At 32.3% G+C, this 57,671-nt stretch carries 56 protein-coding genes, 2 tRNA genes and 1 pseudogene (2 of these 59 cut by a window edge); 22 read left to right on the top strand and 37 right to left on the bottom strand.

Going from position 1 to position 57,671, the window contains the following annotated elements; all coding sequences use genetic code 11:
- From D1815_RS11340 to D1815_RS11330, 3 genes are all read left to right on the top strand, one after another.
- Positions 1 to 529 carry the 3' portion of a CsgG/HfaB family protein gene (locus D1815_RS11340; protein WP_118387037.1) on the top strand. Its footprint begins 947 nt before the window's first position, so the window shows 529 of its 1,476 coding nt (coding positions 948–1,476); its start codon lies off the left edge, out of view; its stop codon occupies positions 527 to 529.
- Between the two features lie 13 nt (positions 530 to 542).
- On the top strand, positions 543 to 2,033 hold the full coding sequence (locus D1815_RS11335) for a carboxypeptidase regulatory-like domain-containing protein (RefSeq protein ID WP_233557608.1): 1,491 nt from the start codon (positions 543 to 545) through the stop codon (positions 2,031 to 2,033).
- Between the two features lie 138 nt (positions 2,034 to 2,171).
- Positions 2,172 to 3,353, top strand: a complete 1,182-nt coding sequence (locus D1815_RS11330) for an AIR synthase related protein (protein WP_118387033.1) — start codon at positions 2,172 to 2,174, stop codon at positions 3,351 to 3,353.
- A gap of 86 nt (positions 3,354 to 3,439) precedes the next feature.
- Here the strand turns inward: D1815_RS11330 and D1815_RS11325 are convergent, their stop codons facing one another.
- Complete coding sequence (locus tag D1815_RS11325) at positions 3,440 to 3,928, bottom strand: peptide-methionine (S)-S-oxide reductase (RefSeq protein ID WP_118387031.1); 489 nt, start codon at positions 3,926 to 3,928, stop codon at positions 3,440 to 3,442.
- A gap of 60 nt (positions 3,929 to 3,988) precedes the next feature.
- On the opposite strand from D1815_RS11325, the gene D1815_RS11320 reads away from it, so the two are divergent.
- Entirely contained in the window at positions 3,989 to 4,483 is a 495-nt protein-coding gene (locus tag D1815_RS11320; protein WP_118387029.1) for a DUF1648 domain-containing protein, read from the top strand.
- A 68-nt stretch (positions 4,484 to 4,551) separates the two neighbouring features.
- On the opposite strand, the gene D1815_RS23640 is transcribed toward D1815_RS11320, so the two are convergent.
- Positions 4,552 to 4,728: a hypothetical protein gene (locus D1815_RS23640; RefSeq protein ID WP_158594415.1), complete on the bottom strand. Its 177-nt coding sequence runs from the start codon at positions 4,726 to 4,728 to the stop codon at positions 4,552 to 4,554.
- A 109-nt stretch (positions 4,729 to 4,837) separates the two neighbouring features.
- Positions 4,838 to 5,209: a hypothetical protein gene (locus D1815_RS11315; RefSeq protein WP_118387027.1), complete on the bottom strand. Its 372-nt coding sequence runs from the start codon at positions 5,207 to 5,209 to the stop codon at positions 4,838 to 4,840.
- 122 nt (positions 5,210 to 5,331) lie between these two features.
- On the opposite strand from D1815_RS11315, the gene prfA reads away from it, so the two are divergent.
- Positions 5,332 to 6,408 carry a peptide chain release factor 1 gene (prfA, locus tag D1815_RS11310; protein ID WP_027392420.1) on the top strand — a complete coding sequence of 359 codons (1,077 nt, stop codon included), beginning with the start codon at positions 5,332 to 5,334 and terminating at the stop codon, positions 6,406 to 6,408.
- 125 nt (positions 6,409 to 6,533) lie between these two features.
- Here the strand turns inward: prfA and D1815_RS11305 are convergent, their stop codons facing one another.
- On the bottom strand, positions 6,534 to 7,388 hold the full coding sequence (locus D1815_RS11305) for a polysaccharide lyase family 7 protein (protein WP_118387025.1): 855 nt from the start codon (positions 7,386 to 7,388) through the stop codon (positions 6,534 to 6,536).
- A gap of 251 nt (positions 7,389 to 7,639) precedes the next feature.
- Between D1815_RS11305 and D1815_RS23920 the strand changes: the two are divergent.
- Positions 7,640 to 7,786 (top strand): annotated as a pseudogene (locus D1815_RS23920) (peptide chain release factor 1); the annotation flags it as partial.
- A 94-nt stretch (positions 7,787 to 7,880) separates the two neighbouring features.
- On the opposite strand, the gene lgt reads toward D1815_RS23920, so the two are convergent.
- The 4 genes from lgt to folE form a co-directional block, all read right to left on the bottom strand.
- Positions 7,881 to 8,831, bottom strand: a complete 951-nt coding sequence (gene lgt, locus D1815_RS11295; RefSeq protein WP_118387023.1) for a prolipoprotein diacylglyceryl transferase — start codon at positions 8,829 to 8,831, stop codon at positions 7,881 to 7,883.
- A 95-nt stretch (positions 8,832 to 8,926) separates the two neighbouring features.
- A complete protein-coding gene (yidD, locus tag D1815_RS11290; RefSeq protein ID WP_027392417.1) occupies positions 8,927 to 9,196 on the bottom strand; it encodes a membrane protein insertion efficiency factor YidD in 270 nt (89 codons plus the stop codon).
- A gap of 14 nt (positions 9,197 to 9,210) precedes the next feature.
- Positions 9,211 to 10,707: a cysteine--tRNA ligase gene (cysS, locus tag D1815_RS11285; RefSeq protein ID WP_118387021.1), complete on the bottom strand. Its 1,497-nt coding sequence runs from the start codon at positions 10,705 to 10,707 to the stop codon at positions 9,211 to 9,213.
- A 44-nt stretch (positions 10,708 to 10,751) separates the two neighbouring features.
- Entirely contained in the window at positions 10,752 to 11,429 is a 678-nt protein-coding gene (gene folE, locus D1815_RS11280) for a GTP cyclohydrolase I FolE (RefSeq protein ID WP_027392415.1), read from the bottom strand.
- Positions 11,430 to 11,804: 375 nt separating this feature from the next.
- Between folE and D1815_RS11275 the strand changes: the two genes are divergently transcribed.
- Together D1815_RS11275 and D1815_RS11270 are read left to right on the top strand one after the other, a co-directional pair.
- Positions 11,805 to 13,337: a T9SS type B sorting domain-containing protein gene (locus D1815_RS11275; RefSeq protein ID WP_233557506.1), complete on the top strand. Its 1,533-nt coding sequence runs from the start codon at positions 11,805 to 11,807 to the stop codon at positions 13,335 to 13,337.
- A 203-nt stretch (positions 13,338 to 13,540) separates the two neighbouring features.
- Positions 13,541 to 17,266 (top strand): T9SS type B sorting domain-containing protein, encoded by a 3,726-nt coding sequence (locus D1815_RS11270; protein ID WP_118387019.1) that lies wholly within the window; start codon positions 13,541 to 13,543, stop codon positions 17,264 to 17,266.
- A 77-nt stretch (positions 17,267 to 17,343) separates the two neighbouring features.
- Here D1815_RS11270 and D1815_RS11265 read toward each other — a convergent pair whose 3' ends face one another.
- Positions 17,344 to 18,852, bottom strand: a complete 1,509-nt coding sequence (locus tag D1815_RS11265; protein ID WP_118387017.1) for an OmpP1/FadL family transporter — start codon at positions 18,850 to 18,852, stop codon at positions 17,344 to 17,346.
- 147 nt (positions 18,853 to 18,999) lie between these two features.
- Positions 19,000 to 20,070 (bottom strand): hypothetical protein, encoded by a 1,071-nt coding sequence (locus D1815_RS11260; protein ID WP_118387015.1) that lies wholly within the window; start codon positions 20,068 to 20,070, stop codon positions 19,000 to 19,002.
- Positions 20,071 to 20,169: 99 nt separating this feature from the next.
- Between D1815_RS11260 and proS the strand changes: the two genes are divergently transcribed.
- The 5 genes from proS (at position 20,170) to D1815_RS11235 (ending at position 22,933) form a co-directional block, all read left to right on the top strand.
- Positions 20,170 to 21,648 carry a proline--tRNA ligase gene (proS, locus tag D1815_RS11255; RefSeq protein WP_027392410.1) on the top strand — a complete coding sequence of 493 codons (1,479 nt, stop codon included), beginning with the start codon at positions 20,170 to 20,172 and terminating at the stop codon, positions 21,646 to 21,648.
- 79 nt (positions 21,649 to 21,727) lie between these two features.
- Positions 21,728 to 21,799: transfer RNA gene (locus tag D1815_RS11250), tRNA-Glu, on the top strand.
- 67 nt (positions 21,800 to 21,866) lie between these two features.
- Positions 21,867 to 21,938, top strand: a tRNA-Glu gene (locus D1815_RS11245).
- 35 nt (positions 21,939 to 21,973) lie between these two features.
- A complete protein-coding gene (gene rpsT / locus D1815_RS11240; protein ID WP_027392409.1) occupies positions 21,974 to 22,222 on the top strand; it encodes a 30S ribosomal protein S20 in 249 nt (82 codons plus the stop codon).
- Positions 22,223 to 22,369: 147 nt separating this feature from the next.
- Positions 22,370 to 22,933, top strand: a complete 564-nt coding sequence (locus tag D1815_RS11235) for a hypothetical protein (RefSeq protein ID WP_118387013.1) — start codon at positions 22,370 to 22,372, stop codon at positions 22,931 to 22,933.
- Here the strand turns inward: D1815_RS11235 and D1815_RS11230 are convergent.
- From D1815_RS11230 to D1815_RS11220, 3 genes are all read right to left on the bottom strand, one after another.
- Positions 22,930 to 24,171, bottom strand: a complete 1,242-nt coding sequence (locus tag D1815_RS11230) for a glycosyltransferase (RefSeq protein WP_118387011.1) — start codon at positions 24,169 to 24,171, stop codon at positions 22,930 to 22,932. The genes D1815_RS11235 and D1815_RS11230 overlap by 4 nt on opposite strands.
- A 75-nt stretch (positions 24,172 to 24,246) precedes the next feature.
- Positions 24,247 to 25,026, bottom strand: a complete 780-nt coding sequence (locus tag D1815_RS11225; protein WP_118387009.1) for a zinc ribbon domain-containing protein — start codon at positions 25,024 to 25,026, stop codon at positions 24,247 to 24,249.
- A 3-nt stretch (positions 25,027 to 25,029) separates the two neighbouring features.
- Entirely contained in the window at positions 25,030 to 26,124 is a 1,095-nt protein-coding gene (locus D1815_RS11220; RefSeq protein WP_027392405.1) for a Nif3-like dinuclear metal center hexameric protein, read from the bottom strand.
- A 110-nt stretch (positions 26,125 to 26,234) separates the two neighbouring features.
- Here D1815_RS11220 and lpxK point away from each other — a divergent pair, with 110 nt between their 5' ends.
- Entirely contained in the window at positions 26,235 to 27,242 is a 1,008-nt protein-coding gene (gene lpxK / locus D1815_RS11215) for a tetraacyldisaccharide 4'-kinase (RefSeq protein ID WP_118387007.1), read from the top strand.
- A 104-nt stretch (positions 27,243 to 27,346) separates the two neighbouring features.
- On the opposite strand, the gene D1815_RS11210 is transcribed toward lpxK, so the two are convergent.
- From D1815_RS11210 to lipA, 3 genes are read right to left on the bottom strand one after another with little or no spacing between them, the layout of a single operon-like run.
- Entirely contained in the window at positions 27,347 to 29,569 is a 2,223-nt protein-coding gene (locus tag D1815_RS11210; RefSeq protein ID WP_118387005.1) for a response regulator, read from the bottom strand.
- Between the two features lie 28 nt (positions 29,570 to 29,597).
- On the bottom strand, positions 29,598 to 30,602 hold the full coding sequence (gene gap / locus D1815_RS11205; protein WP_027392402.1) for a type I glyceraldehyde-3-phosphate dehydrogenase: 1,005 nt from the start codon (positions 30,600 to 30,602) through the stop codon (positions 29,598 to 29,600).
- 22 nt (positions 30,603 to 30,624) lie between these two features.
- Positions 30,625 to 31,497: a lipoyl synthase gene (gene lipA, locus D1815_RS11200; RefSeq protein ID WP_027392401.1), complete on the bottom strand. Its 873-nt coding sequence runs from the start codon at positions 31,495 to 31,497 to the stop codon at positions 30,625 to 30,627.
- Positions 31,498 to 32,072: 575 nt separating this feature from the next.
- Between lipA and D1815_RS11195 the strand changes: the two genes are divergently transcribed.
- Positions 32,073 to 32,306, top strand: a complete 234-nt coding sequence (locus D1815_RS11195) for a hypothetical protein (RefSeq protein WP_027392400.1) — start codon at positions 32,073 to 32,075, stop codon at positions 32,304 to 32,306.
- Positions 32,307 to 32,362: 56 nt separating this feature from the next.
- On the opposite strand, the gene D1815_RS11190 is transcribed toward D1815_RS11195, so the two are convergent.
- The 4 genes from D1815_RS11190 to D1815_RS11175 all read right to left on the bottom strand — a co-directional run bounded on the left by D1815_RS11190 (position 32,363) and on the right by D1815_RS11175 (position 35,595).
- On the bottom strand, positions 32,363 to 32,935 hold the full coding sequence (locus D1815_RS11190) for an RNA polymerase sigma factor (RefSeq protein ID WP_027392399.1): 573 nt from the start codon (positions 32,933 to 32,935) through the stop codon (positions 32,363 to 32,365).
- Positions 32,936 to 32,968: 33 nt separating this feature from the next.
- Positions 32,969 to 33,175 carry a hypothetical protein gene (locus D1815_RS11185; protein WP_027392398.1) on the bottom strand — a complete coding sequence of 69 codons (207 nt, stop codon included), beginning with the start codon at positions 33,173 to 33,175 and terminating at the stop codon, positions 32,969 to 32,971.
- A gap of 105 nt (positions 33,176 to 33,280) precedes the next feature.
- Positions 33,281 to 34,333 (bottom strand): UDP-N-acetylmuramate dehydrogenase, encoded by a 1,053-nt coding sequence (gene murB, locus D1815_RS11180; RefSeq protein ID WP_118387003.1) that lies wholly within the window; start codon positions 34,331 to 34,333, stop codon positions 33,281 to 33,283.
- Between the two features lie 32 nt (positions 34,334 to 34,365).
- Complete coding sequence (locus D1815_RS11175) at positions 34,366 to 35,595, bottom strand: pyridoxal phosphate-dependent aminotransferase (protein ID WP_118387001.1); 1,230 nt, start codon at positions 35,593 to 35,595, stop codon at positions 34,366 to 34,368.
- Between the two features lie 104 nt (positions 35,596 to 35,699).
- Here D1815_RS11175 and D1815_RS11170 point away from each other — a divergent pair, with 104 nt between their 5' ends.
- Positions 35,700 to 37,079 (top strand): aspartyl protease family protein, encoded by a 1,380-nt coding sequence (locus tag D1815_RS11170; protein WP_051336041.1) that lies wholly within the window; start codon positions 35,700 to 35,702, stop codon positions 37,077 to 37,079.
- A gap of 54 nt (positions 37,080 to 37,133) precedes the next feature.
- Here the strand turns inward: D1815_RS11170 and D1815_RS11165 are convergent, their stop codons facing one another.
- Positions 37,134 to 37,538: a DUF1573 domain-containing protein gene (locus tag D1815_RS11165; RefSeq protein WP_027392395.1), complete on the bottom strand. Its 405-nt coding sequence runs from the start codon at positions 37,536 to 37,538 to the stop codon at positions 37,134 to 37,136.
- Between the two features lie 126 nt (positions 37,539 to 37,664).
- Between D1815_RS11165 and D1815_RS11160 the strand changes: the two genes are divergently transcribed.
- Entirely contained in the window at positions 37,665 to 40,298 is a 2,634-nt protein-coding gene (locus D1815_RS11160) for a valine--tRNA ligase (protein ID WP_118386999.1), read from the top strand.
- Positions 40,299 to 40,351: 53 nt separating this feature from the next.
- On the opposite strand, the gene D1815_RS11155 is transcribed toward D1815_RS11160, so the two are convergent.
- The 6 genes from D1815_RS11155 to rsfS form a co-directional block, all read right to left on the bottom strand.
- A complete protein-coding gene (locus tag D1815_RS11155; RefSeq protein ID WP_027392393.1) occupies positions 40,352 to 40,621 on the bottom strand; it encodes an acyl-CoA-binding protein in 270 nt (89 codons plus the stop codon).
- Positions 40,622 to 40,623: 2 nt separating this feature from the next.
- Complete coding sequence (locus D1815_RS11150; RefSeq protein WP_027392392.1) at positions 40,624 to 41,271, bottom strand: phosphatidylserine decarboxylase family protein; 648 nt, start codon at positions 41,269 to 41,271, stop codon at positions 40,624 to 40,626.
- Positions 41,261 to 42,070, bottom strand: coding sequence for a phosphatidate cytidylyltransferase (locus D1815_RS11145; protein WP_118386997.1), 810 nt, complete (start codon positions 42,068 to 42,070; stop codon positions 41,261 to 41,263). Before D1815_RS11145 ends, D1815_RS11150 begins: the two co-directional genes overlap by 11 nt.
- A gap of 1 nt (position 42,071) precedes the next feature.
- Positions 42,072 to 42,683, bottom strand: coding sequence for an LUD domain-containing protein (locus D1815_RS11140; protein ID WP_027392390.1), 612 nt, complete (start codon positions 42,681 to 42,683; stop codon positions 42,072 to 42,074).
- A gap of 119 nt (positions 42,684 to 42,802) precedes the next feature.
- Positions 42,803 to 44,749 (bottom strand): ATP-dependent zinc metalloprotease FtsH, encoded by a 1,947-nt coding sequence (gene ftsH, locus D1815_RS11135; protein ID WP_118386994.1) that lies wholly within the window; start codon positions 44,747 to 44,749, stop codon positions 42,803 to 42,805.
- 11 nt (positions 44,750 to 44,760) lie between these two features.
- Positions 44,761 to 45,132: a ribosome silencing factor gene (gene rsfS / locus D1815_RS11130; RefSeq protein WP_027392388.1), complete on the bottom strand. Its 372-nt coding sequence runs from the start codon at positions 45,130 to 45,132 to the stop codon at positions 44,761 to 44,763.
- Positions 45,133 to 45,222: 90 nt separating this feature from the next.
- Between rsfS and D1815_RS11125 the strand changes: the two genes are divergently transcribed.
- Positions 45,223 to 45,954 (top strand): biotin--[acetyl-CoA-carboxylase] ligase, encoded by a 732-nt coding sequence (locus tag D1815_RS11125; RefSeq protein ID WP_118386992.1) that lies wholly within the window; start codon positions 45,223 to 45,225, stop codon positions 45,952 to 45,954.
- A 9-nt stretch (positions 45,955 to 45,963) separates the two neighbouring features.
- Here the strand turns inward: D1815_RS11125 and D1815_RS11120 are convergent, their stop codons facing one another.
- Together D1815_RS11120 and pyrE are read right to left on the bottom strand one after the other, a co-directional pair.
- On the bottom strand, positions 45,964 to 46,356 hold the full coding sequence (locus D1815_RS11120) for an orotate phosphoribosyltransferase (RefSeq protein WP_027392386.1): 393 nt from the start codon (positions 46,354 to 46,356) through the stop codon (positions 45,964 to 45,966).
- Positions 46,357 to 46,368: 12 nt separating this feature from the next.
- Positions 46,369 to 47,010, bottom strand: coding sequence for an orotate phosphoribosyltransferase (pyrE, locus tag D1815_RS11115; protein WP_027392385.1), 642 nt, complete (start codon positions 47,008 to 47,010; stop codon positions 46,369 to 46,371).
- 8 nt (positions 47,011 to 47,018) lie between these two features.
- On the opposite strand from pyrE, the gene D1815_RS11110 reads away from it, so the two are divergent.
- On the top strand, positions 47,019 to 47,624 hold the full coding sequence (locus tag D1815_RS11110; RefSeq protein WP_027392384.1) for an NUDIX hydrolase: 606 nt from the start codon (positions 47,019 to 47,021) through the stop codon (positions 47,622 to 47,624).
- 81 nt (positions 47,625 to 47,705) lie between these two features.
- On the top strand, positions 47,706 to 48,674 hold the full coding sequence (locus D1815_RS11105; RefSeq protein WP_118386990.1) for a hypothetical protein: 969 nt from the start codon (positions 47,706 to 47,708) through the stop codon (positions 48,672 to 48,674).
- Positions 48,675 to 48,726: 52 nt separating this feature from the next.
- Here D1815_RS11105 and D1815_RS11100 read toward each other — a convergent pair whose 3' ends face one another.
- The 7 genes from D1815_RS11100 to D1815_RS11070 form a co-directional block, all read right to left on the bottom strand.
- On the bottom strand, positions 48,727 to 49,830 hold the full coding sequence (locus D1815_RS11100; RefSeq protein ID WP_118386988.1) for a DUF4056 domain-containing protein: 1,104 nt from the start codon (positions 49,828 to 49,830) through the stop codon (positions 48,727 to 48,729).
- Between the two features lie 18 nt (positions 49,831 to 49,848).
- A complete protein-coding gene (locus D1815_RS11095) occupies positions 49,849 to 50,544 on the bottom strand; it encodes a M48 family metallopeptidase (RefSeq protein ID WP_027392382.1) in 696 nt (231 codons plus the stop codon).
- Positions 50,545 to 50,570: 26 nt separating this feature from the next.
- Complete coding sequence (locus tag D1815_RS11090; protein ID WP_027392381.1) at positions 50,571 to 51,674, bottom strand: glycosyltransferase family 2 protein; 1,104 nt, start codon at positions 51,672 to 51,674, stop codon at positions 50,571 to 50,573.
- Positions 51,671 to 52,246, bottom strand: a complete 576-nt coding sequence (locus D1815_RS11085; RefSeq protein WP_158594454.1) for a 1-acyl-sn-glycerol-3-phosphate acyltransferase — start codon at positions 52,244 to 52,246, stop codon at positions 51,671 to 51,673. The genes D1815_RS11090 and D1815_RS11085 overlap by 4 nt, the downstream gene beginning before the upstream one ends.
- Positions 52,247 to 52,287: 41 nt before the next feature.
- Entirely contained in the window at positions 52,288 to 52,938 is a 651-nt protein-coding gene (locus D1815_RS11080) for a carotenoid biosynthesis protein (protein ID WP_158594455.1), read from the bottom strand.
- A 137-nt stretch (positions 52,939 to 53,075) separates the two neighbouring features.
- Positions 53,076 to 53,774, bottom strand: a complete 699-nt coding sequence (locus D1815_RS11075) for a lycopene cyclase domain-containing protein (RefSeq protein ID WP_118386984.1) — start codon at positions 53,772 to 53,774, stop codon at positions 53,076 to 53,078.
- A gap of 25 nt (positions 53,775 to 53,799) precedes the next feature.
- Positions 53,800 to 54,636 carry a phytoene/squalene synthase family protein gene (locus D1815_RS11070; RefSeq protein WP_027392379.1) on the bottom strand — a complete coding sequence of 279 codons (837 nt, stop codon included), beginning with the start codon at positions 54,634 to 54,636 and terminating at the stop codon, positions 53,800 to 53,802.
- 564 nt (positions 54,637 to 55,200) lie between these two features.
- Between D1815_RS11070 and D1815_RS11065 the strand changes: the two genes are divergently transcribed.
- A complete protein-coding gene (locus D1815_RS11065) occupies positions 55,201 to 56,118 on the top strand; it encodes a hypothetical protein (RefSeq protein ID WP_035084855.1) in 918 nt (305 codons plus the stop codon).
- Complete coding sequence (locus D1815_RS11060) at positions 56,115 to 56,795, top strand: ATP-binding cassette domain-containing protein (protein ID WP_027392377.1); 681 nt, start codon at positions 56,115 to 56,117, stop codon at positions 56,793 to 56,795. Before D1815_RS11065 ends, D1815_RS11060 begins: the two co-directional genes overlap by 4 nt.
- 2 nt (positions 56,796 to 56,797) lie before the next feature.
- Here D1815_RS11060 and D1815_RS11055 read toward each other — a convergent pair whose 3' ends face one another.
- Positions 56,798 to 57,671 carry the 3' portion of a M14 family metallopeptidase gene (locus D1815_RS11055; protein ID WP_118386982.1) on the bottom strand. Its footprint extends 872 nt past the window's final position, so 874 of the gene's 1,746 nt are visible here — the last part of the coding sequence; its start codon lies beyond the right edge, outside the window; its stop codon occupies positions 56,798 to 56,800.

The following is a 57,671-nucleotide window of genomic DNA, read 5'->3' as shown; positions in this document are numbered from 1 at the left end:
TAATAACGCGGATTTATCATATTCCATAGGAGTAGGAGGTAAGTGGTATTTTAATCCATACTTAAATGCTAATGCAAGTATTAGTAAGTTTGAATTGCGAAATGAAGGAGCATTCTCAGAGGGGTTTCATGCAATTGATGTAAATGCAGAGTTGACTCTATTGCCTTTTGAAAAACTTACACCTTATTTCTTTGGAGGAATGGGAACTGTAAATAGTGATGATTTTGATAGAACCTTTTTTAAATTTCAATATGGAGGAGGTATCGAATATTTAGTCTCTGATCATATAGGAGTGTCACTAGGTGCTACCCATAATCTTGTATTAGGTGATAAGTTAGATAATGTTACTCAAGGTAAAAGAGATGATCAATATTTTAATTTTTCTTTAGGTTTAAATTGGTATTTTAAAACTCCTTTGAAAATGGATAAAGAACTTCGTAAACAAAAACGAAGAGAAGATAAAGAGCTTAGAAAACTAAAAAAAAGAAATCGACAAGTAATTGAAAATGGTGAAGTTCCTAAAGGATAAAACCCTGATGAAAATGAAAAAATACATAATAAAAATAATAACAGTATTTATGGTTTTTGCTATCACTTCGTGTAGCGAAGATACAATAGATTTAGAAGGTTTGGGTGCTGTTAGAGGAAGAGTCGTGGCCGTGGGAACCAATGAGCCTCTAGAGAATGTGAAAATATCTACAAACCCTTCTTCAAGCACAGTTTTTACTGATGCTGATGGAGAATATATTATTGAGAATATTCCTTCTGGTGATTATTCTCTTGCCGCTCAGAGAGATGGATTATTAGCGCAATTTGAAGCGATATCAATTATTGCTGATCGAGAGTTGGAGATCGTTTTTGAGATGGATGTAGAGACGGCTGGTAATAGAGCACCTGATGCTGCAATCTTAGATTCGCCAGCAGATAATTCTGTAGATCAACCATTGGAGGTTACATTAGTTTGGACAGGTTCTGATCCTGATGATGATGCTCTTACTTATACGATTACTTTGCGTAATGATGAAAACTCTGAAGTAGAAGTTTTTGAAAATATTACGGATACAACCTATACGCTTACCAATCTTTCCTATAAGGTTAAATATTTTTGGCAAGTAAGTAGTAATGATGGGATAAATGATTCTGTAAACAGTAGTAGTTTTGCTTTTGAAACTATGAGTCCTCCAAATAATCGAATTGTGTATACGAGATCAATCGATGATAACGGAGTAATTTATTCTGCGGATGAACAAGGAAGTACAGAGATCCAACTGACATCAGAAACTAAGAATAGTTTTAGGCCTAGACGTCATGTGGGAACAGGTAAGATTGCTTTTCTACAATCTGTTGGTTCGCAGACGCATTTGTTTACAATGAATGAAGATGGTTCTCAAATGATGCAGGTTACTTCTCAAGTTTCTGTTGCTGGATTTAATTTAGGAGAAATCGATTTTTCTTGGACAGAAAATGGTGCTAAATTGTTGTTCCCTAATCAAGATAAATTATATAGTATTAATGCTGATGGAAGTGGTCTAGTTTTAGTTTATCAAACCTCTAACGGAGATCTTATTTCAGAAGTAGATACGAATGATAATAATAATGTAATTGTACTTAAGACTAATAATTTAGAAGGCTACGAGGTAACGATTTTTACGATCAATACATCAGGAACTGTTCTTGATACAATATTGTCAGGAGTTTCCGGAGCTGCAGGAAGTATAAATCTTTCTGTTGATGGGACTAAACTTTTATATAGTCGTGATATTTCTGGTTTTGAAAGCAGTGAATATAGACAATTAGATTCTCATATATTTATATATAATTTTGATGATAGTTCTAATTTAGATATCTCAATTGAAAAACCGGCTGGGACTAATGATTTGGATGGAAGGTTTTCTCCAAATGAAGCTTCCGTTATTTTTGTAAACACTTCTAATGATGGAATATCACAAAAAAACATACAAACAATGTCAATTTTAGAAATAGCTAATAGAGCTGATTTAATTACGAACGCTTCTATGGCAGATTGGGAATAATATCTTTCTAGAGATACATATTTTGTGTCCCAAATTCAAGAATATTAATACTTGAATTTGGGATTTTTTATATTGAGTTTAGTGATTGAGGTAAATTCAATTATCTTTGCGGTTTACTATCCGTTTAATACTGTAATAATGAGTCAAGAAGTAAGTAAACGCTACGCTCAGCGTGGAGTTTCGGCATCTAAAGAAGATGTTCATAGTGCTATAAAGAACATAGATAAGGGTCTTTTTCCAAAAGCATTTTGTAAAATAGTTCCGGATTACCTTACTGGTGACGAGGATTATTGTTTGATAATGCATGCGGATGGAGCAGGTACCAAATCTTCTCTGGCTTATATGTATTGGAAGGAAACAGGAGATGTTTCTGTATGGAAAGGTATAGCTCAAGATGCTTTAATAATGAATATAGATGATTTATTATGTGTTGGAGCAACTGATAATATTATGTTGTCTTCTACTATTGGAAGAAATAAGAATTTGATTCCTGGAGAAGTAATTTCTGCAATTATTAATGGAACTGAGGAGTTATTAGAGGAATTAAAAGGTTTTGGAGTTACTATCCATTCTACTGGTGGAGAAACCGCTGATGTAGGGGACTTAGTGCGAACAATTATAGTAGACTCTACGGTAACAGCTCGTGTAAAGCGTAAAGATGTTATTGATAACGCTAATATAAAAGAAGGAGATGTGATAGTAGGTTTGGCTTCTTTTGGTCAAGCGACTTACGAAAAAGAATATAATGGCGGTATGGGGAGTAATGGTCTTACTTCTGCTCGTCATGATGTATTTCATAAGATTTTGGCGGAGAAATATCCTGAAAGTTTTGATGCTGCAGTACCTTCTGAATTGGTGTACTCTGGAAAAACAAACCTTACAGATGAGGTAAAAAACGCACCAATTGATGCTGGTAAATTAGTATTGTCTCCAACGAGAACTTATGCACCTATAATAAAAAGTATTTTATCTAAGTTTAATAGTTCGGACGTTCATGGAATGGTTCACTGTAGTGGAGGAGCTCAAACTAAAATTTTGCATTTTGTAGATAATTTACATATTATTAAAGATAATTTATTTGATGTACCTCCTTTATTTCAGTTAATCCAAGAAAATTCTGGTACGGATTGGAAAGAAATGTATCAAGTTTTTAATATGGGGCATCGAATGGAGTTATATGTATCTCCAGAAATTGCAGATGAAATTATTTCAATTTCAAAAAACTTTAATGTAGACGCTAAAATAGTTGGACGTGTTGAGGGATCAGATGAAAAGAAACTAACAATAAATAGCGAATTCGGAACATACACTTATAACTAAATTATATTGTTGGATTGTCCTATCTGTATAAAACAAGTATAAAACTTGTGAATACTAATTTTTCAAAATCTTTAAGGATTACCTGTTTAAAAATTCATTTTATCCCAATACTTGTTTCTAAGAAACTCTAATTTGGGTTGAATATATCGTATGCAAAACGGTTTTTTTGGGTCCTTCTTGTAGTAGTTGGTTAATTCTGTTCTCGAAGGTTTAAAAGAATTAAATTTTAAAACTTTTGTTATTAATCGATTTTGAAAATTTTCATTTAGTTGAATAATAATTGTTTCAATAATTGGCTTTTGTTCATTTTTGAAATAATAAATCGCACTTCGGTATTTTTCTCTAAAACTATGATTAGAGGTGCTTTTGTGTGTAAGTAAATGAATTTCAATTAAGTCCTTTAGACTTATTATTTCGGGTGAGAATACTATGATTACAGCTTCCGAAAAAGAGTTGTTGTTTCCAGTGCTTTTTATATAACCTTGTTCAACGGAGGTTATACCTTTTAAGGATTGAAAAACGGCTTCTGTACACCAGTGACATCCTCCACCTAGTCCTATTTTTAAATTACCCATTACATTCAAAAATCGTAATTTAATTTCTAATTATTATATTGAATTTTATAAAGTTATATTATGGGTAATCCAATTATTAAAGTTGAAAAGGGATTGATAGATGTTTTGTTAGAAATAATAATGCTAATTGGTTTGATTATTTTGATTTTAATTCCGTTGTTTTATTATAAGGACCTTCCAGAAATGATTCCAACTCATTTTAATGCAAAAGGAACTCCAGATGATTATAATTCTAAATCCATGATTTGGTTTCTTCCGATTATTGGTTTGTTTCTGGCGGCAGGTCTTTTTGTTTTAAATAAATCACCTCATGTTTTTAATTACCCTAAAGCATTTACTAAAGATAATGCATCTAAATATTACAGGAATAGTACGAGGCTTATTCGAGTGTTAAACCTAACTATTACCTGGACTTTCGTTTTTATTTTATATAAATCTGTTCAGGTTGCGTTAGGTCATTCTGAAAATTTAGGGATATGGTTTTTACCAGTTTTTCTAATTATTATTTTTGGTGCTATTATTTACTTCGCTTTAGGGGCAAGAAAAATATCTTAGATTTTCAAGAGTCTAGATGCTTGTATCTAGACTCTCGAATATAGAATTTAGTTGTTTTTCCTAGTTTATTATGATCCTAGTTCGTCATTGAACCGAACTGTTTTGGTTTCTGTTTCTTCTTCTTTTGTCTCTACAAGTTCAATTGTGTTCTCATCATTAAACTTTCCTTCTTTTTTTTGAAAAAAGATAGGTACAGGAATCATAGCTACCATAATAATGAATAGCAGTAAGACGATACGTCTCATAATTTTTTTTAACCTTTTCATTTTAGGAATAATGTAATATGTACTACCAGTTGTTGGTAATGGTGTAAATAATTGTTTTTTTTGGCTAAAAAGCCTTTAAAGAATGGGATTACCCTATATGAAAAGAATTTTCCTCAGAAGTGTAATTAGTGTTCTTAGGAAAGAATATTTTATGTTTTAAAGTTAAAGAAATAGTATTGTTAAATTCTTTACCCTTAACAATGTGGATGCTATTATGGAATCTTACTAAGAATTGTAAATCAGAATTATAATATCTAAATTTCTGGTCACTCTTTATGACTTTGTTGTAAGAAGTAGTTTTAAGATTATTTTCCTTAGAAGAAATTACTAATTCGATAGTATTTTCATAAGAAATTGGTTGGGTATAATTTGTATAGCCACCAATACCTAAGAAAAGTAAAAGTGTGATAAACCAACTAAAAAGTAGTTTGTGATTGTATGTGTACGAGCCTTTTAGCATTTGAAGGATAAAAATACAACTTTTTTATATTAATAATTATACCCCAGAATATTAAAAGTCAATATGACCTTTGGACAAAAAAACGTATTTTTGTAAATTCTACTTACAGGATAGATAGAACTATGATTGATAAATTAAATATTGTAAAGCAACGATTTGATGAGGTAACAGATCTTATTATTCAACCAGATATTATTTCTGATCGAAAAAGGTATGTGCAGCTCAATAAAGAATATAAAGATCTAAAAGCATTGATGGATGAGAGAGATCATTATATAGAGTTGACTGATAATAAGAAAGAAGCGGAAGAGATAATTGCAGATGGTAGCGATGCGGAAATGGTGGAGATGGCAAAAATGCAATTAGAAGAGGCCAAAGAAGAGTTACCAGCTTTAGAGGAAAAAATACGGTATATGCTAGTGCCTAAAGATCCAGAAGATGCTAAAAACTGCGTAGTGGAGATTCGTGCCGGAACGGGTGGTGATGAAGCAAGTATTTTTGCTGGTGATTTATTCAGAATGTATACCAAGTATTGTGAAGGTAAAGGATGGAGTACTAGTGTGGTAGATCTTAGTGAAGGAACTAGTGGAGGGTATAAAGAAATTATTTTTGAAGTAAATGGTGAGGATGCGTACGGAACAATGAAGTTCGAAGCAGGAGTACATCGTGTACAACGTGTTCCTCAGACGGAGACTCAAGGACGAGTGCATACTAGTGCAGCAACTGTTATGGTGTTGCCAGAAGCAGAAGAGTTTGATGTAGAGCTCGATATGACAGAAGTAAGAATTGAACGAACTACGTCTACAGGTCCTGGAGGACAATCTGTAAATACTACATATTCTGCGATTAAGTTGCATCACGAGCCAACAGGTATGATTGTTAGTTGTCAGGATCAGAAATCATCTCATAAAAACTTAGAAAAAGCTTTAAAAGTACTACGTTCTCGTTTATATGATATTGAATTAGAAAAGAAACAAGCTGCTGATTCAGAAAAACGTAAGAGTATGGTTTCTTCTGGTGATAGATCTGCAAAAATTAGAACATATAATTATCCGCAAGGTAGGGTAACTGATCATCGTATAGGATTAACTTTATACGATCTTGGTAATATTATTAATGGAGATATCCAGAAAATAATAGATGAGTTACAACTGGTAGAAAATACAGAGAAACTAAAAGAGTCTAACGAGGTATTCTAATCGAATAGAGTTGGGTGATATTTATGGGATTGAAAAAAGGTTGTGTAAAAATATTTGCACAACCTTTTTTCTGAATAATTTTGGTTAAAAAAAAATCGATCACTAGTCAATAAGAAATTGAATTATTATGTCCTGTTGGTAGCAAATGAAATTGTTTCCACTCTTTGACGTGTATTATTCGAACCTCCATCAGGCATATAGGCTCCATGCTTCCAATAAAAATTACCATCTAATCTACTCCAGTCAGAATCAAAACTAAAAGTGTTTCGGGCTCTTTCTCCAGTGTCTAGGTTGTCAATTCTTACATCTAGATTTCGTGAGCCATTAGGGGTCTCCATTCTAATTCTGTACCGATCATTTTGTCTGAATGGGATGGTTTCTGCAGCGGTTGTAGTACTAGATCCTGTAGGTGCATTCGTTCTTTGTAAGCGAATTCTTCCGTTTTCTGCCACTACAGTTGCATATGGTCTACGAGCGTCTCCATGATCATTATGTAGTTGTGCTAAAATAAGTTCGTGTCTGTTGTCATAACCTCTAACATCAAAGGTGAGATCTAATCGATTTCTACGATCCATATCAATATTGGTTTGATCTCTATATTCGGCTCTTCTTCTTTCATTACCATTTGGACACTGTAAGATTAATCGACTACCGTCAACATAAATGTAATCAGTGATGTCAAAACCATTGTCGTTAGGATCATCCTTATATTCGCGTTCATTCCAATTATGAGCTCCTCCACCATCATTGTCAACTTGAAAATCATCATTACTGGAGTAAGAACTATCAAAATCCCAAGGAGTATCAGAAGATGCTTTAGAGAGATTATTAAGATCGTTGTCTTCTGCAATATTGGTTATATCCGTATCCGATATAGCTTCTTCTTCACATGAAATAGCAGTCAATAAAAGAACAATGAGTACTGTTGGTTTAAATAATAAATTGATAATATTTCTTTTTTTGTAAATTAAAATTGTCATAATCGTAAAATTAGTAGTTATAATTTGTGTTATATTTATTTGGTTAACCAAATTATATATTGGTCAACCAAAAACAATAAAAAAAATGTTAATTTCACGCTTTTAATGTATTTATTAACAATAATTAACTAATAAACTTGTAAAACACATGGTGTAGATGGTTTTTTTTGAGAATATCAAATATTTGAATATTAGTTTATAACAAGGTAACTCAGTTGAATATGTTTCTGTGTATATGTAATTTTATGCATATTGTTTCTTCTGGCGACAAATCTGCAAAAATTAGAACATGTAATTATTTATAAAGTAGGATAACCGATCATCGAATAAGATTAATTTTATATGATCTTGGTAATATTGTTAATAGAAATATCCGTAAAATAATAGACGAATTATAATTCGTAGAAAGTAGAGAGAAACTAAAAGAATCTAATGAGGTTTTTAAATAGAATAACCTAGTTATTACTCTCTTTTTTATAAATGGCGTGTTTTTTATTTTAAAGTATATGACTTTGCGTCTTCTTTAATTTTCTTAGCTGTTACTACAAAATAGAGTCCAACTAATATAAAAGGTATGCTTAGCCACTGGCCAGTAGAAAGTATTCCGTTAGGTCCATCTCCAAATCCATCCTGGCTTGTTTTTACATATTCTACAATAAAACGAACAATGAATATAAGCATCATATACATTCCAAATAAAAACCCTCTGTTGTTTCGTTTGTCTGTTTTCCAGTATAATAGCCAAAGTATTAATGATACAAAAATATATCCAAATGCTTCGTATAATTGAGCGGGGTGACGATATGGAATTGCTTCTAGTAGATTAGCAAATTTAGGATTGTTTACAATAGCGGAGTACGCTTCATTAATATTTTTAATTCCTGTTTCTCTTACAACTTCTCCTTTGCTTAAACCATCCCTTATAAACTTTACTCCAAAGGCAGATTCTTCGGAAGGTTCTCCGATAATTTCTGAATTAAAAAAGTTTCCTAGTCGAACAAAAATTCCTCCGAAAGCTGCCGGAATCGTTACCCTGTCCATAATCCATAAAGGATGTTTTTTTAAAACATTTTTAGAGTAATAATACATAGCTATAATAAATGCTATAGCTGCCCCGTGACTTGCAAGTCCTCTAAATCCTATAAATTCAAATGTTGGATTGAATTTAAAAGGTAAAATGATTTCTAGTAAATTATTTCTGTAATAATCCCAATCATAAAAGAATACATGACCTAATCGAGCTCCTAATAAAGTACCTATGACTGCATAGATAAATACAGAATCTAGTTTTTCCATTGAAATTTTTTCACGGATATATATTTTCTTCATTAAATACCATCCTAATGAAAAAGCAACTACAAACATCAGGCTGTAAAAACGAATAACAAAAAAACCAAGATCAAATCCTTCTATAGGATTCCATACTATTTTAGAGAATATCATGTGGAAAATTATTTTTCTAGGGTAAATATAGGTATTTAATTGAACTCAAAATTATAAATAAAACATTAATGAGATAAACAGGTGTGGGGATAAGTTTAACTTTTCTTTTTTTCTTTGGTGTCGGCATCCGGAACTGGGTCATATCCACTACCTCCCCACGGGTGACAACTAAAAATACGTTTTATGGCTAGTTTTCCACCTTTAAACAATCCATGCTTTTCTAGTGCCTCTACAGTGTAATGCGAGCAAGTAGGTTGATAACGACAGGTAGCAGGAGTTAAAGGTGAAATTACATGTTGGTATAATTTCACAACTCCAATAAATGGTAGTATTAAAACCTTTTTTAAGGTTAAATTTGAACCCAAAATAAAATATTAAATTAATTTAGAGTAAAAGTAGTTCCCTCACGGCCATCCTTTAGTTGAATTCCCATAGCTAATAACTCGTCTCTGATTTTATCACTAGTTGCAAAATCTTTATTTGCTCTTGCTTCTGCTCTTAGATGAATTAATAATTCAACCGTACTAGAAAGTTTATCGCTAATATCGGAAGAAGCTTCGTTAACATTTACCAATCCTAAAACATCGAATACTAGTTCACTTATTTTAGTTTTTAGCATTTCATAATCTTCTTTTGATACAGAAGATTTTTCTTCTTTTATTGAATTAATGAATTTTACCGCTTCAAAAAGTTTAGCAATTAGAATGGGACTATTAAAGTCATCGTTCATAGCAGCATAACATTCTGTTACCCAATTCTGAACATGAAATCCTTCTGTAGTGTCACCTATTTTTAGATTTTCTAAAGTTTCAATTGCCTCCATGAGTCGATAAAAACCCTTTTCTGAAGCTTCTAGAGCATCATTAGAAAAATCTAAGATACTTCGATAGTGCGCTTGAAGCATGAAAAATCTAGCAACGCTAGGGGCGAAAGCTTTGTTAAGTTTGTCGCTTTCTCCATTAAAAATTTCAGCTGGCGATAAGATGTTTCCTGTTGATTTAGACATCTTTTTACCATCGAGAGTTAACATATTAGCGTGCATCCAGTAATTTACAGGACTAACACCACAAGCTGCTTCTCCTTGGGCGATTTCACATTCATGGTGTGGAAACTTAAGGTCCATTCCGCCTCCGTGAATATCAAATTTTTCGCCTAGATATTTAGTACTCATTACCGTACATTCTAGATGCCATCCAGGAAAACCATCACTCCAAGGAGATGGCCATCGCATAATATGCTCCGGTTCTGCTTTTTTCCATAAAGCAAAATCCTGAGGGTTTTTTTTATCACTTTGTGCAGTTAATTCTCTGGTATTAGGAATCATATCTTCAAGATTACGACCACTTAATTTTCCGTAATCATTAGTTTCATTGAATTTTTTAACATCAAAATATACAGAGCCATTCGTTACGTATGCAAAACCATTATCAATTATGGATTTAATCATTTCAATTTGTTCAACAATATGACCTGTAGCAGTTGGTTCTATGCTAGGAGGTATGTTGTTAAATTTCGCTAAAATGTTATGGAAATCTAAAGTGTATCGCTGCACTATTTCCATAGGTTCTAATTGTTCTAATCTTGCTTTTTTAGAAACTTTGTCTTCTCCTTCGTCTGCATCATTCTCTAAATGTCCTGCGTCTGTTATATTTCGAACATAACGCACCTTAAACCCTAAATGTTTAAGATATCTGTAAACCAAATCAAAAGAAATAAAAGTTCGACAATTTCCTAAATGTACATTACTATAAACGGTTGGGCCACAAACATACATTCCAATATTACCTTCAGTAATTGGAATGAATTCTTCTTTTTGACCCGAAATTGAGTTGTAAATTTTTAGTTTTTGAGTTTTGTACAATGGAGCTATTGCCATGATTTTAATGAGTTCTTGTGATTATTGATTGAATAAATATAAAATTAAAACGTGGTGTCTAATTTAATGTAGTCTAGGAATTCTCTGCGTACAGCTTGATCTTTAAATTTCCCTCCAAATTCGCTAGTTACTGTGCTGCTTTCGATATCTCTTATTCCTCTAGAATTTACGCATAGATGTTTTGCATCTATTACACAAGCAACATCTTTGGTATTTAGGACTACCTGAAGATCCTGAACAATTTGCATAGTTAAACGTTCTTGTACTTGAGGGCGTTTTGCATAATAATCTACTATTCGATTCATTTTAGATAATCCCACAACCGTTCCGTTAGAAATATATGCTACGTGAGCTCTTCCTATAATTGGGAGTAAGTGATGTTCGCAAGTAGAATATACTGTGATATTCTTTTCTACTAGCATCTCTCCATATTTGTAGTTGTTGTCAAAGGTAGAAGCCTCTGGTTTTCTTTGTGGATGCAAACCAGAAAAAATTTCATTCACAAACATTTTCGCAACTCGTTGGGGAGTTCCTTTAAGACTATCATCATCAAGGTCTAATCCCAAAGTTTCCATAATATGCTTTACATCTTCTCTAATTAAAGCGATTTTTTCTTTATCGCTTAATTTAAATGCATCTTCTCTAAGAGGAGTTGTTGCGCTAGTAGCTACATGATTATCACCTAGCGCTTCAATAGCTTCAAGGGCCTTGTCTATCTTCACAAGTTCAAAATTTTATTATTATCAAATAAAAAGAATTATGAGTAGAAACATCAATAAATTAAATTACTAATTATTACTTTTCAATCAGTATTTTCTATTCAAAATTGAAAGTAAAATTATTTACAATTCCAACGTATTCTTTTTCTAAATTTCCTACAGTTTTAGTGTTGATTCTTATCAATAAATCTAAGTGATTTCTCGAAATCGAATAAAATCAACTATAAACAGGCTGCAAAGATACGATTTTGTCTTTTTACTTAGTGAAAGCTATGTTAACAATTATAAATAATATGATACTTTTATACCCACTATATATTAAAATTAGTAAATTTAATTCCTACACAAGAAAATAGACGAACCTACGTTATATAAAACATGACAAAATTACTACCTCAAATCTTATTATTGTCTGTACTGTTTTTTTTTAATAGTGCACTAACAAACGCGCAGGACTTTGATGTTGCCTGTAGAAACGCTCAGCCATTCTGTTCAGATGCTTCTTTAGAACTAACATTTCCCAATACAATTGGTGATATTGATGGGTTAGGAGAAGTTGGATGTTTAAACACTACGCCAAATCCTTCTTGGTACTTTTTGCTTATTGATGAATCCGGAGAACTGGTTTTTGATATAAGACAATGGATGGATACCGATGGGGATAATCGTTTGGATCGTGATGAAAGACAGCTTGATGTTGATTTTATTGCATGGGGGCCTTTTCAAACTTCTTTCATTATTAATTGCGATGACGAGTTGTCAAGAGGGTGTGATCTTAATGGAGATGGAGATAATATTCGGCCAGCGGAATGCGTAAATAATGCTGATGAACCTGATTTTTATATCGATGATGAAGATAATACAAACATTGTAGATTGTAGTTATGCGAGAACATCAGATGATAATTTTATAGAAACATTTACAATACCAAATGCTCAGACAGGAGAATTTTACATAGTATTGATTACTAATTTTTCTGATGAAGCTGGAGTAATACAATTAGAGCAGACAAATCTTGGAGAAGATGGAGCAGGAACAACCGATTGCAGTGTGCTAGAGCCAGGTATACCTCAGGATAGGATTGCTACTTGTGGAGAGTTTCCTTTAACAATAGAAGGAAGGTTTCCTGCAAGTACTGGACCTCCAGCTGTACCTGCTGCGGAAACTTTTCAATGGTCTAGAGCGGATTTAGGAGATACAAATTTTGTGGATATTCCAGGTGCTACTTTTCCTTTTTACGATAATGTTACTTCTAACGGGATTTATAGATTAAGAGGTTTTGATGCCAGCGGTATAGAAGTGCCAGATTCTCCTGATCAAGTTTCTGTGTTAGATGTTTCTCAAATTACATTTCAGGTTGGGTATACCATTACAGAAGAATCGTTTGCGGGGAGTTATACTATAACGGCAGAAATATCTACGGACCCAATCGTAGAGGCGGAAGGATTTACTGATTTTGAATATCGATTAGATAGAGATGTAAATATGGATGGTAATTTTGTAGAATCTAGGCCTTACCAATCTTCGCCAATATTTGAAGGGGTCCCTCCTGGGGATTATCGTATCGTTGCTAGATATGTTAATTGTCCAGATAATGAAAGAACATCTGTTGATATTATGATCTTAGGGTATCCTAAATATTTTACTCCTAATGGAGATGGTTTTCATGAAACATGGAATTTAATCAATCCAGAAGATCAACCTACTCCCGCATTGGTTTATATATTTGATAGACATGGAAAATTGTTGAAACAATTGAATCCAACTGGAGCTGGGTGGGATGGTACTTATAATGGAAATTTAATGCCTTCTTCGCAGTATTGGTTTAGGGTGGAGTTTAATGAACAGTCCGATCGTGATCCGAATAGAGGGAGAAGGGTGTTTGCAGGTAGTTTTTCTTTAATTAGATAATTTAGAATAGATTTATTTTTGTAAACTTTTAGGATTAAAAAAGGTTTTTAAATGTAGTCTATTGATATAATAATTTTGGTTACTACACTATTCCGGTTTTATTATATTATTTGTTAGGGTTTCTTGTAGTATGATTGTTTTTATATAAGAAGCCTTGGATTTTAGAAACAAAGCTATTTTATCATTTATTTTAAAGACTGGTAATGAGTAAAAGAATACCTGTATCGATATTATTTTTGTCATTTTTCATTTATACAAATTTTAGTATAGCGCAAGGTTCTGTTTGTGCTGATTCTATAGGGGATAATGGTGCTGATCCTTTTTGTAGTACTACTGGTATTGTTTTCCCGAATTGTAATAGTACTAATAGTAGCTGTGTAAATAGCTCTGAAATTGGTCCTAATTATGGGTGTTTAACTACACAACCTTTCCCTGCTTGGTATTATTTGCAGATAGATGATACAGGAGCATTGACTTTTCGCATTTCGCAATCTACTAATGAAGATGGAACTGGTACCCAATTAGATGTGGATTTTATATGTTATGGACCTTTTGCGGACCCTGTTTCTCCTTGTACTGCTGAGCTAACAGCAGGTAATACTGTTGATTGTAGTTATTCGCCAGACGCAGTAGAAGCGATGAATATTCCAGCTGCAACTGCTGGAGAGTTTTATCTTGTATTGATTACTAATTTTTCAGAGCAACCTGGTTTTATAAATTTTCAGCAAACTGGGGGTACAGGTTCTACAGACTGTTCTATACTAGAAGCAGCGCTAGGGCCTAATCAGGATATTTGCGGTTCAGACCCTGTCGTGTTGGATGGTACATCAGATGGAGCTATCAGATATGAATGGTCTGTTTATAATGAGACTACCATGGTATTTGATATTATTTCGGGTGAAATTAGTCCGACATATACAGTTACAACATCAGGGAGATATCAATTGCTTATTGAAGATGTTGATGGTAATACAGAAGTTGATGAGGTTGTGATTACATTTTATACTCCTCCTATTATTGCAAATACACCTCAGAATTTATCGGCTTGTGATGATGATGAAAATGGAATTGAAACTTTTGATCTTACTCAGAATACATCTGTTATTTTAGGTGCTCAAGATCCAACTGAATTTACAGTGACGTATCACTTTACGCAGGAAGATGCGGAAAATTATACAGGCGCAGCAGGTGATAATATTATTACCGATCCAGATAATTTTGTAAATACTGTAGCAGACCAAGTTGTATGGGCTAGAATAGGTGGAACGAATCAAATATGTTTCGAAATAACTTCTTTTATGTTGAGGGTATATGAGAATCCTGTAGCGAATGTTCCTATGGATATAGAATTATGTGATAATGTATTGGATGGTAATGATACTAACGGTGTTGTAGAATTTGATCTTTCTAATATTGCATCAGAAGTTCTGGGAACTCAGAATTCTGCAGGTTTTTTAGTTTCTTTATATGCATCTCAAGCTGATGCGGATGCTGGTGTTTTAGGGACAGAATTACCTAATAATTATACTAATATAGCTAATCCTCAAACTATATATGCGCGAATTGAAAATGTTTCTGAACAAAGTTGTTATGAGACTACAAGCTTTCAATTGATAGTTAACCCCCTTCCAGTGGTAGTGCCAGTAGTATCCTTATTACAGTGTGATGATGATACTGATGGTATTTCGTTATTTAATTTGTCAGAAGCAAACACGCTAATTTCTTCAAATGCTGCTAATGAGTTCTTTTCGTATTATCTTACCGAGACTGCAGCAATAAATGCTGATCCTGCGGATCAAATTATTAACTTTACTACGTATCCTAATCCCATTCCGATAAATAGTACAGTGTTTTCAAGGATAGAAACTGATAAGGGATGTTTTAGAACGGCCCAGGTAGATCTAGTAGTATCTGCAACGCAGATTCCTGCAGGTTTTGGATTATCTTATAGAACTTGTGATAATATCGATGTAGATAATGATGACGCTAACGGGATTGCTACTTTTGATTTTAGTGATGCTACAAGTCAAGTTACCGCGCTATATCCTTCAGGACAAAATTTAGTCATTACATATTATGAAAATTTAGCAGATGCCTTAGCAGAGGAGAATGCAATCGTAGATCCGACGAATCATAGAAATGATGCATCACCTTTTATTCAAAATTTATATGTACGAGTTGATGATGGTACTAATAACGGATGTCTGGGTTTAGGACAACATATTCAGCTAGAGGTTGTAGGGTTACCTGAAAATAATTCAGTAACTGATTTTGTTTTATGTAGTGATGATCCTAATCAAGCAACTTTTGATTTAACAGAAAAAGATGTCGAAGTGATTGGTTTTCAAGCGGGAGCATTATTAGTTAGCTACCATAGAACACAGAATGAAGCTATAAATAATACAGGACAGATTACAGGTGCGTTTATGAATGAGTCTAACCCGCAAACAATATGGGTAAGAGTACAATCAGATGATAATAATAATGGAGCTGCAGATGTTGATGAGTGTTTTAGGTCTACAATTTCATTCGATTTAGAAGTACTGCATAATCCAGAATTAATTAATCCTGATCCTATTAGTTTATGCAGTGATCAGGTTGATACTGTTTATAACTTAACCCTTAGAGAAGACCAGATTACAGGAGGTGCTACCAATATTGTTTTATCATATTATGAGTCCCAAAACGATGTAGATAACGATAATGTTATTCCTAACCCTGCTTCTTACCTGAGCACTACATTAACTAGAGATTTAATAGTTGTGGGTAGAGATACAGATAATAGTTGTTTTTCTAGTGTAACATTGCAATTACGTACTACATTGTATGATGATTTTGATTTGTCTCCAACTTCATTGGAAACTTGTGAATCAGATCAAGAGGGTGTGGGGATTTTTGATCTTACTTTGACGGTACAAGACATTCTTAATTTAAATGATGCAGACATATCTAATGATTTGAGTATTTCTGATTATGATATTGATTATTATGAGTCGATGCAAGATGCTGAATTAGGTAATACTAATACAATTTCATCTCCTTCAGCATATCAGAACGTACAAATATTTAATCAAGTGGTTTATGTGCGTGTTGATCCATTAGCGATGGGTAATGATTGTTTTAGGGTGATTCCAGTTCAGTTGATTGTTAATGCACTTCCTGACTTTACTTTAGAAGAGGAGTATGTACTTTGTTTAGAAAATGATGGTGTGATTATTAACTTGATTCCAACAGATGTGATCGATACAAACTTAGATGATACTGTTTATGATTTTCAATGGTATGTTGGAGCTACAGCAGCAACAGGAAATGAGATTCCAGGAGAGATCGAACCTACTTATAATCCCACGACTGCGGGTCAGTATGCTGTATTAGTCACTAATAATAGTACAATGTGTGTTTCGGTAGTAGTAACAACGGTTGTAGAGTCATATCCACCTCAAATAGAAGATTTTACTGTAGAATTGCTTTCTGGTGCTTTTTCTGATAATGCTACTATTGAGGTAATGGTAGATTCTGATGCAATAGGGGATTATGAATATAGATTAGATACTAGCGATTGGCAATCTTCTCCGGTTTTTACTAGAGTGACTAGAGGAGAACATTTTGTGTATGTAAGAGATGTTTTTATGTGTGGCGAAATTGAACTTCCAGTAGAATTTGTGGTTGATTACCCAAGGTACTTTACGCCTAACGGAGATGGTTTTCACGAGAGTTGGGGGATTGTAGGGAACGATAATGTTCAGATTAATGGAATTCTAATTTTTAATAGATCAGGAAAACTTTTAAAGGATCTGGGGTCTTTAGGTACGTGGGATGGAACTTATAATGGAAATCTGTTACCATCAAGTGAGTATTGGTTTAAAGTGAGGTATACAGAAAATGGTGTTATGAAAGAATTTAACGCTAGTTTTTCTTTAATAAGATAGAGGATAATATACAGGAAAAACAAAAAAGGAGTGATGAACATCAACTCCTTTTTTGCTTTTAAAGCGACTTATTTTTTTTATAAATTTAAACTTAAGGTGAAAGTTAGGTTATCTCTGTAACTTTCTACTGTTGCAAAATTTGTGAAAGATGTATTTGGATAAAATTGTTCAATACGCTCCTGTTCTGAATAGTCATATGCGACATCAAATTTTACTTTCCCGAAGTTATAACCAATACCCATAGAGAGTCCAGTTCTATCTCCCAGAATGAATTCATTTTCATATGGACTTTCTTCATAGCTATAACCACCTCTAAAGCTCCAGTTGCCATTTCTTAATTCTCCTCCTATTCTAAGGGTAGAAGCTCCTTGTAAACTATTTTCAATTTGTCTATTTATATCAGAAAAATTCACGCCTTCATCAGAATCAAATTCGGTAGATGAATAATCTTTATATGAATAATCTAAACTAATTAACCCACGTTTTCCAAAAAGAACCGCAATACTTCCAGTTGCTTTTGCTGGAGTACGTAATTGATATTCTGGAAATATGTTTATTACGTTAGGATCTAAATTAATTCTTCCATTTACTCCGTCGGTAACTACTCTTTGCGTTGTTTCTTCTTCGATATAATACCAAGTTGGAGATTCTAAAGAAGCACCTAGTCTAAGCATGTGTGAAACCTTTAGTATTCCTCCTACTTGTGCAGAGAAGCCTGCTCCAATAGTAGATAGCCTATTTGTAAAAATAATTTCATTAACCACACTTCCTGTATTATTATTGAATTCGTCAAACCTCGTGATTTTATCATAGTTAATAAAGTGCGAATTAAGGTTAACTCCAACATAAAATCTATCGTTTATTTGGGCTCCTCCATTAATGGTGAATTTCCCATTTAAACCTGTACTTTCGTAATAGTAATCCTGGTCAAAAACTCCTGGAGCTACATTTGAGAAATATGATGTGTTATTGGAGTCTGTAAGATCATTTCCTTCGATAATAAATGATTCGTGACCAAGAAATGCTTGTTGAGCTCCATAACCTTCTGTTTCTCCTAAAAAACTGTAAAGATCGTCTGGACTTTCTCCTGCTCTAGGGGTTAATAAATCGAGAGGAATGCCTTGCGCTTCTGCTAGAAAAAAATTATCGATTGAATTGTTGCTTCTTCCGAAAGCAAATAGTTCTTCGGCAAAATCTGTAGTTTGATCATATGCAATACCTAATGATACCTTGTTAAGGATAGTTGATTCATTACGGTTATTGTATATGAATACAGCACCTATCTGATTAAAGTTAAAATTAGAAGATGATGTTTCGCTAAAACCATCAAAATAATTTGTATCATTTTGGATATTTGACGAGGATAATGTTATTGAACCAGAGGAACCTAAAAAGACTGCTGATCCTGCAGGATTTATTTGTAATGCAGACATATCTCCTCCTAAAGCACCAAATGCGCCACTCATTCCTCTAAAACGTGCAGTACCTAAAATTTCTTGTTGAGAATATCTTACTGCATCTGTAATATCTTGGGCATTTATGAAGGATAGAGATAATAGACCAACGAATAAAAATATCTTTTTCATATATGTTGCAATATTTGATTTAACTATTGTTACTACACAACAGATTATGGATTTAGATAAGACACAATTTTTAATCGATTGTATGTCTATCTAAATCCAATAAACTTTATTTTTTTTGAAAATTTTTAAAGAATTTAAAAGTGGATTTTAACCTCTTCCGCCACGGCTTCTTCCTCCTCCACGGCTACCGCTAGATCTAGATCCGCTACTTCTACTAGATCCGCTGCTTCTGTAAGATCCAGAACTTCTGCTGCTGCTACTTCTAGATCCAGAATAACTCCTTGTACCTGAACTTCTGGAACTTCCTCTGTATGATCTAGTGCTGCTTCTATTAGCATTGTTTGATCTTGATCGCGAGTACGCGCCATTATTTGATGATCTAGTTGCTCCAGAATATGTTGAGGTTCTTGTTCTTCTATTATTGTTAGCGGAGATTCTTCTTCTATTATTGTAGCTACTGCGATTATTGTACGAGCGACTTCTTGATCTATTATTGTTATAGTTTCTAGATCTACTATTGTAGGCACTTCTGCTTCTGTAATTCCCTGCATAAGCATTTCTAAATCCTCGATTTCTAAAACCTCTATTGTATGCGATTCGATTTCTTCCAAACGCACCATATCCATAGTTATAATATGGAGGACACCAAAATCCACCACCATACCAATATGGATTTCCCCATCCAAATCCAGCATTCCATCCCCAGCCGGCGTTCCATCCAAAACCAGGTCCCCATCCAGCATTCCATCCCCAGGAGTTATATCCCCAGTTATTCCATCCCCAGCCTATTCCAGGGCCCCAGGCATTCCATCCCCAGTTATTCCATCCAGTATTTATTATGTTTACAGAAACTTCATCATAATCACTTCCCCATGCAGGTTGTCCGCCTTCATAAGCTAAAGCTACATTTGTCGTATCAGAAGCGTTGTAGTTTTCACTAGAATAAGAGTCTATATCAGTGAAAATGGCATCTTGCTCCATAACATTGTCAATCTGAGCAGATTTTTCTGAAAAGTAATTAGAATAATAATTTGAACTAGTTTCGGTTTTGGTAGCGGTTGGTTGTGGTTCATAACTTCTTTGGCTTCTTGCTTCGCCATAAATACCATCATCATAAGATGCATACTCATAAGAACCGCAAGATGTCAACATAAGTAGAGAGGCTGCAAGGAAGGTCCCAACAGCTCCATTTTTTTTAAAATAATTTTTAAGTCGCATATCTCCTTATTTTATTGTTGAACAATACAAATTTAGTTAGTTTTGCCCTAACTATTTTTTATTTAACAAAGTCACAACATTTGTGCCAAATAGCAGATTATGAGCAAAAATCTAACAAAACGTAGTGAAGATTATTCTAAATGGTATAACGAATTAGTCGTAAAGGCTGATTTAGCTGAGAATTCGGCGGTAAGAGGGTGTATGGTAATTAAACCCTATGGGTATGCAATTTGGGAGAAAATGCAAGCGGAATTAGATAGAAAATTTAAGGAAACTGGACATCAAAATGCATATTTTCCTCTTTTTGTTCCTAAAAGTCTGTTTGAAGCAGAAGAAAAAAACGCTGAAGGGTTCGCAAAAGAATGTGCAGTGGTAACTCATTATAGATTAAAAACTGATCCAGAGGATACCTCAAAATTAATAGTTGATCCAAAAGCTAAATTAGAAGAAGAGTTGATTGTTAGACCTACTTCTGAGGCAATTATATGGAATACCTATAAAGGATGGGTCCAATCGTATAGAGATTTACCAATTTTAATAAATCAATGGGCAAATGTTGTTCGATGGGAGATGAGGACTCGTTTGTTTTTAAGAACAGCGGAGTTTTTGTGGCAAGAAGGGCATACGGCTCATGAGACAAGACAAGAAGCAATTGCTGAAACTGATCAAATGAATAATGTATATGCTGATTTCGTTGAGGACTTTATGGCAATTCCGGTAATTAAGGGAAGAAAAACTGAAAGTGAACGTTTTGCAGGAGCTGAAGATACGTATTGTATTGAGGCATTAATGCAGGATGGGAAGGCCTTACAGGCAGGAACTTCACATTTCTTAGGCCAAAATTTTGCCAAGGCTTTTGACGTTAAGTTTACTTCAAAAGAAGGAAAACTTGATTATGTATGGGCTACTTCTTGGGGTGTATCTACTAGATTGATGGGGGCTTTAATTATGACGCATAGTGATGATAATGGATTGGTTTTACCGCCTAATCTTGCTCCAATACAGGTGGTTATTGTTCCAATATATAAAGGAGAGGAACAATTGAATCAAATTTCTGAGGTAGCAAATGAATTAGTTAATGATTTAAGATCTAAAGGTATTTCTGTGAAATTTGATAATAGAGATACGCATAGGCCAGGAGCTAAATTTGCACAATACGAACTTCAAGGAGTTCCATTAAGAATAGCTATTGGGCCTAAAGACCTAGAAAAAGGTACGGTAGAGCTAGCAAGACGAGATACTCTTTCTAAACAATTTGTAGATAAGGATCAGGTTGTAGACACGATTGAGTCTTTATTAAAAGAAATTCAAGAAAGTTTACATCAAAAAGCTACTCAATTTAGGGATGAGCATATTACCGAGGTTGCTTCATTTGATGAGTTTAAAGAAGTTTTAGAAAATAAAGGTGGTTTTATATCAGCTCATTGGGATGGAACGGCAGAGACAGAGCAAAAGATTAAAGAGTTGACCAAAGCCACTATACGATGTATTCCGTTTGATGCAAAAGAAGAAAATGGTAGTTGTGTATATAGCGGAAACCCCTCTAAAGTAAGGGTGTTATTTGCAAAAGCATATTAATTTTAGAAAAAAATAAAATAACACTTGCGCCATTAAAAAATAGTTGTATTTTTGCATCCGCAATTAGACAAACAACTATGGCCCGTTCGTCTATCGGCTAGGACGCCAGGTTTTCATCCTGGTAAGAGGGGTTCGATTCCCCTACGGGCTACGAATTAAAAAATTAATTGCAAGTTTACAGTGAAAACTATAAATTTGCAATCCTTGAAAAAGGAAATGGCCCGTTCGTCTATCGGCTAGGACGCCAGGTTTTCATCCTGGTAAGAGGGGTTCGATTCCCCTACGGGCTACGAATTTTATAGTAAAGAAATTTAACAAAGAAAAGATGGCAAATCATAAGTCAGCATTAAAGAGAATTAGAAATAGTGAGACTAAGCGTCTTAGAAATAAATATCAGCACAAAACTACACGTAATGCTATCAAAAAATTGCGTGAAGCTGATAAGAAAGAAGCTGAGACTTTGTTTCCTTCTGTAGTTTCTATGATTGATAGATTAGCAAAGCGTAATATCATACATGATAACAAGGCAGCTAATTTAAAGTCAAAACTTGCTAAGCACGTAGCTGCTCTTTAATAAAAAGAGAATTCTTAAAAGATATTAAGCTTCTTCACATCAGTGAAGAGGCTTTTTTTGTTTTCAATAATCTATTTTTTTTTGTTTTTATTATTAATTGTTTGTAACCTGAATTTGTTTGATATCGTCTTATGAGAAAGTTGTAAGATGAATTCTAAATTTTCTTATTATATAGAGCTTGCTGCTAGATGGTATGTTTTTATGCTAATTACCATATATGGATCTGGTAAGTTGTTGGGAGGGCAGTTTTACAGAAGAGGTGTTTTACCTGAAGAAATAGCTATGATTCCTTTGTCTGAAGTAGGAGGGTTTGATCTAGCTTGGACTTTTATGGGGTATTCCTATTCTTATATATTGTTTATTGGTATTTCGCAATTGATTGGAGCCTGTTTGTTGTTGTTTCAGAAAACAAAGTTATTTGGGGTTTTTGTTCTCATGCCAATTCTTATTAATATAATTGTTTTTGATGCTATATTTTTTGATACATATGGAGCATTGGCGAGTGCAATGCTTTATCTTTTGTTATTGTTTTTAGTACTCTTTCTTAATAGGGTTAGGGTTTTAGAAATAATTAGAGTTCTCTTAGGTTATAGGGCAAAGTTTGATGATGAGTTAAAGTTTAGTACTCTGAAAACAGTTGGTTTTGTGTTTTTATTAATGGTTTTACTTTTTGGGATTGATCAGTTTTTTGTAAACCTATTAGGGCATTAGTTGTTCTTGTTTTTTTCTTCAATCCACCGAGACATAAATTCAGTGCTTTTCATGGTGTGATGTTGTAGCATTGAGCCAATGAAATTTTGATAACGATGCTCTTCTAAATTATCTTTTAATTTAAAGATTCGCTGAATTAGTTTATTGCTAAGTTCTTCTTTTTTGAAACGAGTGTTGATGATTTCTATTCCATTTTGTTGTGCTTGATTCCAGATATTTTCATTGTTGTATAGTTTGATGGCTGCTTTTGCAAATTCTTCTGGTTTATCTTTGATAAAGCCATTCCAGTCTGAGTCTTCTCCAAGCATCCCTTCTGCGCCTATAGTTGTTGTTATGCTAGGTGTTCCGTTTAGCATTGCTTCTGATAGTTTTCCTTTGATTCCTGCGCCAAAACGTATAGGGGCGATACATATACGTGCTTGCTGCATAACTTCTGCAGCGTTTTTTGTCCACCCTTTTATATGAAATCCTTCTTTTGGATTGTGTATTTGAGTGGCTTTTGGTGGTGGGTACGCTCCATAGATGTGAAGTTCAGTTTCCGGAAGTTCTTTTTTTATCAGCGGCCAGATAGTTTCTTTTAAATATAAAACACTATTCCAGTTAGGTTCGTGTCTAAAGTTTCCGATAGTTATGAAGTGGCTTCTTTGGTTGTAGGGCTTCCAGTTATTTTTTGTTTGAGTGTTAATTGGGTCTAGTAGAAAAGGAAGGTATTGTAATAGTTCTTTTCTTATGTTGAATTGATTTCGTAAGATGTCTATTTCTTTACTTGATATAATTAAAGAGATATCAGAACGATAAATGCTGGCAATTTCTCTTTTTGCCATATCGCTTGATTTTAAATTAGAATATGTAAAGTCAATCTTTTTTTTAAAAGCTTCTTCTCTTGTCTTTCTTAGGCTGTGAAGATCTTCTGTGTTTAAAATCCTTAAAGCTTTCGGACAATGTTTAGCGATTCTCCATCCAAATTGTTCTTCGGACATGAATCTGTCAAACATAACAAATTGAGGTTTTAGGTTGTTTACAAAATTGTCAAAACTATTGTCATTAATAGCTATGGTAGTTTTGGTGACGCCAAGTGCATTAATGTCGTGCATGTGTTCACTTTCGGCAGCGGTACTTGCAAAAGTTATTTTAAAACCTTTAGATATGAATAGTTGAATTAGTTGAAGCATTCTACTTCCGGCAGCGGAGGAATTAGGTTCTGGCCATACATTGCCTATTATTAAGATGCTATCCATTTTTGATATTGTATTTTTTAAAATAAAAAAAGCCTCAGAAACATCTGAGGCTGTAATATTATATAAAAAATTGGTTTATGACAATTTAGAAAACATTGTCTCCATTTTTTCTTTTTCTTCTTGCGCTAACTCTTGGTCTACTAAGATACGTCCACTATGTTCATCTGTGATGATTTTTTTTCGTGAAGCAATTTCCATTTGAACCTGTGGCGGAATAGTAAAGAAAGAACCTCCAGAAGCTCCACGCTCAATAGGTACAACAGCTAGACCATTCTTTACGTTATTTCTTATTCTTTTATATGCTGCAACTAGCCTTTCTTCAATGTTGTTTTTGAAATCTTCAGATTTAGCAATTAAGGCTAATTCTTCTTTTTCCGTTTCTGCAAGTATTGCATCAAGCTCTCCTTTTTTGTGAGTAAGGTGCTTATTTCTCTCTGTTAAACGATCTTTAGTTTGATCTATAATCTCGTTTTTCTGGATGATTTGAGCTTTGAACTCTTTAATATGCTTTTCAGATAACTGAATTTCTAATTCCTGAAACTCCATTTCTTTGCTTAGAGAGTTGTACTCACGATTGTTTCGTACATTTTTTTGCTGCTCTCCGTACTTTTTAATTAAAGATTTAGCTTCTTCGATTAGGTTCTTTTTAGTCTTAATACCTTCGTCGATAGTTTCAAGATCAGCATTGAGTTTGTCTAATCTTTTGTTTAATCCGGCTACTTCATCTTCAAGATCTTCTACCTCTAATGGAAGCTCTCCACGTACATTTCTGATCTCATCAACTCTAGAGTCAATTAATTGCAAATCATACAATGCTCTTAATTTTTGCTCAACAGTAACTTCTTTCTTTGCCATATTTTATATGTATTGAATGGGATTGGTATTTTTATCCGATAAAATGATTGCAAAATTACTGATTTTTTTTCTAAGATAACTAACAATTAAGTTTTTTGTGTACTGTTCGCTTTCATAATGACCAATATCTGCAAGAATTAGTTTGTTCTCGGCTTCGTAAAATTGATGATATTTTAAATCCGCAGTTATAAATATATCTGCCCCAGCTGCTTGTGCATTTTTTATAGCAAAGCTACCGCTTCCTCCTAGTACAGCAACTTTTTTTATAGGTTTGCCTAATAAAGAGGAATGCCTTACACATCCCGTTTTAAATATCTTTTTAATATGCCTTAAGAATGTTGTTTCTTCTATTTCATTGGGTAATTCACCAATCATTCCCATTCCAATATGCTGATTTTTGTTTTCTAAAGTTGTAATTTCATATGCAATCTCTTCATAAGAATGATTTTTACGTAATGACTTTATGATAGTACTTTCTAAGTGTTTTGGAAATGTGATTTGTATTTTAGTTTCTTTTTCGTGATGTGTTTGCCCAATTTTGCCGATAGATGGATTGGTGTTTTTGGTTGCTTTAAAAGTTCCTATCCCATTGGAGGAAAAACTGCAATTTTCATAGTTTCCAATAGTTCCTGCTCCTGCCTCGAATAATTTTGTTCGCAAGGAGTCTGCTTCTTTTTCGGGAGCAAAAGTTACTAGCTTCTTAATACTACCGCTTTGAGGGATTAAGATTTTACGATTTATCAATCCAAGTTGTTCACATATCATATCATTTACTCCGTGATATGCGTTATCCAGTGCAGTATGGATAGCAAAAATCGCTATATCATGTTTAATGGCTTTCATAACTACTCGTTCTACATAGTTATTGCCATTAAATTTTTTGATCCCTTTAAAAACAATAGGATGAAAGCTTACTATAAGATTACAGTTTTTTTCTATTGCTTCATCTACGATTGTTTCTAAAGTGTCTAATGTTACAAGAATTCCTGTAACTGTAGTGTTTTTATTTCCAACTAATAATCCTACGTTATCAAAATCTTCGGCATAACTCATAGGAGCTAAAACTTCAAGGTGTTGTATAACCTCTTTAATTTGCATTGGTGTCTGTTTTTGAAATATAAATTGAATGTAAAAAAACTTTTGTCAATAATCAAAGTTTCGTTTTATACATTTGCTATTATCATATTGTAAAAAGTAAGTTTATACATTTGAATTTATTAAGAAAAATACTTTTGCCGATCGTTCCTGTGTATTATTTCGTAACCTGGTTACGAAATAAGTTGTATGATTCAGGAATTAAGAAATCTGTTTCTTATGATTTTCCTGTGATAGCAGTGGGGAACTTAAGTGTGGGAGGTACCGGTAAATCTCCAATGGTTGAATATCTCATTAAGTTATTAAAGGATGAGGTGATTCTGGCGACATTGAGTAGAGGGTATAAAAGAGAGACAAAAGGATTTCAGTTAGTTCAAATAAATTCTACAGCTAAAGAGGTAGGAGATGAGCCATTACAATTTAAAACTAAATTCAAAAATGTTACAGTGGCTGTTGATGCTGATCGACGTAATGGAATATCAAACTTAAGAAATCAAGAAATAAGTCCAGAAGTAATTTTGTTGGATGATGCTTATCAGCATCGAAAAGTAAAAGCGGGTTTTTATATTTTGCTTACTCCTTATTATGATTTGTACAGTGATGACATTGTTTTGCCAACAGGGGATTTAAGAGAGCCTAGGAGTGGAGCTAATCGAGCGGATATAATTATAGTAACTAAATGTCCGACTACAATAAGTAGTGAGTTAAAGGAAAGTATTACAAAAAAGATGAATATCAAATCTACTCAGATTTTATTGTTCGCTACGATCGATTATGGTTCTGATATAATTAATAGCTCTAGAGAACGATCGGTATCTTCGTTAAAAGATACTCCGTTTACATTAGTTACAGGAATTGCAAACCCAAAACCTTTGTTAGAGTATTATTCTTCTTTAGGTTTAGATTTTACGCATATTAATTACCCGGATCATCACAATTTTACAGAAACCGAGCTTGATCAATTAAAAAAGCATGATTATATAGTTACAACTGAGAAAGATTATATGCGATTGGCTCCTAGTTTTTCCGAGGAAAAGTTATGGTATCAGCCGATAGAAATGAAATTTATTGATGATCAGAATGTTTTTGATACCCGAATATTAGAGTATATAAAAAAATGAGGTCTTATTTTAAGACCTCATTTTGTATATTTTGGCTAACTCAAAAAAATAAAAAATGCTCTTCATTGTTTTTGAGTTAGATAAATATCAATAGGTGTGCCAAACTATGAACTTATTGTTTTTTTTGATAATGCTTTGTGTAATTTGGTAAAAAACTCTTCTGTCTTATAGGGTTTAGGAATAATATCATTGAAGCCATTATTGTAGAACTCATCTAGATTATCATCTAACGTTACTGCTGTTAATGCTACAATAGGTATTTCTGTATTGAACTCTCTAATTTGCTTTGTTGCTTCAATTCCACTTATTCCTGGCATGTGTATGTCCATAAGAATTAAGTCAAATTCATTATTTTTTGTTTTATTGATTGCTATATCTCCATTATCAGCAACATCACATATCATTTTGTTTTTCTCTAGTATTTTTCTTGTTATAAGTTGGTTGATTTTATTGTCTTCTACCACTAAGACCTTTTTATCGATCATTACGCTATAATCAATTTTCTTAGCTTCTTCTTGGTAATTAGAAACAACATCTTCAAACACATCAAATTTCAGATCAAAATGGAATCTAGATCCTTGTCCAAGTTCACTTTCTAATTTAATTTCGCTATCCATTAATGATAGCAAGTTCTTTACGATAGATAATCCTAAACCTGTACCTCCAAACTTTCTATTGATTTGCACAGATCCTTGTGTAAAGTTTTCGAAAATACTTTGTTGTTTTTTGTCAGAGATACCAACGCCGTTATCTCTAATTTCGAAATTTAGAAAAACTTTGTTTTCTATGTGGTTGATCATTTTAACCTTGATCCAAATATCTCCGTTTTGTGTAAATTTAATAGAGTTACCAATAAGATTAATTAGTATTTGAGATATTTTTAGAGGATCTCCCTTAAGTTTAGATGGGATTGATTTATCAAACTCATAGTGAAGTTTGTTATTTCTATCTTTAGCAGATTTTCCTAATGCTATTAAAACATCATTAATTCTTTTCTGCAAATTAAAAGAAGTGTTTTCGATCTCTACTTTATTTGCTTCTAGTTTATTTAGATCTAAAATGTTATTTATTAAGGATAGTAGGTATTCACCAGAAAACTTAAGCGAATTAAGATGTTCTTTTTGATTGGGAGTTGGGCTTTCTTCTAGTAATAAATGTGTTAATCCAGTTACAGCATATAGTGGTGTTCTAAGTTCGTGTGTTATTGTGGATAAGAATTGTACTTTGGCTTCACTTGCTCTTTCCGCATTTTCTTTTGCTAAAATAAGTTCAGTGTTTTTGTTTTGTAGAAGCTCATTTGCTCTTGCTCGGAGGTTGTTGTTTTTGTATAGAGAAAGTGTAAGTAACGATAGTATTGTTATTAGTGCGATACTTAATATAGTGGTAAGTCTTCCTAGCTTTAATGATTTCTGCTGTTGCTTATTCTCTTCCGTAAGTTCTTCAATCTTTACTTTGTCATCACCTATATTTAGTTTAGCTCTTGCTTCTTGCGCAATTATTTCTTTATTGATGTTAAATAAAGAGTCTTTAAATTGTTGATGAAATCTTAGATTTATTAGAGAAGTTTTGAAATCTTCTTTCTTTTCATAGATTTTGCTATATAACTCAAAACTTTCCGACTGTATTTCGGAATATCCCATTTCGGTTCCAATTTGCATAGCTAAATCATTCGTAGCAATTGCTTCATCAAGGGAACCTAAGACCATTTGAGCTTTGGCTTTGTTTGTGTATAATTTAGCTTTATAATAAGATTGTCCTAGGGATTCGATTTTAGGTAACCCTTTATTAAAATGAATAATTGCTTCTTCTGGTTGATTCATCTCCAGAGCGAGAAGTCCAATATTGATTTTAACAGGACCTTCTAGAGTTTCTAAATTATTTTTTTTAATTAATGAAGATGCAAGTTGTAAATGTTTTTCCGCATCTGTAAATTCTTTAAGCTTGGTGTGTATCGATCCACAAACGTTGTAAGAATTTGCTAAAGCAATTTCATTTTGTTGGTCGTTTTGGATTTCTATTGCTTTTTTTATTTGCTCTTTGGCGCTTTTTAGGTCTCCTAGTTCTAGGTATAATTCAGCAAGCACTCGATTGGTTTTTGCTCTGTATGTTTTGTCTTGATTTGCTACTGCCAGTTCCTTTGCTTTTGTAATATTGTGTAAAGCATTCGACAGTCTAGCTGTGTTGATAGCTTCCGATGCTTTAACAAGATAGTTTTCAATAGCATTTTTAACCTGGATACTATCCTTGGAATCTTCAATTTGCGAATAAGCAATGAAGTTACATCCAAGTATGAATATGATAATAAATTTTTTGATTCGGGTTGGCATTTTCCTTGAAATAACTCAACTAATATAGTTATTTCTTACAAATGTTGACAATTAAATCTATTATTCTGTTGCTATATCCTATTTCATTATCATACCACCCTATGATTTTTACCATTTTTCCGATAACAGAAGTCATTAGAGAATCAAAAACGCAAGAATGTGGGTTTCCTAATATATCAACGGATACAATAGGGTCTTCGGTATAAGATAAAATTCCTTTTAAATGTGATTCTGAAGCTTTTTTGAACGCTAGATTTATTTCCTCGATAGAAGTTTCTTTTTTTACATTAAATGTAATGTCAGTAAGTGATCCATCTGGAACAGGAACTCTAATTCCACACCCACCAATAACACTACTTAATTCAGGAAAAACTTTTGTTAATGCTTTGGCAGCTCCTGTCGTAGTCGGAACTATGGATTGACTGGCGGCCCTAGCTCGTCTTAAATCCCGATGTGGTTGATCGTGTAAACTTTGATCGGTGGTGTAACTATGAATTGTTGTTATGTACGCTTGTTCTATTCCACAAAGTTCGTCGATGACTTTTATCATAGGAGCGGCATTGTTAGTTGTGCAAGAGGCATTGGAAATTATTGTTTCATTTCCATCTATGATATGATCATTTACTCCTAGAACAATAGTTTTTATGGAATCTTCAAGGGGAGGTGCGGAGAGTATTACTTTTTTAGCTCCCGCTTTTATATGATCCAGAGCAGCTTCTTTTGTTTTAAATTTTCCTGTGGCTTCAACTACGATATCAACATCATAATTTTTCCAATTACATTCTATAGGATTTTTTTTGTTTAATAATGGGATCGATTTGTCTCCAATTATTATATGATTCTCAGTGTATGAAATATTTTGCGATAATACTCCGTGGATACTATCATATTTAAGTAAGTGACTTAATGTTTTAGTATCTGCAAGATCATTTATAGCAACAACTTCAATATCCGAATTGTTAATCAATAATCTAAAAAGATTTCGACCAATTCTTCCAAAACCATTGATGGCTACTCTAATAGGTATATTCATTAAATAATTTCTTCAAAAAATATTAGGTCAGATGCTTTTGTGCCTTATAAGAAGATCTGACTAATGCTCCACTTTCTACATGTCTAAATCCCATTTTTAGTCCAATCTCTTCATATTTTTTAAATTGATCTGGAGTAATGAACTGTTTTACAGGTAAATGTTTTTTGCTAGGTTGCAAATATTGTCCGATAGTAACAATGTCTAAGTCTACTGATCTCAGATCTTTTAAAACTTGTATGACCTCTTCTTCTGTTTCTCCAAGTCCAAGCATAATACCACTTTTGGTGCGGCTAATACCATTGTCTTTAAGATATTTTAGAACCTGAAGACTTTGCTCGTATTTAGCTTGTATGCGAACTTCTCTAGTAAGTCTTTTTACGGTTTCCATATTATGGGAAACTACTTCTGGTTTAACAGCAACAATACGATCTATGTTTTTTGTTTTTCCTTGAAAATCTGGGATTAAAGTTTCTAAAGTAGTTTCAGGATTCATTCTGCGAATGGCCTGGATTGTTTCTGCCCATATAATTGATCCTCCGTCCGCTAAATCATCTCTGTCCACAGAAGTTATTACAGCATGTTTTATATTCATTATTTTTATAGAACGAGCCACTTTCTCGGGCTCTTCCCAATCTACTGTTTCCGGTCTTCCTGTTTTTACGCCACAAAAACCACAAGAACGAGTACAAGTGTTACCAAGTATCATAAATGTGGCAGTTCCTTCACTCCAACATTCACCCATGTTTGGGCAACTACCAGAGGTACATATAGTATGTAAGTTGTATTTGTCAACTAAACCTCTAAGTTCTGTATATTTTTTTCCAGTAGGTAGTTTTACCCGTAGCCATTTTGGTTTTCCTTTAGGAGGAGCTACAGAAGTAACATCATTATTCATACTTAGCAATGTTTTATGCAAAAATACGAAGAAAGCTCATATTAAAATATAGTTTTCAATATTCTTAAGAGTTTCTGAATAAGTATTTTATTTGGAAATATTTTGGAGTATCTATTACTGTAAATAATTAGTATAGAATTTGCGTATAAATAAATTTTATCCTTAACATAAAATTTACTCATATACAATATAAAATCTATGTATTTGTTTTGTGTTAATAATATGATAATGATAGTATCATTATGGAAAATTACTCAAAAGGGAAATTTTGGGTAAAAAAACAGAGAAATTTTTTATTAAATAGATGTTGAAAAAAATACTTATAAAATTATTTTTAAACACTGATAATCAGGTTGTTAATTTGATTAAAACGCTCTATTTGATATATCTTTAGGGATTTTTTCTTATTAAAATTATGGTAAAACCGTAATTTTAATAAGGTTTTTATGGATTAATAAAATTTCTTTTCCTATTTTTGAAACACATAATTTATAGTATCATACTTTAAATCATGGTTAAAATTAGCTTAACCCCATTTTTTATTCATTAAAAAAAAGTTAAAAAACCAATTAAAAATGTCAAAAGAAGAATTAGAACAACAGAAACAATTACAGAAAAACAGAAAGAGAGTTGAAAAGTGGTTAATTAATAATCAAAATTTTATTAATATAACCGGAATTGAAAAAGAAATATCTGCGCCGAAAGGACTGGTCCAAAAGTTTATCAAATATGATAAGAAAATAAATGATAAGTGGATTAATCCTTTACACGAAGTGTTAAAAAGAATAGCGACTTTTAGTCTCAGATAATACAAGTGATTTATTTGTAGCAAATGAAAGAGAAATGATTGGTTTTATAAACTGAATTATTTCTCTTTTTTATTTGTTATTATTTCAGAAAGAAGTTTTCTTGCCCTTAGCAGTTTTACCTTGATATTATTCATTGGTTCATCTAGAACTTCTGAAATTTCTTTATAACTTAATTCTTGAAAATATCTTAAGTTTATTACTTCTTGGTAGTGTGGTTTTAGTTGTTTGATGTATCTAAGTAATTGGGCTAGGTTTTGTTCTGTGATTAATTTGTCTTCGGGAGTTGGGGTATCATCAATGATCTTATACACAACATCATCTACCTCTCTAGTAGTTTTAGAACGGATAGAAGCATTTTTTTTTCGTAAAAGATCTATATGGATATTTTTCGAAATTTGAATTATCCAAGTTTTAAAGTTATACTCCTCTTTAAAAGTGTCTATTTTATCAAATGCTTTTGAGAAACTTTGGATAGTAATATCTTCTGACTCATATTCGTTTTGAGTCCGTTTTAATTGAAAATTAAAAACATCATTCCAGAAAGTGTCTAACAAATAATTAAAAGATGCTTGTTTGCCTTCTTTAGCTTTTTTAATGTGATCTGAAAGAGTTAAAGATTCTTTTTCCAATGAAGTGCTTTTGAACGAAAGTATTTTTAAAAACTACTTAGAATGTCCTGTTTCATTACAGTTAGCATATTGATCAGGAGTTTTTCCACACATAGAACAAGACTCACCTTCTTTGTTTAGAAAAGGACTTTGGCTTGCACAAGTTCCGGCAAATTTTCCGTCTTTTTTAGCCCATAATTTAATTGCAATTCCTGCAAAAGCAGCTAAAAGAAGAGCTACTGTAAGTAGTACCAATTTCATAATATTATTCTCTCAAAATTCTTATGCAAAGATACGAAGAAAAACTACCTGAAAATATGATTTTAAAAAAATTACATACTTCATAAGGTTAAAAATAACTATTACTTAAATTATGTTTACCTCTGTTTCTAGAGAAATATCAAATTTTTCTTTAATAGTGTTCTTTATTTTTATTGAAAGCTCTAGGATTTCTTGTCCATTCGCATTGTTATGGTTTACTAATACTAATGCTTGCTTATCATGTACTCCAGCATCTCCCCATCGTTTTCCTTTAAATCCCGATTGTTCTATAAGCCATCCTGCAGGTACTTTTATATTTTGTTCGTCTACTTGGTAGTGTGGTATGTCTGCGTATGATTTTTGTAAATTATTAAAAGCTTCTATCGAAATTACCGGGTTTTTAAAAAAGCTTCCACTATTTCCTATAATAGTGGGGTCAGGTAATTTGCTTTTTCGAATAGCGATTACTGCTTCCGAAACATCTTTAATAGTTGGGGTGTTAATGTTTTTATCTTTTAGAGCATTTTCTATTGCGCCATAACTGGTGTTTAGACTGTGTTCTTTTGTAGATAATTTAAAGGTAACTTTGGTAATTATATACCTTCCTTTTAATTCACTTTTGAAAACGGAATTTCGATATCCGAAACTACATTGTTCTTTATTAAAAATTCTTTTTTTTCCGGTAGTTAAATTTATCGTTTCGCAACTAACAAAACTATCTTTTAGTTCTACCCCATATGCCCCAATATTCTGTATGGGAGCACTACCTACATATCCAGGGATTAATGAAAGGTTTTCTAAACCCCCATAATCATTATTGATACAGTATTGAACAAAATCATGCCAATTCTCTCCTGCAGAAGCAGAAACTAATACATGATTATCTGATTGTTTAGCAGTACTTATGCCTTTTATTGCAATATATAATACTAAGGATTCTAGATCTTTAGTTAAGAGCATATTGCTTCCTCCACTGAGAATAAAAATGTCCTTATTCTTGTGAATAGAAAGTGTCTCTATAAGCTCTTTTTCAGAATTGATTTTTATAAATTCTTTAGCTTTTACATCAATACCGAATGTATTGTGTTTTTTGAGAGATTTGTTTTGTTCTATTTTCAAAAAGGATATGGTTTTAGTTGTACGCGATTTTTTACTTATTCTGAAAGTGAAATATATGATTATTTATCATTTTATAGGCTAACTTTCTCTTTGATGATGCTAAAAGATTTTTGATCAGTATATTTTGCTAAAGCGAGTTTTAATATATTAATCGCCTTTTTTAAATCTCTTCTATTTAAAACATACGCAATTCTAACTTGGTTTAATCCTTCATTTGGACTAGAGTAAAAACCAGCAGCAGGAGCAAGCATAACGGTTTCGTTATTTACATGAAACTCATCTAAAAGCCATTTGGTAAAATGATCCGCATCTTCTATTGGTAATTCTGCAATGCAATAAAATGCGCCATTAGGTGTTGCTACTTTAACGCCTGGAATCTGTCTAAGTCCATCGACAAGCGTGTCTCTTCTGATTTTATATTTTGCTACAGTTTCGGTGTAATATGATTCTGGAGCTTCTAGCGCAGCTTCGCTGGCGATTTGAGCAAAAGTGGGAGGACTTAATCTTGCTTGTGCAAATTTCATTGCTGTTTCCATGACACTTTTATTCTTACTAACCATACAACCTATTCGTGCTCCACACATACTGTAACGTTTAGAAACTGAATCAACTACTATTGCGTGATCGTCAAGAATTCTTTCTTGTAAAATCGAGTAATGTTCTGAGTCATCATATACAAACTCTCTGTACACTTCGTCAGAAATTAAAAACAAATCATATTTTATTGCTAAATCAGCAAGCTGTTTTATTTCTTCCTTACTATAAAGATACCCCGTTGGATTTCCTGGATTACAGATAAGTATAGCTTTGGTTTTTGGTGTAATAAGTTTTTCAAAATCTTTTATTGGTGGTAGTGCAAAACCATTATCAATCTGAGAAATTACAGGAACAACAGTTACCGTTGATTGTGTAGAGAAACTATAGTAATTAGCATAGAACGGTTCAGGGACGATAATTTCGTCTCCTGGATCTGTAATACTACCCATTGTAAAGATTAACGCTTCGCTTCCTCCAGTGGTAACCAAAATATCATCTGATGATATCGTAATATCGTGTTTAGCGTAATAACCAGCTAGTTTATTTCTAAAGCTCTCAAAACCGGCAGAATGACTATATGCTAAAACATCTAGTTTATGATTTCTTACTGCATTTAAGGCCTCTATAGGAGTCTTTATGTCCGGTTGTCCGATATTAAGATGAAAAATATGCTTTCCTTCTTTTACCGCTTTTTCTGCAAAAGGAGCTAATTTACGAATTGGAGATTCGGGCATCGCTTTTCCTTTACTTGATATTACAGGCATTCCATTTAATTTAAAAAGTAAAATAGCGGTAAATTTCTTAAATTATTTAGGATTTAAGTTAATTATTATCAGGAATTTTCAAGTATTTTTCTATATTTATTGGAATGGAGATTTTGTACTGGGATTTTTATCATTTTCTTAAAGAGAAAGCCCTAATTCTATTTTTGCTTGTTTCTTTTACACTAAATGCTCAAGAAGGTTTTAAACTACCACAAGGTCAGACTAGTGATAAGATTAAATTTGAACTAGCTAATAACCTTATTATTATCCCTGTTGAGCTCAACGGAGTTAAACTATCTTTTATTTTAGATACAGGAGTAGGTTCCACTATTTTATTTAGTATTGATAAAAGGGAGTCTTTAGAATTAAAAAATGCTTCTAAAATTTACCTTAGAGGTTTAGGAAATGAAGCCCCTGCAGAAGCCATTAAATCTACCAATAATTTATTAAAAATAGGAGAAACGTATAGTGATGATCATACAGTTTACATGATTTTTGATGAGTCTATGAACTTTTCTCCTCTAATGGGTTTTCCAATTCATGGTATAATCGGATATGATTTTTTTAAAAAATTTATTCTTAATATTAATTACACAAAAGAGTATATAAAAATCTATGATCCAGAATCATATACCTATAAGAAATGTAGAAAATGTTATCAAACTGATTTAGATCTAAGTAATGGTAGGAAAAGACCATTGATTAAGGCTAAGTATAAAACAAGTACTGGGTATTTAGATGTTAATCTTTTGCTAGATTCAGGATCTAGTTCTGCATTATGGCTTTTCGAAAACTCAGAAATTAACCTTAAAGCTCCAAGTGATTCTTTTGATGATTTTCTGGGTACAGGATTTAATGGAGAGATATATGGAAAGAAAACAAAAGTAAAAGGTTTGGCTATTGGGGATTTCGAGATAAAAGAAATAACAGCTTCTTTTCCAGATTCTCTGTATATACAAGGAATTTCTTTAAAATCACGTCAAGGTTCTATTGGTGGTAGTGTCTTAAAAAGATTCAATATGATTATTGATTATCCTAATAAGAAAATAACTTATAAGAAAAATAGTTTTTTCGATAAACCATTTCATTATAATATGAGTGGGCTTACAATTCAACATAGTGGTGTAAGGGTTTTAAAGGATTATAATATTCGTAGAAGTCCTTCTCGTCCTTCTTTAGATTTTGTAACAAAAGATAATGGTAAGATTTCAATAAATGTATTTAAAGCGGATGCAAGTTCCTTTGTATATTCATTACAACCAGAATATAAGATTACTGAAGTTAGACCTGATTCTCCTGCTGCGATAGCTGGATTGTTAAAAGGCGATAAGGTCTTAGAAGTTAATGGTAGAGCATCACATTTGTACAAGCTATCTGATATGAATGATTTGTTTTATTCAGAAGAGGGAAAAAAAATTACAATTAAGGTAGAGAGATTGGGAGTGGTCATTAAATTTACCTTTTATCTTAAAAAAGTGATATAAAAAAAGGTTTTACGAATAAGTCGTAAAACCTTTTTTTTAATATGTTAATTCTTTTTAATTCTTTTTTTCAAGAACACTCTTTGTGTCGTCTAATACCGTACCTTTTATTTTTATTGCTTTAGTAGATTCTTCTGCGTTAGAATAAACTGTTATTGTTTTACGAATTGGACCAACACGTTTTGTGTCATATTTTACTTCAATTACTCCTGTTGCTCCTGGAGCAATAGGATCTTCAGGTTTTTTAGGTATGGTGCAACCACAACTAGAATATACTCTGGAAATAATTAACGGAGCATTTCCTGTGTTTGTGAACTCAAATTGGCGAATTCCATCACTACCCTTGGAAATTTCCCCATAATCAATCACTTCTGTTTTAAAATCGATTTTCGCTTTGGCATCCTGAGCGTTTAGGGTAATTCCCAGAAAACCAATAAATAAAATCATCATTACATTTTTCATAACGTAGGTTTTTATAATGTGTAAAAGTAGTTACTTTTTATTCAACTTCAAAATTGCAAAAGACTTTCAAGTTGTCGTATATAATAATTACTTTTGCACTCTAAAATCCAAAAATCGGACCAAACTATGGCTTTAGCAGGAAAATATGATGCAAAATCAGTAGAAGACAAGTGGTATAACTATTGGATGGAAAATAATTATTTCCATTCTGAAGTTGATGAAAGAGAGGCATATACTATAGTCATTCCTCCGCCAAATGTTACAGGAGTATTGCACATGGGGCATATGCTTAACAATACAATACAAGATGTATTGATCAGGAGAGCTCGTCTGAAAGGATATAATGCATGTTGGGTTCCAGGTACCGATCACGCTTCTATTGCTACCGAGGCTAAAGTAGTTGCAAAGCTAAAAGCAGACGGGATTGATAAAAATGATTTAACAAGATCAGAGTTTTTAGAACATGCTTGGGAATGGACTCATAAGCATGGTGGAATAATTCTAGAACAACTTAAAAAACTGGGAGCATCTTGTGATTGGGAACGAACGGCTTTCACAATGGATGACAATTTGTCTGCTTCCGTGATCAAAGTTTTTGTTGATTTATATAATAAAGGTCTTATTTATAGAGGGTACCGAATGGTTAATTGGGATCCTGAAGCTAAGACTACTTTGTCTGATGAAGAAGTGATTTATGAAGAAAAACAGGGGAATCTTTATTATTTAAAATATAAAATAGAAGGAAGTGATGATACATTAACAATCGCTACTACACGTCCAGAAACAATAATGGGTGATACAGCAATTTGTATTAATCCAAATGATGAACGTTTTTCCCACCTGAAAGGAAAAAAAGCAATAGTGCCAATTGCTAATAGAGCTATTCCTATTATTGAAGATGAATATGTGGATATGGAATTTGGTACTGGATGTTTAAAGGTAACGCCTGCTCATGATCAGAATGACAAAGTTTTAGGAGATAAGCATAAATTAGAAGTTATAGATATCTTTAATGATGATGCTACTTTAAATTCGTTTGGGTTACATTATGAAGGTAAAGATAGATTCGTAGTAAGAAAAGAGATCCTTAAGGAGTTTGAATCTATAGGCGTGCTAGAAAAAACAGAAACACATCTTAATAAGGTAGGGACCAGTGAGCGAACTAAAGCTGTAATAGAGCCAAAATTGAGTGATCAATGGTTTTTAAAGATGGAAGGTTTGGCAAAACCTGCGTTAGATGCTGTTTTGGATAAGGATGTTAATTTAGTTCCAGAAAAGTTTATAAATACCTATCGTCATTGGATGGAGAATGTGCGAGACTGGAATATATCTCGTCAATTGTGGTGGGGACATCAAATACCAGCTTATTTTTATGCTGATGGTAAAGAAGATTTTGTTGTTGCAGAAACTAGAGAAGAGGCACTTGCTTTAGCAAAAGAAAAAACAGGAAACGTTGCCTTAACCGATGCTGATTTAACTCAGGATCCTGATGCACTTGATACCTGGTTCTCATCTTGGTTATGGCCAATGAGTGTGTTTAATGGAATTTTAGAGCCAGATAATAAGGAAATCAATTACTATTACCCTACCAACGATTTAGTAACTGCACCAGAAATTTTATTCTTTTGGGTGGCAAGAATGATTATTGCTGGTTATGAATATAGAAAAGAAAAACCTTTTACGAATGTATATCTTACGGGTATTGTAAGAGATAAGCAAAGACGTAAAATGTCAAAATCTTTAGGAAATTCTCCTGATCCATTAGATTTAATTGATAAATATGGAGCAGACGCTATCAGAGTAGGGATGTTATTAAGTTCGCCAGCCGGAAATGATCTAATGTTTGATGAAGATTTATGTGATCAAGGAAGGAAGTCCTTTGTAAATAAAATTTATAACTCTTATAATCTTATTAGTGGTTGGGAAGTAGATTCGATTATTGAGCAACCAGAAGCTTCTAAAGTGGCGATAGAATGGTATCGATCTAAGTTTCAGAAAGCATTGATTGAATTAGAGGATGCTTATGCTAAATATAGGATAAGTGACGCTTTGATGATTACATATAAGCTAGTTAGAGATGATTTTAGTAGTTGGTTGTTAGAAATGATTAAACCGGCTTATCAAGCTCCAATTGATGCTAAAACGTATAAAGAAGTGATTGAGATCTTAGAGGATAATCTAAAAATTTCTCATCCTTTTGTTCCTTTTATTTCAGAAGAGATCTGGCAAGATATTACTAAGAGAACTCCAGAAGAAGCTTTGATAGTATCTAGTTGGCCTCAGATTACTACTGTAGATAAAAATCTGATTAAAGAATTTGAAGTTGCTAGTGATGTAATTTCTGGAATTAGAACGATTCGTAAAGAAAAGAATATCTCATTCAAAGATACCATTGAGTTGTCAATAGTAAATAGCGAAAATACTCCCACAACTTTTGATTCAGTGGTGTCTAAGTTGGGGAACATTTCTTCTTTAATTTATGTAGATGAAAAGGTAGATGGTGCACTTTCTTTTAGAGTTAAATCTAATGAGTATTTTGTTCCTGTATCTGGAGCTGTTAATGTAGAGGATGAGATTAAAAAACTTACTGAAGAATTAACATATACGGAGGGGTTTTTAAAATCTGTTCAGAAGAAACTTCAAAATGAACGATTTGTAAACAACGCTCCTGAGCAAGTTATTGCTAATGAAAGAAAGAAAGAAGCAGATGCGGAAGCTAAAATAGCTACTCTAAAATCAAGTCTTTCTGGGTTGCAGTAGTAGATAAATAGCACATAGAATAAAAAAAAGCACTTTTATAAAAGTGCTTTTTTTTATATATCCGTGATGTATTTATTTACAATCTCAATGTATTTTAGTTTGGCTTCTTTTGGGGTAAGATTTTTAACTTGAAAAAGAGCATTTAGTTTAAATGCATTTCTCAATTCGCTATTCCCAGATGGAGTATAAAAACCTTCTGTATGCATTGCTTGTTTATAGTACGCATAGAAATGTAACATAACATCAGGAGGTAATTCTATAGTAGTACTACTGGCTTTATCAAAAGCCTTTTGGAAAGCGATATTTAATTCCTCATCGGTCATACTTATACATTAGCGATAATACTTTCTCCACCTCTAACTTTTTGGTTTAAAGTTACATTAACTTCTGTGCCAACAGGTAGATAAACATCAACTCTAGAGCCAAATTTTATGAATCCACTATCAGAACCCTGTGCTACTTTTTCACCTTCTTCAGCATAATTTACAATTCTTTTTGCTAATGCCCCGGCGATTTGTCGATAAAGCACTTCAATAAAATTGTTTTTTACAACTACTGTAGTTCTTTCGTTTTCTTCTGAGGCCTTAGGGTGCCAGGCAACTAGGTATTTACCAGGATGGTATTTACTGAACTTAACCTCGCCATTTATTGGGTGTCTGGTTACGTGTACATTAATAGGAGACATGAAGATAGAAACCTGTAATCTATTTTCTTTAAAATATTCTTTCTCGAATACTTCTTCTATTACTACTACCTTCCCATCTACTGGTGCCACTACAGTATTGTCATTGACATCAGTATGCCTTTTTGGGTTTCTGAAAAACTGTAATATCAATATCAGAAAAACTAGTGTAACAGAAAAAATTGCAATAATCCATTCATCTATCTGTATTGATACATACGATGCTGCATTTATACCAAGAAAAAGTACTATTGCTACTGATATAATTTTATAACCTTCTTTATGAAACATATCTTAATATTTGTAAAAATGCGTATAAAAATGGACTCGCAAAAATAATACTATCTAAACGATCAAAAATGCCGCCATGTCCTGGCATTATTGATCCGCTATCCTTTACTCCAGCTTGTCTTTTGAATTTGGATTGTATAAGATCTCCAAGAGTGCCAAAAATACTCATAATTATACTTATAATCAACCAAAGAGGTATTGATAAAGTGTGTGAAAAGATTGCTATCAAATATCCCGCTAATAAAGTAAAAAGAAAACCTCCAATAAAACCTTCGATGGTTTTTTTTGGCGATATACGTTCCAATAATTTGTGCTTTCCAAAATTTTTGCCAACTAAATAAGCAAAGGTGTCATTTGTCCATATCATAAGAAGCGGTCCAGCTATCATAATAGGATCATATGTGTCGTTATAACACGGGATAAGTGTTAGAAAAACGATGGATGTGATAAGAAAAAATATACTGGTAAAATATTTTCTTTTTTCGAACATCGGAATGATCCTAATTGTAATTAAATCTCTAACCAGAAATAATTGAGTAATAATGGTAAGTCCAAGAGTTACTAAAATGGCTGATAATGGAACTTTTAAATTAGGAGTGTGGAATAAAAGTAAAAATCCAATAAATATAATATATAACCAAGTATTCTTTAGGTGAATCAATTTTTGAAACTCATAAATACAGATGATACCAAAGATTAAGAATACTCCGATAAAGGTATATTTAGAAATAAATATAGAAATTAATAGTATCGAGATATATAAAAATCCCGATAAAGACCTTGTGAGCAGTTCCTTCATATTATAAATCTTCCAGCAGCAGCAAATATAGATTTTTTGAGCTACTTCCGTAACTTAAGAAGTCTTTTTCTTTTTGTGGTTCGAAGTTTTTTATAGTAGTAATATTAGAAGGAATTGAGTTTTTGTTTTTTTCTTTGATTCCTTTTAAACCTTCTCCAATACTTTTAACTAGTTGGCTGGTGGACGCAAGTATTATAAAGTCATCAGGTAACTCTGTTAACTTTTTTTCTCTAAGTTGATTAGAAGATATAAGAATGGCTCCACTATCTGCAATTAGATATTCGCAAGTGGCAAAAAAGAAAGAGGCTGGAGATTTTTTTATATAGTTAAGGTTGAAACCAGAAAACTTATGTTCTAGTCCCATGTCGAAACAGCAAACATCTTTTTCATACCAATCATTTTCTAAAAGGATCTTATCAAAAGAATCTAGAACTTCTTTGTCACTATCACAATATAAAAATTTGCCTCCATTTCTTTTGAAATTAATCATAAAACTTTCATCAACCGGAAGGTTGATTTCTGGCATATATTTACTGCGATCTTCAGTGTGTCGTTCCTTACTCTTTTGGTCTGATTTAGATTTTGAGGAAAATATTCTTCTAAATAGACTCATTTTTAGATTCGATCGGGGATTTACGGGTTAACAATACTTTCAAAGATAAAAAAATCTTAATCTAAATAGAGTGTTAGATTAAGATTTTTTTAATTTACTAGTAAAATCGAAATAATCGTTTACGATGGTTCGATTATAGTTTCTTCTTTTTTATCAAACGGACGTTCTCCAAAAATCTTTTCAAGATTGTCTTTGAAAATTACTTCTTTCTCTAATAAAACTTCTGCAAGTTCAGTAAGTTTATCTTTATTATTCTCCAGAAGTTTGATAGCACGTTGATATTGCTGTTCGATAATATTGGAAATTTCTTTATCAATAAGTTCACTGGTCTGTTCGCTATATGGTTTCGTAAAACCATATTCATTTTGTCCAGAAGAATCATAATAGGTTAGATTTCCTATTTTATCATTAAGACCATATATAGTAACCATTGCACGTGCTTGTTTTGTTACCTTTTCTAAGTCACTTAATGCTCCAGTTGAGATTTCATTAAAAATCACTTTTTCTGCAGCACGACCTCCAAGAGTAGCGCACATTTCATCTAGCATTTGATTAGGACGTACAATAAGTCTCTCTTCAGGAAGATACCAAGCAGCTCCAAGTGATTGACCTCTTGGAACAATAGTAACCTTTACAAGTGGTGCAGCATGTTCTAACATCCAGCTTACGGTAGCATGACCAGCTTCGTGAAAGGCGATTGCACGTTTTTCTCCAGGTGTGATGATTTTGTTTTTCTTTTCTAATCCACCTACAATTCTGTCTACAGCGTCAAGGAAGTCTTGTTTTCCAACAGCCTTATTTCCTTTACGAGCAGCAATAAGAGCCGCTTCATTACAAACATTAGCAATATCTGCACCGGAAAAACCAGGTGTTTGTTTTGATAAAAAGTCAGTATCTAATCCTTCTTCTTTTTTAAGAGGTTTTAAATGCACTTCGAAAATTTCTTTACGCTCTCTTACATCAGGAAGGTCAACATAGATTTGTCTGTCAAAACGTCCTGCTCTCATTAATGCTTTATCCAATACATCAGCTCGATTTGTTGCAGCAATAACAATAACGTTTGTATTTGTTCCAAAACCATCCATTTCTGTTAATAACTGGTTTAGTGTATTTTCTCTTTCGTCATTTGATCCAGAAAAATTACTCTTACCTCTTGCTCGACCAATAGCGTCTATCTCATCAATAAAAATAATTGCAGGAGATTTTTCTTTGGCTTGTTTAAATAAGTCACGAACCCTAGAAGCTCCTACACCAACAAACATTTCTACAAAATCAGATCCTGATAATGAGAAAAAAGGAACTTTAGCCTCTCCAGCAACTGCTTTTGCTAATAAAGTTTTACCTGTTCCAGGAGGTCCTACTAATAAGGCTCCTTTTGGTATTTTACCTCCTAATGAAGTATATTTTTCAGGATTTTTAAGAAAGTCTACAATTTCTTGCACTTCTTCTTTGGCTCCTTCTAGACCGGCTACATTTTCAAAAGAAACTTTTACATCTGTATTCTGATCAAAAAGTTTAGCTTTTGATTTTCCAATATTGAAAATTTGGCCACCAGCACCTCCGCCAGCGCCACCGCTCATCCTACGCATGATAAATATCCATACTCCGATAATAAGTGCAAAAGGAAGTAAAGTAATAAATATATCACCCCACATATTGCTTTCTGTATCATAACCTACCTCTGTAGCTACTCCGTTTTCACTTTTTATTCTAGCGATTTCATTTTCGAAATTCTGTAGATCTCCAAACTCAAATTCATAGTCCGGGTCATTTGGACTAGTTGGTAAAATTGAATTCTTTTTATTTTTAGTATGTTTTTCTTGACTTTTTGCTTCTTGTGTCAAGAAAACTTTAGCTTTACGTCTATTAATGATTGATACACGCTCTACTTCGCCGTTACTTAAAAAGTTGTTGAAGTCGGAAGGAGTTGTTTCGGGAGCAGATCCCATGTTTCCTCCACCTAAAAAATTTAATGCTAAAAAACCAACAATTATAACACCATAAATCCAATATGCGCTAAACTTTGGTTTTTTATTTGGTTCCATTTTTTTATTCTCTTTAGCCATTTACGCTTTTTTTAATAGTTTGTTTCGATAGTTGTAGTTTTAGCATCGCCCCATAATCCTTCGATGTCATAAAATTCTCTAATATGCTTTTGAAAAACATGTACAACTACATTTACATAATCAATCAGTACCCATTCAGCATTTTCACCTCCCTCTACATGCCAAGGTTTATCTTTTATTGATTTGCTAACTGTTTTTTGGATGGAATTAACAATGGCGTTTACTTGAGTATTAGAGGTTCCATTGCAAATAACAAAATAATTACAAACTGTATTTTCGATTTCTCTAAGATCTAAAATAGTAATGTCATTACCCTTCACTTCTTCAATACCTTTAATAATTTGGGTTATTAATTGATCAGTACCGATTTCTTTTTTAATCATGCATTTTTTTAATTTGTGTAAAGTTATTACTTTTTATGGTTTTAATGTCTGTATTTCCGGACATTTGTAAAAACTTTCACATCGTTATTTATGGATATAATCAAAGTTGATGCCATTGGCTCTACAAATACTTTCCTGAGGGATATGAATCGGGAGAAATATTTAACAAAATCTACTTGCGTTGTAGCGAGAGAACAATTGGAAGGTAAGGGACAAATGGGAACAACTTGGCAAAGTAATCCAGGAGAAAACCTTACGTGTAGTGTGTTTGTGCCGATTAATGACCTTGATGTTATGGAACAGTTTTATATTTCAATGACTGTTTCATTAGGTGTTTATGATGCTTTGGATTTGTTAAAGTTGCCTAAGTTATCCATTAAATGGCCTAACGACATTCTGTCAGATAAGTTAAAGATGTGTGGTGTTTTAATTGAGAATGTTGTTAATAATGGCAGATTACGAGGAGCAATTATTGGTATTGGTATAAATGTAAATCAACAGGATTTTGATAATCTTCCGTTAGCGGGATCTCTAAAAAAAGTTTTAGGTAGGAGTTTTGATATAGATGAAGTATTGTCTGTTTTGTTAGCAAAACTAGAATATAGATTTTCTATACTTCATAATTCTAATTTCCAAAATATAAAAAGAGAATATGAATCTTTACTATTCAGAAAAAATAAACCCTCTACATTTTTGGATGTAAAGGGGGATTCTTTTGTTGGTATTATCCAGAGTATTACTTCAGCCGGAAAGCTTCAAATACTTCTAGAAGATGAGGTTATACAAAGTTTTGATCTAAAAGAAATAAGACTGCTGTATTAATAATAGTAATTAAATCTTACTAATATTTTCACTTAAAGTATTAATGAAATTTTGAATAGGGTTTTTGATCATCATCCCCATCATAGCATTGAATTGTCCTTCAAATATAAGTTGCGTTGTACTTTTTCCATTTTCTATATCCACAATATTAGCTGTAAGTGTAAATGGCAGTTTTTCGCTAGCTGCTCCAAGAATAACGGTTGAGTGTTCTGTGCTTCCTTTTTGTTCTAAAACAATTTCTGGCATTCCTTTTAGTTGAAAAAGAAATCTTGAGTCATTTAATTTTTCAAACTTTTGTTTGCTTTCAGGCATCAATTGTTCGAAGTTTTCAACTTTTGTTAAAAATTCAAATACTTCTTGTTGAGTTTTTTCTACAGTTACTGTAGGGCTTTCTAAATTCATCGAAATAAAAATTTATTGATTCCACTCTGCTGGATTTGTTCTCCAACTTTGTAGTGTTTTTTGTTCTTCTTGCGTAATGTAATTAGTATCTAATGCTTGTTCAAGAAGATTTTCATAATTGCTTAAAGTATGCAAAGATAATGCCGCTTCTTCGAAATTTTCTGAAGCTATATCAAAACCATAGTTAAAAATAGCTACCATTCCTTTTACATTTGCATTTACTTCTTTTAATGCTTTTACAGCATTAAGACTACTTTTACCAGTGCTAATTAGGTCTTCTACAACAACAACATTTTTACCAGAAGGAACGATTCCTTCTATTTGATTTTTTCTTCCATGTTTTTTTGCTTCTGGTCGAACATAGATAAATGGAAGGTTTAAGTGTTCTGCTACTAGCATACCAATACCTATAGCACCAGTTGCGACACCGGCAATAACATCTGGTTTTCCATATTTTTCTTCAATAAATTTAGCAAGGTGCTCTCGTAAAAAATTGCGAATAACGGGATATGACAAGGTAACACGATTATCGCAGTAAATTGGAGACTTCCATCCAGAAGCCCATGTAAAAGGTTCTTGTGGTTGTAATTTAATTGCGTTAATTTGCAACAGTAGTTCAGCGGTTTTTTTAGCTGTATTTTTATCAAAAATCATAGTTGCAAATGTATAAAGTTTTTGTGAATAATACGCCTATTATTCTTTCAACAAAAGAGTCTGTTGAGGATTGCGAGACAATTCATATCAAAGATGTAGATTTTCCTAAAATTATAAGGGATATTTTGCTTAAAGAAAATAAGGGCAAGGAGGTAAAATATCATTTTCATCATAAAAACGAGGAAAAGCTATTAGATCATTTGTACACAAAGTTGCCTGTAGTAATAGCAGGAGGCGGTAAGGTGTATAATTCGAAAAAGGAGATTCTTTTTATTCACCGTAATGGTAAATGGGATCTACCAAAAGGGAAAGCCGAAAAAAAAGAAAATATAGAAACAACTGCTATTAGAGAGGTAGAGGAGGAAACAGGTGTTTCTGGTTTAGAAATCACCAAGTTTTTATATAGAACCTATCATGTTTTTAAAAGAAATGGAGAATTTAGGTTAAAGGTTACCTATTGGTTTGAAATGAAAACTGAATATAAAGGAATCTTAATACCTCAGAAAGATGAAGGGATTATGAAGGTTAAATGGAAAGATGCAAAAAAAGCTCGAAAGGCACTTAAGGATTCATATGCAAATATTAGACAGTTGTTTTCACATGAGTATTTGTGATAATAAGTTTACTTATTTATGATTAAGAGATGTAGTATGTTTATTAAGAGGTCCTGTATTCGATATGTTTTTTTAATGTTAATGATAAACTTACAGGCTCAATCATATAAGGAATATCCTCCTGTGATTGAAGATTTTAATAATGATAATGTACTAGATACCTTATATTCTTTTTATGAAAGTGGGAGTACATTTGGAGGGACTGATATTAAAATTGTGAATGGAAATAGTAATGAAGTCTATAAATTCAGTGATTTTGGTTGTTATTGTGAGATGAAACGTATTTATCCTGTTCCTGCTTTATTAAGTAAACCTGAAAACAAACCATTCTTGTCAGTTATTCAGAAAAAATTATTTTCAGAACCAAGGAAAAAACCAGATTCTTCTCTTGAGTGGATTTTTAAAGGATATTCTTCAAAGAAAAAAATATCTCAAAATAAATACTTTAACTTAATTATTTATCCTAAAGTTGATTGGAATACTGAAAAGATTAAAATCCCTGATAATTATTCTCTTGTCTTAAATAATGATACGTTAAATTTATTATTAGACGAGAAAGATTCGTTGTTTCATGTGAAAGATAAAATAGCCTTTTTATCCTATTGCGGGAATTGTCATTTTTATAATAAGTCTTCTCCAGAGTTAGTTGTAAGCGATAATGAATATAAAATATATAAAACCTCTCACGGAATTTTTGTTAAAAAAGGAGATTTACAAAAATGGTTTTTAGTGAATGATCTTAATTTAACTGGCAGTCCTGAAAAATTAAGATGGGATTCTGTATTACAAGTAGTCTTAATTGATAAATATTTAATTATTCAATTTTCCGGTGCTCCAGATATGTTTGATAGTATATTTGTAGGTAATATAGAAACAGGTGTTTTGGGGAGATTAAAATATCCATTTAGACGTAATGTTGAAGATTATGAAGGGAGTTTAGTAATAGGGGATAACATTAGGTATAGTAATGAGGAGGAGGAATCTTTTTTTGTTAACTCTAAGGATGTTTTTAAGGAGTTGGAAAGATTATATAATACTATAAAAAAGTAGACTTCTTTTATTTCTAGTTTATAGAGATTATTACTGCAATATTAGAAGATTGCTATTTCCTAGAACTTTCTTCTCTTTCGTCGAAGGTGTTTTGTTCCATGATTTGTACTTCATTAGCGATTCTTTTCATTAAGATGCTAAAGTCATCTTGATTTATGAGATTGCTTTCTCGATTTGGAAAAATTTCTTCTACAGGAAATCTATAATTAAGGTCAATTGTAAATTGATAGAAATTGGTAAGAGGTTCTCCTTTAGTGTTTAAAAGGGGTACATCTAAGACAATAGCGTCAGTACTGTTGCTTGTCTGATTAGGAATTATCCAAGGACGGCTGGAATGAAGTATATCGGGGTCACGTTTTAACGTGATTTTAGAACTAGGGATTCGTTTTTTATTTGTGTACCACTTGTTATGAATAGCATCATATGCATCATAGGTTTCTTTTGCTGTTTTAACAACTCCTAAACTGTCCAATGTGGTTCCAATATTCAATGTTGCCGCCTTATTAAAAGGTAGTTTTGAATGTAAAGTTTTCATTCCTACGTGTATCCCAAGTAAGTTAGAGTATACATCCTCAACTGAAAAACTAGAAAATTTTTCTGGTATAAATGGGATGGTTGATGCTCCAAACCAAGTAGAAATCTCATGCCAGAGAGAGAGATCGTATGTTATTTTTCCTGCCAATAAAATAGAATCATCGGTGCTTAGATCTTCGGGTATATTTAAGTATAAAGTTTTACGACCAGCTTCGTTACGTAAAGGTATGGTTACTTTTCCTTTTCCTTTATAGTGTGCGATAGTAGTGTATAAATAACGAGTCCAATCTATTTGATCTCGTAAGTGGCCGATGTCTATAAAACCACCTTTATTAGTATAGATAGTTCCCGTTCCTTCATCCTTATTACCCATATAATGATGTTCGTTCAAATCATCAATACTAATAACTTGATCAATCGAAACAAATGGTATTCCCCATATTTTTAAATCATATCCAAAAGCACAACAAGCCCTTATAATTCTAGGGGGAGTTTTACTTAGATTAATACTGTTATCTATTGGTGTATTTTGGGCATTAATGTTTATGGAAGTAATAAAAATGCTTAAAAATGTAAAAATTTTTACTTGTTCTAATGTTGTCCTATAAATAATAAATTTCATGAAGTAGGATGATAAATATTATAGATTATTACGTTTTATCATATCAGGATAGAGTTCATCTTCAACCCACATAAAGTTTGGGAATATTCGCATTATTTTCTCATAACATAATTTGGCTAACTGTATTTGGTCCGTAGCTTCATAAGCCTGCCCTAGAGCCGTCATTGTGTTTATGTACATCCAATTATTTACAACCAATCCTTGTTTTTCAAAGCTTTTAACTGCCTTAATGTAGTATTTAATCGCTTCTGCTTTATCTCCACCAAAAGCAGACGGGCGGTAATACATAGAGTTTCCTTTTTCGATATTTCCTTGAATATTTTCTGGGTCAAGTTCAATAGATTTATCTATGTATCTCATGCTTTTTCTGCCTAGGTAAATAGCCTTTAAATTAGAGATACCAATGGTAAATGCGATATAAGCTCCTTTGTAGGCTAACAAAGTTGCATTTTCTGGGGATTTCTCTAGTAACTTGTCTATAATTCTTTCTGATTTATCGATGTATTCCTCAGCTGTATCATCTTTTTCTGCCCCAATTAACCAAGCGGTATAGCCATAGTAGTAACTGATAAGCTCTAATTGTTCTTCGAAATTATTGGGATTAGCATTTTTTTCGCAAGAATGCATTAATTCGTACCATTTATCCATTTTACCTCTTGAATAAGCTTTGTAAATTGGATCACGATAAGGGCTTTGAGAAAAGCCTAATTGCATTGAAAACAGTATAGTTATGATCGAAATTATAGATCTTGTAATATATTTCTGTCTTTCCATATTAGTTTTTTCTGTTTGTTATTGATGAGCCCCTTAATTATTATTAAAAGAAATATAATATGCTGTGGTAGGACTAATAGTAGGTTTAGAACAATTGATTGTTGACTTGCTAGCATGACAAAAAATCGAATGAATACAATGCCAAAAAGATAAGCAATTAGCCACCATAAACCCATGTATAGGTATACTACGAATGGTGCGATAGTTGTTAGTATTCCAAAAGTAATAGTCACTAAAATACTATTACCAAAGAATTGGAATATGTTTTTTATAAATCCTTCAATAGCTTCATCTAATCCAACATACATTCTACAAGAAATATCATTATCTCCTAAACGTGTGTCGCTGGCTAGTTTTTTTTGTTTAAATAGTCTTATAATAGCTATATCTTCTACTTTGTTAGATTTATATCTTTCGTGAGGCCATATTTCTTTGTATGTAGCAGCTTTAAACATCATAAATTGACCATTAGCCGCTGAAAAAATTTTATTTTTTGATCTTCTTATTAGGTAAATTGGAAGGATGCTTAATAAAACCCAATTCATTAAAGGTACCGAAACTTTTTCGCCAAAAGATTTAACTATTTGCTTTGGAAATATCGATAGTAAGTGTAGGTCGTGTTGCTGAAGATAACTAATGCTGCGTTTGATTACCCCTTTTTTTACACTTACATCTGCATCTAAAAAAAGTAATATGTTACCAGTAGCAGCCTTTGCGAGTTGATGGCAAGCATGGTTTTTACCTAGCCAACCTTTTGGAAGCGTATCCCCATTTAATAATTTAATGTTAGGTTTGAGGGCTGCCCAGTGTTTAATAATACTCTCCGTTTTATCCGTCGAGTGATCATTATAGACAATGATTTCTAGCTCATTATATTGGAATGTTGATAGTTGTTCTAGTAGAGTTCCGATATTTTCTTCCTCATTACGAGCTGGTATTAAAATAGAAACAGACGGAACAGAAGTTAATGAAGTTGTTTTTGGTAAATACGCAAACGAAAGGTAATTAACAAATGCTACCAGCAATCTGATACTAAGTAAGATTATTAAAAAATAACAGAAATAGATCATTTTACACCTTGTTTTGTAAAACACACTTCTGCAAAACGATTAAACTGTCGTTCTACATCTTCGGCATTTGTATTTTTAGTAATAGTATGTGTTTCATAGTACGCAGATATATCTGGCCTTAGTTTAGTGCCATAATTAATAAGGTTAATATTGTATACCAATTGGAAATCATTTTTAGTATTTGCTAAAATATGAGAAAGTAACCCTTTTTCAAAAGTAAATTCTTTTGTGTAGATACTTTGGATTCTCCCTTGAGGGAAAAATAAAAATAGATTCTCTTTGTCTTCTAGCATTTCGACAGCATAATCAAGGCTAGCGATACTAGACCTTTTTCCTTTATTGATTGAACTTGCACCAATTTTGGTGAGCATCATGTTTTTTTTCAATTCTTTTTCAAGCATCATAAAGTTAAACCTTCGTTTAAAGACTTTTAGATTTAATAAGATTTGAATAAAACCATCATAAAAAGAGAAATGATTACTGATCATTAAAATAGGAAGGCCTTTTTCTTCATATTCACCTTTATATTTAATACTACTAAAGAAAAATCCTATTAGTATTTTGGTATACAAATAAGAAAATTTCACCCAGTATTTATTATGATTCGCTCGTATCATTTCAGTGTATAAATATGGTGAATAACTAAAATTATAAAAAAGCCAAATTGAATAAAAAATAACCAACGTGCAGGGCGATTGTTTGTTTTTATGTTGAACTTCTGAATTACCCAATTAAACAGTAAAGCTAATAGAAACCAAGCTATGTAGTTATTTACAGGAGGTTCGTTGTTAGAAAACATCCACATATCTATCAACGGAGCTGCTTTTTCTAATAGGATATCGTATAATACCATTAATAATGCAGCGCCCACAATGATCAAACTATTTTTTGATGTGTATTTAGATATTATTCCGTTTGATGCATATGTTAAGAAGACCCAATTAAGACCAATAATAACTGGTACGTCTATTATTTTAATACCAAGTCCTTGACCATAAGTGTAAGTTCCAAAAATTTTACCGGTTGCTACACCAATAATTTCGATTAGTATACCTGATATAAATATACTGGCTAAAACTATGATCGTTTTTAAACTCCATTCTTTGTGATGGGAAAAGACTGCTGCAGAAACAAGCACTAAGGTATATGGCGTAATTAGTATAAATAGATCATGAGTAATAGGTGTGAAATACAAAACTAACCCTACGCAATAAAAAACTATAAAAGTTATAGGAAGTCCCTCATTAATAATGTATTTAATCATCCGATTCATCTATCATGAGAGTGTTTTATTAGCAATAATTTTAGTGCTTGCTAAACAGATTGATATTTCATTAAATGAACAAACATGCTCACCAAATAAATACAAGCCATGAATTCTGAAATCCTTTAATGCAATTTTCATACCTGTTTGTTTTTTTTAGCTCTCATTTCAAAAATATGAGTAAGCATTAAGGGCGATAAAAGCAATGAAAAATTATAAAACATATCTTCGAGCGGAATTGAAAGAATACGAATTCCTAGTATTACTTCTGGGTTATAGTCAAAAACGGCTTGCTCAATTCCTGTGCCAGTTAGTATTCCGTTAATAATGAAAAATGGAATAAGTAAAATTGGGTATATAGCTAAATAATATTGTACTACTTCTCTTGAAAAATAGTAACCTAATAAAAGTATTACTGGTAAAACAAGAAAATTAACAAAAGTGTATGTGAGGTCGTAGTTTAATAATGAAATTGTAAGGGATGCTATTACTATTAAAATAGTTAAAATTTTAGTCCATTTCTCATTTACTTTGAATTTAGGGAAATGAAACTTAACCGCATAAAAAGAGAATGCGCAAGCGTATGGAATTGCAATAAAAAATAGATACTCTTCTAAAGGAAGCTTTTTTATATAAATTCCAGAATTATAAATTGGATTAAAAAACCAACATCCAATATGAGTAAAAATGATATCCCAAGCAACAAAAATAACCATAGTTATTAGTATTGCTGGAATTAAAAATTTCCAACGCTTATATAGTTTAAGATTTTTTTCAAAACTCAAAGCCAATGGTCCAGCAAGTGATATAATAAGTATAATTAGGTATAGAGACATAGTTCGTAAAGTTTAGTATTGTGTTCTATGCCAGTTTAAGTTTGTTACTGATGTAAATAGACGCTAATGTCCATATTTTAGATCTATTTGGTATACGAATTCGTTCATTCAGTAATTTCTCAACAGGTGTATACTCTATTTTGGTGGTAAGCTTAGTGTAATAAAGATATGCTGCATAAACTCCATTTTTTGAGTTGTCCGGAAGTTCTTTAATACCTTCTAGAGCTACTTTGAAATCTTCATTAATATATTCAATAATTTTTTTCTTGATATTTTCAGTTAGTTCGTTATCCCGTAAGATAGGGAAGTAGATGCGATGTAACTGATTAATATCATCGTTGATGTCACGCAAGAAATTTACTTTCTGAAAAGCAGAGCCTAAACGCATTGCAGCGGGTTTTAAAGCCTGATAACGTTCTTCATCACCGTTTACAAAAACCTTAAGACACATTAATCCTACTACATCTGCAGATCCATATATGTATTCTTTAATCTCATTATCATCAAACTCTTTCTTTGATAAATCACTGCGCATGCTTTTTAAGAAGGCCTGGATTAACTCATCATCAATGTTGTATTTTCGAACAGTTATTTGAAATGAGTTTAGTATTGGATTAAGACTTATACCTTGATCATAAGCACGGTAATAATCTTCTTCAAAATTCGAAAACAAAGTAGTCTTATCGTAATCGTGGAATGTATCGACAATCTCATCGGCAAAACGTACAAATCCATAAATACTAAATATGCTATCTCTTATTGATTTGTCAAACAGTTTGATACCCATAGAGAATGAAGTACTATAATTTTGTGTAACTATCTTACTGCACTTAAATGATACATCATCAAATAATCCCTTCATTTCCCGTTTTTTAAATTTTTTTAATGCAATTTTGCATTAGCGGAGTATGATTTTTCCTCTTTACTTTAATCTATTTTTTTACGTGATAGCAATCAGTTCAATAGATTGTTTAAGCATTAAAACTATTTAATTCCTAATTGTTGTTTTCTAGTATTTTGATAAGTTAATATCATTTGCAAAAGTAATCATCTTTTTCAAACTACCCCACTTTTTAAATTTGCAATAAAACTATTCAATAAACCTTCTATAGAACAGTTTGATTATCGTTAAGGTTTAATAATAAAACGTTGTAAATATTTGTTATAATTCAACAGGTACATGAAAATAGTGCTAAATATTATGATAAAAGTTTATTGATTAATTATATGAAGCTATATGTTGTTGAATAAGTTTTCTGTTACCTATGGTTGTGTTTTTTAAGTCACTAAGATTTTTTTAGGTAAATTAAAACGATAGATAGTCTTTTTAGAAAATCTTTTTTCGAAGTCAGATATTTGGGAACATTGTAACTTTTATGGCTAAAACATGACCAATGATAGAGATTCTTTTTTTAATAAATAACTTTTGAAATATTATTATCAATTGCAATGTAAGCGTCTTTACCGATCTTTTAAAGATTTTGGTACAGAGCCAATAATAGGGTATCCTATTATTATTGTACTGTTTTATTGGTTGTCAATATTTTTTTTTAACAAAGTACCTTATGCATCTTATTTTTATATAGCATTGAGTGCCGCTTTTGTTTATTCGTTTAGTAGCTCTGGACATAGTGATTTTATAAAACAACATTTTTCAAGTTACAATCTCAAAAAAATCAAATTGCTTAATAGTTTGCTAGGAACATTACCGTTTGCAATATTCTTGTTGTATAAATCATATTATGTGGAAGTAGTTTTTATGCTTTTATTGACATTGTTAGTTTCGTTGTTTAAGAAAAGAAGTAAAGTTTCTTTAATAGTACCTACACCATTTAGTAAAAAACCTTCTGAGTTTATAATAGGGTTTAGAAAAACTTTTTGGATATTTTTATTGATATATGGTTTAGTAATTATTGCTGTTGTTAAAGGTAATTTTAACTTGGGTTTATTTGCTATCGTAGCTGTATTTTTGACCTGTTCTGGTTACTACATGAAACAGGATCCAGAATTTTATATATGGGTACATGCAATGAATTCTAAAGAATTTTTAATGCATAAAGTATTAATTGCTATCAAATATAGCTTTCTGCTAACTATTCCAATGTTTGTGTTTTTATCTGTATTTTATTTGAATCAGATACACATAGCGGTACTTTTCTTAATGTTAGGTTGGGTATATTTGATAATGTTTGTATTTATGAAATATGCTTTTCGGAGTCAAGGGTTAGAGATTATGCAAGGAGTGATTGGAGTATTGTGTATTTTGTTTCCTCCATTAATGATAATAACATTACCTTATTTTTATAATAAAGCTTTGAATAACTTAGATCTTTTGCTAAAATGATATCAATAAAATCTTTAGATAAGTATTACGGTAATAACCATGTCTTGAATGATGTTAATCTAACATTTAATCCTGGCGAAGTTCATGGTTTAGTAGGAGAGAACGGAGCTGGAAAAACTACTTTGTTTAGATCTATTTCTGGGATGGAAAGTTTTAATGGTTCTATCGACTATGATGCAGGTAATATGAAGAATGTAATGGGGTTTTTACCTACAGATCCTTATTTTCTTTCTAAAATTACAGGAAAAGAGTATTTGCAATTATTATGTAATGCTAGGAATATTAAAATTAATGATTTTAGCGAAAAAAATATTTTTGACTTACCCTTGCAACAATACGCAGAAAGGTATTCTACAGGAATGAAGAAAAAATTAGCGTTAACAGGTATATTATTGCAGAATAATAATGTTTTTATTCTAGATGAACCTTTTAACGGAGTTGATATATATAGCAATACTGTCATTAATGAAATTCTTATTAAGTTAAAACAACTTAATAAAATAGTAATATTATCATCCCACATTTTTTCAACACTTTATGAAACTTGCGATTATTTACATTATCTAAAAAATGGTAGTATCATAAAAAGCGTAGATAAAACTCAATTCGAGAGTATCGAAAAAGAGATGCAAGCATCAGGAATTAAGGTTAAAATAGATAAACTAAATCTGACATAAAGTTATTTTAGGATTCGATAAATAGGATAGCGCATATGTGCTTTCTCATAATTATCAGATTGTTTATGAATCCAATCTAATTGTGCATACCAGTTTTTAGCAAATACAGTGTCATTTTTCTTCTCTTCAAACTTTTGTTTAAGATTACTGTCATTTTCCAATAATTCTAATGCTTTGTCTTCCCAAACATAAGGAGAAAACCCTTCTTTTTGTTGTAAAATGGTATCAAAGAAGTTCCAGTTGAAAAATGAATCTGGGGCTTCAGGTTCTAATGTTTCTAGTAAATACCTAAAGCCTTTTTGATTTGTAGGGATTATATAATCTCCTTTTCGAAAAGTTATTATTTCGGTGCTTCTTTTGACTGTAGTTTCATAATGAAGATAATGTCCTTCATATGGCGTTTTTCGACTTTTATAATCTTTTATATGGTATACTTCTACAGAGATTGTAGTGTCTTTTTGTACAGCTTTGTATGATATTTTGTTAAGGTCTAATTTATCAATGACATTCCACCAACCTTTAGGTATTATATATGAAGTTGGAATAGTAATTTCGGAAGTTGGAGAGAAATAGTTTTGGTATCTAACCTTCTTGGTGTAGGGTTTATTTTGATCATATTTTAAACGTTTAGCACCTGTGATTTCGCTATTTATATATAACCCTTCGTATCCTTTAAAATCGAAATTAGTAGCGTTGGTAGTGTCTACTTTCCAATTTACCGGATATGTATTTTGTTTTGGTAAGTCGGTAAAAGCTTTTTGCCGAAGATCTTTTATTTTTTCTCCATCTTTTTCGGTGATATCGATCATAGATTTCATTAATTCATATGTCCCTAGTACTCTTGGTTTATATGGTTTTAGCATATGAGTTTCTACC

Origin of the sequence: Aquimarina sp. AD1 (genome assembly GCF_003443695.1) — a bacterium.
GTDB lineage: Bacteria > Bacteroidota > Bacteroidia > Flavobacteriales > Flavobacteriaceae > Aquimarina > Aquimarina latercula.
The sequence above is the reverse complement of the archived record's forward strand: the minus strand, read 5'-3'. Positions and strand labels throughout refer to the sequence as shown.

What these genes read in the sequence shown, in the direction of transcription:
- D1815_RS11105 (WP_118386990.1), top strand. Translation starts at nt 47,706, where the DNA reads ATGATAAACTTACAGGCTCAATCATATAAGGAATATCCTCCTGTGATT.
- D1815_RS11100 (WP_118386988.1), bottom strand. Translation starts at nt 49,830, where the DNA reads ATGAAATTTATTATTTATAGGACAACATTAGAACAAGTAAAAATTTTT.
- prfA (WP_027392420.1), top strand. Translation starts at nt 5,332, where the DNA reads ATGATTGATAAATTAAATATTGTAAAGCAACGATTTGATGAGGTAACA.
- lipA (WP_027392401.1), bottom strand. Translation starts at nt 31,497, where the DNA reads ATGAATAATGATGTTACTTCTGTAGCTCCTCCTAAAGGAAAACCAAAA.
- D1815_RS11175 (WP_118387001.1), bottom strand. Translation starts at nt 35,595, where the DNA reads ATGCCTGTAATATCAAGTAAAGGAAAAGCGATGCCCGAATCTCCAATT.
- D1815_RS11185 (WP_027392398.1), bottom strand. Translation starts at nt 33,175, where the DNA reads ATGAAATTGGTACTACTTACAGTAGCTCTTCTTTTAGCTGCTTTTGCA.
- ftsH (WP_118386994.1), bottom strand. Translation starts at nt 44,749, where the DNA reads ATGGCTAAAGAGAATAAAAAAATGGAACCAAATAAAAAACCAAAGTTT.
- D1815_RS11080 (WP_158594455.1), bottom strand. Translation starts at nt 52,938, where the DNA reads ATGATTAAATACATTATTAATGAGGGACTTCCTATAACTTTTATAGTT.
- D1815_RS11330 (WP_118387033.1), top strand. Translation starts at nt 2,172, where the DNA reads ATGAGTCAAGAAGTAAGTAAACGCTACGCTCAGCGTGGAGTTTCGGCA.
- D1815_RS11230 (WP_118387011.1), bottom strand. Translation starts at nt 24,171, where the DNA reads ATGGATAGCATCTTAATAATAGGCAATGTATGGCCAGAACCTAATTCC.
- D1815_RS11265 (WP_118387017.1), bottom strand. Translation starts at nt 18,852, where the DNA reads ATGAAAAAGATATTTTTATTCGTTGGTCTATTATCTCTATCCTTCATA.
- D1815_RS11275 (WP_233557506.1), top strand. Translation starts at nt 11,805, where the DNA reads ATGACAAAATTACTACCTCAAATCTTATTATTGTCTGTACTGTTTTTT.
- D1815_RS11170 (WP_051336041.1), top strand. Translation starts at nt 35,700, where the DNA reads ATGGAGATTTTGTACTGGGATTTTTATCATTTTCTTAAAGAGAAAGCC.
- D1815_RS11110 (WP_027392384.1), top strand. Translation starts at nt 47,019, where the DNA reads ATGTATAAAGTTTTTGTGAATAATACGCCTATTATTCTTTCAACAAAA.
- D1815_RS11320 (WP_118387029.1), top strand. Translation starts at nt 3,989, where the DNA reads ATGGGTAATCCAATTATTAAAGTTGAAAAGGGATTGATAGATGTTTTG.
- D1815_RS11325 (WP_118387031.1), bottom strand. Translation starts at nt 3,928, where the DNA reads ATGGGTAATTTAAAAATAGGACTAGGTGGAGGATGTCACTGGTGTACA.
- D1815_RS11260 (WP_118387015.1), bottom strand. Translation starts at nt 20,070, where the DNA reads ATGCGACTTAAAAATTATTTTAAAAAAAATGGAGCTGTTGGGACCTTC.
- D1815_RS23640 (WP_158594415.1), bottom strand. Translation starts at nt 4,728, where the DNA reads ATGAGACGTATCGTCTTACTGCTATTCATTATTATGGTAGCTATGATT.
- D1815_RS11305 (WP_118387025.1), bottom strand. Translation starts at nt 7,388, where the DNA reads ATGACAATTTTAATTTACAAAAAAAGAAATATTATCAATTTATTATTT.
- D1815_RS11155 (WP_027392393.1), bottom strand. Translation starts at nt 40,621, where the DNA reads ATGACCGATGAGGAATTAAATATCGCTTTCCAAAAGGCTTTTGATAAA.
- rsfS (WP_027392388.1), bottom strand. Translation starts at nt 45,132, where the DNA reads ATGATTAAAAAAGAAATCGGTACTGATCAATTAATAACCCAAATTATT.
- D1815_RS11070 (WP_027392379.1), bottom strand. Translation starts at nt 54,636, where the DNA reads ATGAAGGGATTATTTGATGATGTATCATTTAAGTGCAGTAAGATAGTT.
- D1815_RS11225 (WP_118387009.1), bottom strand. Translation starts at nt 25,026, where the DNA reads ATGGCAAAGAAAGAAGTTACTGTTGAGCAAAAATTAAGAGCATTGTAT.
- pyrE (WP_027392385.1), bottom strand. Translation starts at nt 47,010, where the DNA reads ATGATTTTTGATAAAAATACAGCTAAAAAAACCGCTGAACTACTGTTG.
- D1815_RS11195 (WP_027392400.1), top strand. Translation starts at nt 32,073, where the DNA reads ATGTCAAAAGAAGAATTAGAACAACAGAAACAATTACAGAAAAACAGA.
- proS (WP_027392410.1), top strand. Translation starts at nt 20,170, where the DNA reads ATGAGCAAAAATCTAACAAAACGTAGTGAAGATTATTCTAAATGGTAT.
- lgt (WP_118387023.1), bottom strand. Translation starts at nt 8,831, where the DNA reads ATGATATTCTCTAAAATAGTATGGAATCCTATAGAAGGATTTGATCTT.
- D1815_RS11060 (WP_027392377.1), top strand. Translation starts at nt 56,115, where the DNA reads ATGATATCAATAAAATCTTTAGATAAGTATTACGGTAATAACCATGTC.
- D1815_RS11150 (WP_027392392.1), bottom strand. Translation starts at nt 41,271, where the DNA reads ATGTTTCATAAAGAAGGTTATAAAATTATATCAGTAGCAATAGTACTT.
- rpsT (WP_027392409.1), top strand. Translation starts at nt 21,974, where the DNA reads ATGGCAAATCATAAGTCAGCATTAAAGAGAATTAGAAATAGTGAGACT.
- D1815_RS11120 (WP_027392386.1), bottom strand. Translation starts at nt 46,356, where the DNA reads ATGAATTTAGAAAGCCCTACAGTAACTGTAGAAAAAACTCAACAAGAA.
- D1815_RS11210 (WP_118387005.1), bottom strand. Translation starts at nt 29,569, where the DNA reads ATGCCAACCCGAATCAAAAAATTTATTATCATATTCATACTTGGATGT.
- gap (WP_027392402.1), bottom strand. Translation starts at nt 30,602, where the DNA reads ATGAATATACCTATTAGAGTAGCCATCAATGGTTTTGGAAGAATTGGT.
- D1815_RS11270 (WP_118387019.1), top strand. Translation starts at nt 13,541, where the DNA reads ATGAGTAAAAGAATACCTGTATCGATATTATTTTTGTCATTTTTCATT.
- D1815_RS11235 (WP_118387013.1), top strand. Translation starts at nt 22,370, where the DNA reads ATGAATTCTAAATTTTCTTATTATATAGAGCTTGCTGCTAGATGGTAT.
- D1815_RS11140 (WP_027392390.1), bottom strand. Translation starts at nt 42,683, where the DNA reads ATGAGTCTATTTAGAAGAATATTTTCCTCAAAATCTAAATCAGACCAA.
- D1815_RS11160 (WP_118386999.1), top strand. Translation starts at nt 37,665, where the DNA reads ATGGCTTTAGCAGGAAAATATGATGCAAAATCAGTAGAAGACAAGTGG.
- D1815_RS11315 (WP_118387027.1), bottom strand. Translation starts at nt 5,209, where the DNA reads ATGCTAAAAGGCTCGTACACATACAATCACAAACTACTTTTTAGTTGG.
- D1815_RS11165 (WP_027392395.1), bottom strand. Translation starts at nt 37,538, where the DNA reads ATGAAAAATGTAATGATGATTTTATTTATTGGTTTTCTGGGAATTACC.
- D1815_RS11220 (WP_027392405.1), bottom strand. Translation starts at nt 26,124, where the DNA reads ATGCAAATTAAAGAGGTTATACAACACCTTGAAGTTTTAGCTCCTATG.
- D1815_RS11145 (WP_118386997.1), bottom strand. Translation starts at nt 42,070, where the DNA reads ATGAAGGAACTGCTCACAAGGTCTTTATCGGGATTTTTATATATCTCG.
- D1815_RS11335 (WP_233557608.1), top strand. Translation starts at nt 543, where the DNA reads ATGAAAAAATACATAATAAAAATAATAACAGTATTTATGGTTTTTGCT.
- D1815_RS11095 (WP_027392382.1), bottom strand. Translation starts at nt 50,544, where the DNA reads ATGCAATTAGGCTTTTCTCAAAGCCCTTATCGTGATCCAATTTACAAA.
- D1815_RS11125 (WP_118386992.1), top strand. Translation starts at nt 45,223, where the DNA reads ATGGATATAATCAAAGTTGATGCCATTGGCTCTACAAATACTTTCCTG.
- D1815_RS11075 (WP_118386984.1), bottom strand. Translation starts at nt 53,774, where the DNA reads ATGTCTCTATACCTAATTATACTTATTATATCACTTGCTGGACCATTG.
- cysS (WP_118387021.1), bottom strand. Translation starts at nt 10,707, where the DNA reads ATGGCAATAGCTCCATTGTACAAAACTCAAAAACTAAAAATTTACAAC.
- D1815_RS11090 (WP_027392381.1), bottom strand. Translation starts at nt 51,674, where the DNA reads ATGATCTATTTCTGTTATTTTTTAATAATCTTACTTAGTATCAGATTG.